Here is a 57,671-nt window from a genome sequence, read left to right as displayed (position 1 = left end):
TTATCAGAATCAGGAATTAAATTTATCGAAATCACTGTTGAAACTCCAGGTGCATTAAAAGTTATTGAAAAAGTGGCTGACGAAATTGGCGATCAAATCTTCGTAGGAGCGGGTACAGTTTTAGACCAAGAAACTGCACGTTCTGCAATTTTAGCTGGTGCAAGTTATATTGTTTCACCAACTTTAAATATTGATACAATTAAAATGACAAAGCGTTACGGGAAGCTTTCTGTACCAGGCGCATTTAGCCCGACAGAAATTTTAACAGCTTATGAAGAAGGTGCAGATGCAGTTAAAGTATTCCCTTCTGCTCGTGTTGGATCTGGTTACATTAAAGACCTTAAAGGTCCATTACCACAAATTCCATTGATTGCTACTGGTGGAATTGATAAAAACAACTTGCATGAATATTTAAAAGCTGGTGTAGTAGCTGTTGGATTAGGCGGTTCATTAGTTAACTCGAAGGCATTAGCAGCTGGTGACTTTGATACAATTGCTGAAGATGCTAGAGACTTTTCTCGTCTATTTAGTGAGTTTAAAAACGCTTAAATAACTCCAAACCCCATGTGAGCAAACTATTGCTTACATGGGGTTTTTTCATTTATTAATAGATTGTTTTAGGTTGTAAAAATAAAGGGGATTCTATAAATAAGATAATAAGAGGACAGATCGGAAAATCCAATTGATGAACTTGTAATGTTAATTGATGTACAATAGGAAAAGAATAGAGGAGGTGGATACTTTGAGTAAAAACGGAGCTGTCGAACTAGCATGGAAGCTTATGAAGCAAAGAAGATGGGAAGAAGCTAGTAAGCAGTTGGAAGAGATAATCAATGAAAATGAAGGCCTAGTGCCATTAAAAGCTTATTTAGGTTTAGGAAGAGCTTATAGAGAGCAATACCTGTTCCAACAGGCAGAAGAGATATTAGATAAAGGAAAGACAAAATACCTGGAAAATCATGAGTATTTAATTGAATTAGCTAAAGTCTCCATGGATAAAAAGGAGTGGCTAAATGCAGTTGCCAGATGGGACGAAGCAATTGACAGGATAAAAGACCAAGTTAAACCTCCTACAATATATATTGGACTAGAGAAAGCATTTAGGGAATTAGGTCTGCTCTATCATGCTGAAATAACAGCTAAAGAAGGTGTCCAACAACATCCAAATAATGCAAAGCTATTGGTTTGTTATGCTCAGTTGTTAATGAGAAAGAAAAAGTGGGATGAAGCCATTACTTACTGGTTAAAACTTTTGGAAATAAAAGATTACAGCATGAGCTTTGATCACTATCAAAAGATAGCGAAGTGTTATATACAAACAGGTTGTACTGATTCGGTTGATTATTACATAAGACTTGGCCTAAAAACGGTATTTGGATTGAATGTTAGAAAAGAATTGAAAAGGGTAAAATCTTCAATAAATAAAGAATTCGATAAAATTGATTCAAACTTTACATATTTAGGTGGAGCACACAATCTTGCAATCATTGAACACTCTTGTCAAACCGAAAAAGGTACAAAAGAGTATATAACGAAAATTTGTGATTCGAAAAAGGAAAGAAATAGTATCAAAAATGAGAAGTTATTTAATAAGAGTATCAGAGAGAAATATCAAATATTAAAAACAATTTCACCAGAATTAATTAATATTACTAAGTCTCAAAATAGAACAGTTAGCTTTATAACGTTTGAAAAGGTCGAAAGTATAGCGGTAGAAGAAGATATTAATAAAATAGTAAATTTGAGTAATGTCATTTCATCAATTAATCCGAGTGAATATGCTAACTCTATTAAACCACCAAATTTTTTCTCTAAAGATACAAAGTTATTTTTTCGATACTTTACTACCATTCATGAAGAAACCAGTAACCGAAAAGTTTTTAGATGGCTGAAAAGGAAATTGAAAAGTCTGGAATGTGACTCTAAAGAAATAAAAATAATAAAGCAACTAGAATCTACAATAGTAAAAAATAAATTGTTTGAGCAAATTGATCCTAATAAAAATTACTCATTTTTTCATGGGGATTTTAAGAGCGATAATATCCTAAACTCTAAAGAACTAGATACCAACTATATTATTGACTGGACAAATTATAATATAGGACCAAAAGGGCTAGATATGACCATTTATTTTAATGATAGGGACATGGCTTTCTCAGAAATAGATACTAATTATCTATCAAATGAGAAAACAAACTTAAACGTATTAGAAAAAGTAGTTATGATATATTCCCTCATTGTGTACAGGTTTACAAAAGTGGACAGGAAAAGGTACAAAGAGGACCACATAGACTTTATTCAACCAGCGGTTCGAAAAATGGAGCAATTACTTTTAGATAGGTAAGCGCAAGGGACAAAGGTTCATTTCTTTGTCCTTGTTACTATTAGGTTGATACATTGTTACTAATCTTTGATTAAACAATGATAATGGTCCCTTTTCTCCCTTTTTCTTCCTTTCAAAAAAAGACACAATTCAACAATATTTGTGTTATAATGATTTCTGTTATTAAAAGTACCCCTTTAATATAGTGAGTAATTCCTTAGTAAAACCACAAGACTATGTGGTTTTACTTTTGTAATCAATGTAAAATAATTCTTTATATTAGAAAAAATGTATACCTAAATCGTTTCTTATTTATAGATAAGTTTCTTTGTATAGGTAAAAGAAGAGGGAAAAGGAGTTGTTGAATTAGTATGAATGAACAAGGAAATATCTTCTCACAATTAATTCAACTTAAGAATAATAGAGAAGAGAGTTTGCAAAACAGTGAAGGCTGGAACTCTGTTAATCATAGTCAGGCTGACCTTGATCGCCTCTTAAATGAAAAAGAGGAAGTGTACAAACTATATCGAACATTAGACTCCGAGATAAATAGTATTTTAAAAGACTCTTCTTTAGAAAATACAGAAGCAAACAATGAAAGTAACCAAAATTCTCTAGTTGAGGAACCAGAGTTAGCTTCCTTACTTAATCAAAGGGAAAAGGACTTGGTTTATCTAAACGATGTTCTGACCCGAGAAAAAGAATTTAGAAAGCTCGAAGCTCTTCGCTATGAAAAAAAGGTAAGTGATTTTGAAAGCTATTCTCAAGAAAAAGAAAGAGAAATTATATCTCTAAATGCTGATTTGGCTAAGAAAGAGCAAGAATTAGCTAAGCTTCGAGAAGTGTTGAATAGCGAACAAATAGCTCGAGAGAAAGATAGGAAAAAGTTCAAGTTGGAGAAAAAGAACTTAGAAAACGAGTTGAAAGCTATAAAGAAAAGAATTGCTAAATTACAAAAAGGGTTTAAAATACTTTTCGAATCAAAACGTTGGAAGATTGCTAATTTTATTGGTAATTTGCAAAATGCATTAATGTTTCGTCGTAAGTCACCATCACCAAGGGATTTTATCGAAAAGAACCTTTTCCGTTTTGATCGTAAAGAGAAAAATGGGAAACTTGTCATTGTAGGTTATTTCCTGAAGAAGCATAACGTGATTACAGAGCTAAAAGAAGCCAAGTTCAAATTTTGGCTTGGAGATTATAATAAAATCAAATCTATGTTTTCTAAATGCATCGTTTTAGAGCATTCAAAGAAAAAACGATTGGAATACGATTCGAAGAAGTGGGAAACGTATTATACTCCTAAATTTCTTTATCATAGTGAGTGGTCATTTAAGAAATTAATGCAGGGAACTCTAGCTTTCATTCCTCTTGTCTTTAACCATCGTAAAGCATTGCTTTATGCAGTAAGATGGGAAAAGTCAATTATTAAGAGCTTTGATCTAACTATAAAAGGGAAATTAGGCGCTCGGGTCAAAATGATCTGCGGAATTGGTGAAATAACGCAAAGGGCGAAAATGTTAGATTTGAAAAGTAATGATGTACTAGTTATTCATGCAATTTCTCCCGTTAATGAAATCTTATGCTCAATAGCAAAAAAAGCTAATAGTAAGATTGTTTTTACAGAGTTTGGAGAATTGCCACTTACTTGCTTTGTTTCAGAGGAAGAATCGATTCATAATACATGGCCATTATTAGAGTCTGAACGTTTTACTAATCTGCCAATTACTCAGGTTGATGTTGAAGAAGGTGCAAAAGTTATTAATAATATGGCCACTTCTCGACAATCATCTCGTCCTGGCGAGAAAACGGAAAGCACAGTGCTCCCTGAGTTGAAAGGTCAAACAGTCATTTATGTAAATGGGATTTACCCATTTGCCTCAGGGTTAGAACCAAGGAAATCGGAAAAGTCTAAGGTTTTATCGCCTTATTATGCAACAAACCAAGAGTTACTTGATAGTGTAGGTAAGATTGCGGAGAGAAACGGTTGGCATGTAGTTTACAAAGACCACCCGTTAACAACTAAAATCCATCCAAATAGTGTTGTGAAAAGTTCAAAATATAAAAATGTCCATATTCTTACGCATGAGGACATTCATGAGATCTTAGATGTTGCAGATGTTACAGTTTCTCTTGCATCAAAAAGTATCCTCGTATCTCTTGCAAGGGGTGTTCCAGTTTGTCTTGCAGGGCCTTACACGATTCCTAAAGGGGCAATATCACCAGGTGTTGCTGAAACGGAAAACTTAGAAGAGGGAATTAAAAGCCTGTTAATTAATAAAGCTGGTGAACGAGTGAATATTGATGACTTTAATAACTATATTGCAAGACTCAGAAAGTATTATTTATACCCATACGTTGCGAAGTCTAAAGAAGCAGGCATGAAAAACCCTTCTGATATTTGGAAAGACTTGCAAGAGTTTATAAGTGGCCAACGTCGTCGTATTTCTATTTCAGATCAAGAATTAGAAAATAAGGTAAGAGACGTTAGTGTTAAAGAGAAGCAAAAAGCTATGTAATTGTTACAGAACATGATTAGTGACATTGTTGTCACTAATCATGAAATAATTACATGATTCGTACATAGAAAAATTAATGAGCAATGAGTCATACATAAATATAGGGTTCAAGTTGAAGAATAATAATATGAATAATAACGTTAAAAAAATGCAAAAGGATAACAATTTGGTGAAGCCTTTTCGTAAATTTATCTTATTTGGCTATTACTTAAGAACAAAGGACCAGGTCAAGTTCGATTTTTGGCTTAAAGAGAATGAGCTGCTCAAAGATAAGTTTGAAAAATGCATCGTCATTGATAATTCTGTGGATGGCGAGCTTGAGTTAGATCAACCAGATTGGGAAACTTATAGACTAAATAAATTGTTATGTAGTAATAAATGGACAATGAAAAATGCTTTGTTTGGAATCTGGGCAGTAGGAGTTTTATTACCCCAACACCGTAAGGCTATAACTGTTGCAATGAGATGGGAAAACTCGATAATAAGAAATGTTGCTAAGGGGTCTTTAATTAAAGGCATTTATTTACGTGCGAAGGCATTAAGTGGGTTAGGCCAATTATTTCGAATAACGAGAACGATTGATTTTAATGACAGGGACTTCCTAGTACTGACAGGTGTTTCATCTACTGCTGAAATATTACGTTCACTGGCAAAGAAGAATAACTGTCAGACAGTTGTAACTGAATATGGTGAGTTACCAAACTCTATTATGGTTTCAGAAGGCGAAATGTTTCATTTATCTTGGCCTTCCTTAGATGCAGCCATTTTTGAACAATTTCCAATTAGTGAACAGGAAGTAATTGAGGCTGCTCGTCTTGTAAATGAAATGGCAAATGGCGGTGAACGTCAAAGAGCATCAAAACAGAAAGAACTGAGTGAAGACTTAAAAGAAAAACTCAAAAACGAAACAGTTATTTATGTAAATGGCATACATGAGTTTGCTTCAGGGCTTGAACCGAGAACATCAGAGCGCTCACAATTATTTTCACCGACTTTTGCTTCTAATAAAGAGTTACTTGATAAAGTAACAGAATTTGCTGTTAGAAACGGTTGGAAAGTGGTGTACAAGGATCATCCATACTTTTCAAAAGCATACCATTCGGCCATTACAAGTCAATCAGTACATCAGAATGTTCTAGTTCTTAAAGATACAGATATTCACGAGATACTTGATGTTAGTGATGTCATGGTTTCACTCGGTTCAAAAAGTATTATCACGGCTCTTGCAAAAGGTGTCCCTGTTTGTCTAGTAGGTCCGTTTACGATTCCAAAAGGGTCTATTACACCTGGTATTGTCGAAACAAACGATTTGGAAGCAGGCATTAAGACCCTTCTTGAAAAGAAAAAAGGGGAAAGAGTCAATATGAAGCAATTTCATACTTATGTCGCTAGACTTCGTAAATACTATCTCTACTCACTAACGGGAAATAGTGAACTAGGAACGAAAACATCCGAACAATTATGGGGAGACTTGAGTGATTTTATGGCAGGTCGAAGGACACGTGTCTCTATTCCTGATGATATCTTACTACATATTGATAAAAACTTGTCAAATACCGAATAAACCTAGGGAAATAAATTAAAATATGTAAAAAGCTTTTTGGGTATTAATGAGATGACTACAAGTATGTATGATTAAACATACAATTGTATTATCTTTTGAAAATACAGTAAAAAAAATGATAGTAGAGGAGATTTCTTATGAGTACTTTTGATGATATTGGAGTAGTTATTCCCGTTCGTGAAGGTAGTAGTCGTGTTAAGAAAAAGGTATTTTTACCATTCCATGAGGAAATGAGTCTTCTTGAATGGAAGATCAGTCAGTTAAAAGAAGTACAAGCTAGTGACAGAATTTTTGTTAGTTCTAACTCAGAAAAAATTGCTGGAATTGCAGCAAAAATGGGTGTTGAATACATAGAACGAAGCGATTATTTATCAATTGGACATCAAGCTTCTTTCTCTGAAGTTATCACAGGTGTGGTACGAGATGTACCAACTAAGCACTTTGCTTGGACAACGGTTGTTGTACCTCTAATGCGTCCAAATGAGTATGCAGAAGCATTTGAAAAATATATGGAAACAGTAGTGAATTCAAACGAACATGATAGCCTTGTTTCTGTTAATATGGTTAAAGATTATTTATGGAATGCAAATGGTCCACTTAATTACCAAGCTGATAAGAACCATACAATTAGTCAGGACCTCCCAGACATCTACCGAGTAACAAATGGATTATACATGAGAGATAAAGAAACAACTTTAGAAGAAGGGTATTTCTTAGGAAAGGACCCATACAAACATGTAGTAGGTAAGCTTTCAGGAATCGATATTGATGAGATGGAAGATTACGAAATGGCTTATAAATTAAAAGAGCTTTATTAATGATAGAAGTGAAGGAGGCTATGAAGATGAATAATGGAAAAAAGATTGTTCATGTTTTTGTAGCTCCTTCCTCTTGGAATAGTGACTTAATATACCGTCGACATCGTTTGGCGGTATTTTTGCATAAACAAAAGAATACAGAGCAAGTGATTTGGATTGCTCCGAAAGTTAGCAGTCATCCGAAATCAATTCTTTCAATGCCTGAAATCAATCAATTAGAAAACGGTATGCTAGAGATAATCGTATCCGACTATAAAAGCTTAATGAGACATATTGGATTTTTACAAAAAAAGCTTAAAGAAATTTTACATAGAACAGAAATGAGCAATCATACCTTTTATTTGTGGTACACGTACCCGGCATTTTCATCTTTAATGAACATGAATATTTGGGATAAAGTTGTCTATGATTGCAGCGACCTATGGAAAGAATCCGAAAAGACAGGAAATGCTGTCCTAACAAAGGTTAAGCAGCAACTTATCGTACGAACAGAGAAGAAAATTGTTCGTGCCGCAAACCAGTGCTTTGCCTCCTCAAAGCATTTATATAATCATATCGTTTCCCATGGAAAGAAAAACGTTGAACTAGTTGAAAACGGGGTTGATTACGACTCGTTTCAGGAAGCAGGGGATGATAAAAAAGAGTTTCCTGGGAATAGACCGCTATTAGGTTTTGTCGGGGGATTGAAACCTTGGAAAATTGATTTCTCATTATTGATCGAAGTCGCTAAAAAGAAGCGTGAGTGGGATATCATGTTAATCGGTGAAACGTATGGAGACATGCCTAGTAATTATAGAGAATTGATCGAGCAACCGAATGTGTATCGATATGAAAGTGTTCCATATACAGAGATCCCAAGTTATCTGAAAAACTTTGATATAGGTTTACTTCCATATCTAGATAATGACTACAATAAAGGGGTTTTCCCGCTAAAATTCTACGAATATTTAGCTAGTGGATTGCCTGTGGTTGGCTGTGGGCTGCGATCAACGGAGCACTGTGTTGCAGATGATGTCTATGAACATGTTGAAAACGAAGTACAAGATTTCATCGATGCATGTAAGCGAGCAATTGACTGTGAAAGTCCATTCAAGCAAGAAAAACGCTTAGAAACAGCCAAAGAGGCTGATTGGAATACAAAGCTTGAATATATGTGGAAACAAACAAAAACTTTTCATCCAAAGTAGGAGTACACGTTATGAATGAATTTGTAAGTGTTATCATGCCAGTCTATAATCGCCAGGACACGGTAAAGCAGGCGATCGAAAGTATTTTAGAACAGACCTATTCTAATTTTGAACTCATCGTTATTGATGATGCGTCTACTGACAATACGGCTAATGTTGTACGAACACTAACGGATGAAAGAATTCGTTTTTATTCTCATAAGAGAAATCTTGGAGGTTCTGCAGCGAGAAATACTGGCGTGAAACAAGCTAAAGCAAAATGGATTGCTTTTCAAGATAGCGATGATATGTGGCGAAAAGATAAGCTTGAAAAGCAAGTAGCATGCATTCCGAAGCAGCTAGATGACAAACCGCCTATTATCTATACAAGTTTTTATCGCTTCAAAAATGGAAAAAAGGAATACATCCCTAATAAAGATAGTAGAAAAAAACAAGGGAATATACATAAAGAGTTAATAGAGGGGAATTTTATATCCACTCAGACGGTGATGCTGGCAAAAGAATGCTTAGAAGAAGTAGGTGGTTTTGCAGAAGATATGCCAAGGTTTCAAGACTGGGAGCTTTGGATTAGACTGTCAGAAAAGTACCCATTTATATGGGTAGATGAACCCCTTGTTGATGTATACTATTCGGAAGGAAGCATTTCCTCATCCCAAGACAAAATTGTCATTGCTTATGAAAATATACTTCAAAAGCATAAACAAAGGTTTCAAAAAGCGGGATCAAAGTATTATGCTAGTTATTTATGTTCATATGGGCATAATCTTTGTTTAGCTGGCGATGTAAAAAAAGGGAGAGAAATCTTGTTTCAAGCATATCGCCTAAATAACAAGTCCGTGAAATGCTTTGTCTCTTTAATGAGCAGTATGTTTGGAACGAGATTTTATAAGCAAATTTATTCGTATTATAATCGATGATGGGAGATTATTATGAAAGGTATCGTTCTCGCAGGTGGAAGCGGAAGTCGATTATACCCGCTTACACGTGTAATATCGAAGCAGTTATTACCGGTTTATGACAAGCCAATGATCTATTATCCTTTATCCGTTCTTATGCTAGCGGGCATTCGAGAAATCATGATTATTTCTACTCCGCAAGATACGCCGCGATTTGAGCAGTTACTAGGATCTGGTGAGGATTTAGGAATAGACCTAACGTATGCTGTTCAAGAAAACCCTAATGGTATTGCGGAAGCCTTTATCTTGGCTGAAGATTTTATTAACGGCGAGTCAGTGGCATTAATTTTAGGAGATAATATATTTTATGGACATGGCTTCACGAAAATCCTTGAGGCTGCAAGTCAAAGACAAGTAGGAGCTACTGTATTTGGTTATCCAGTGAAGCATCCCGAACGTTATGGTGTCATTGGATTTGATGAGGAGAACAAAGTAACATCCATTGAAGAAAAGCCTTCTAAACCTTTATCAGAGTACGCCGTTACAGGGTTGTATTTTTACGACCATCATGTTGTTGATGTTGCTAAAAGCATAACCCCATCGCATCGAGGGGAACTAGAAATTACTGATGTGAATCAGGAGTATTTAAAGCGGGGCGAACTTCATGTAGAGTTGCTAGGTCGTGGGTTTACTTGGCTTGATACTGGGACACATGAGTCATTGCTTGCAGCCTCGCACTTTATTGAAACCGTAGAAAAACGTCAAAATTTAAAAATCGCTTGCTTAGAGGAAGTCGCTTATCGCAAAGGCTATATTTCTGAAGCGAAGCTAAATGAATTAATAGAAGACATGACTTCAAATGATTACGGGAAGTACTTAATGTCTTTGATTGGCCGGAGGTTCTAAAGGTAGAATGATTATAGAATTTGTCGGCATGGCTGCAGTAGGTAAAAGCACTCTCATATCAAATATAAAACAGTCTATTCCTACAGACAATATAGAGCAAAACTCAAAAGAACCTAACCTAATAAGTATAATACTGAAGTTACTTGTCTTCTTATTTAAAGCAAATCTTCAATTAAAAACGAGCAGTATGAAAAAGAGAAAAATCATCAATGAACGGCTATTCCTATCTGGTCTTAAACAGATTAAACATCTCAAAACAAAAAAGAAGGTAAAAGTTATTGATGAGGGAATCATCCATGCGATATTATTTTCTTTGGATAATCGTATAATTAATAAAAAGGTAGACTATGTGTTATTACTGAAAGAGGCTCAGTTTTTATTTCGTTCGGAAGAGACGATCGTTGTCTTTGTTGATGCAAATGTTGAAACGATTATGGAAAATCGCGAAAAGCGAAATCGAGCGCATAATGAAAAGACAACGAATGTTAGTGCGATTAGTGAGGAACGAGATCGTAATGCTCAGAAATTAGCAGCTCTTGAGGCAATATCCTCATTACGCTATTTTTATGTCAATAACTCAAATCAAAGTAAAGCCGAAATTCTACCACTAATGCAATTAATAAACAATAAAAGCGAAGTTAAAAATTGAACCACAAATGAAATTGATGGTGATAAAAATGAAGATTTGTTCAACAAATTTTAAGGATGCAAAGATAATCGAACCAAACGTGTTCCAAGATCACCGTGGCTTTTTCACGGAGAGCTACAATCGGAAGACGTTTTTTGAGCATGGAATTGATATTGATTTTATCCAAGACAATCATTCTTTATCGGTCGAAGCCGGTGTGTTAAGAGGGCTGCACTACCAGCTAAATCCAATGGCACAAACAAAGCTAGTTAGAGTCCTGTCAGGAGCAATATACGATGTCATTGTCGATATAAGAAAGACTTCCCCTACGTATGGACAATGGCAAGGGTTTATTCTTAGTAGTGAAAACAAACGGCAATTGCTTGTACCAAAAGGATTTGCACATGGTTTCTGTACACTTGTGCCAAATACACAAGTGTTTTATAAAGTTGATAATTATTATTCACCAGAGCATGATTGCGGCATTCAATGGAATGATCCAGAACTGAACATTGATTGGCCTGTATCGAATCCGATTCTTTCTCCAAAGGATGAGAAATTAAAGCCATTATTAGAAGCTGAAAATAATTTTGAGTAGAAAGGAGGGAGAAAAATGAAACTGTTAGTAACTGGCGGAGCTGGCTTTATCGGTAGTAATTTTATTCAATATATGCTAGAAAAGCATCCAAATTATCAAGTCATAAATTTAGATAGTCTTACGTACGCTGGCAACTTAGAAAACTTACAGGCTGTCGAAGGGCATACGCAATACACCTTTGTAAAAGGGGATATTTGCAACGTCGAACTTGTTAGCTCTTTATTTGAGAATGGGATCGATGCTGTGATCAACTTTGCAGCAGAATCTCATGTTGATCGAAGCATTACAGATCCTGGAGTCTTTATCCGAACGAATGTTCAAGGCACACAAGTATTGCTAGATGCCGCGAAGCAGTATGGAGTAAAGAAATTTGTCCAAGTATCGACAGATGAAGTCTATGGTTCTTTAGGAGAGACGGGCTTATTTCACGAGACAACTCCATTATCTCCAAATAGTCCATACAGTGCGAGCAAAGCAGGTGCAGATCATCTTGTGCATGCTTACTATGAGACGTTTGACTTACCAGTATCTATTACTCGTTGCTCAAATAATTACGGGCCGTATCAATTTCCTGAGAAATTAATCCCATTAATGATTAGCAACGCTCTGAATGATCAGCCGCTTCCTCTTTATGGAGATGGATTAAATATAAGAGATTGGTTACATGTAGACGATCATTGTCAGGCAATTGATTTAGTTCTTCATAAAGGGAAAAACGGAGAAGTATACAATGTAGGTGGGAACAATGAACGGACCAATGTAGAGATCGTAAAGACGATCCTGCGTAAGCTAGATAAGCCTGAATCTCTCATTAAATATGTCGAAGATCGTAAAGGGCATGACCGACGCTATGCGATCGATGCAACGAAGATTCGTGAAGAGTTAGGATGGAAACCAAAGTACATGTTTGAAGAAGGTATTGAACAAACAATTAACTGGTACTTAGAAAACCGCTCATGGTGGGAACGGATAGTATCGGGTGAGTACAAAGACTACTTTCATAAGCAATATGGTGAACGGTTAGGAGAGCAGCAATGAAAGTTTTACTAACAGGTGGTCACGGGCAACTCGGGAAAGAAATAGCTATCCTTCTAAAAAAGAAAGATATTGAACATGTAGCTTGTTCTAGAGAAGATCTAGACATCACTTCTTTAGAGGCTGTACAGTCGGAGGTGTTTGATTACAAGCCAGATGTGATCATCCATGCCGCTGCCTATACACAGGTGGACCTTGCTGAAACAAATGAGGAAGAGGCATTTCTTGTAAATGGAACAGGAACACGAAATCTAGCAGAGGCTGCTCAAGAGATAGGAGCCTGTCTTTGTTACATCAGTACGGACTATGTTTTTGACGGTGAAAGTGATCGTCCATATAAAGAAGATGCATCAACGAATCCAATAACCGTATATGGAAAATCAAAGTATGTTGGAGAACAATTTGTAAAGAATTGTAACAAGTATTTTATTGTACGTACCTCTTGGGTATTTGGAGCTCATGGCAACAACTTTGTAAAAACGATGCTCAAACTAGCAGAAGAAAGAGAGACATTACAAGTTGTGAGTGATCAAGTCGGAAGCCCAACCTATACAGCTGATTTAGCGTCATTTTTACTTGAACTCATTCACACAGATAAATACGGGATGTATCACGCAACGAATACGGGTCATTGTTCTTGGTATGAGTTTGCTCGTGCCATTTTTGAAGAAACCAATAAGGGGATTGATGTTAAGCCGGTGTCGACAGAGGAATTCCTAAGGCCAGCACCGAGGCCTAAGTTTTCGGTACTTGATCACGCGGCCATAAGAAAAAATCATTTCCAAGATTTGCGACATTGGCGTGAGGCACTGCAAGCATTTTTAAGAGAGATTGGAGCTAAGTAGATGGATAGCGTATCTGTTCACATCGTTACCTTTAATAGTGCGGACGATATTGAAGCTTGTTTAGAAGCCGTAAATAATCAAACACACCCAATTGATCAGATTGTTGTTGTTGATAATGCTTCAAATGATGACACCGTTACTATAATTAAAAAATGGCGCGATAAAAATATCCATTTACCTCTTCAAATCGTTGAAAATAAAAGAAATAACGGGTTTGCTGGTGGGCACAATCAAGCGATCAATCAAACAAAGACGGACTTTTCTCTCATACTAAATCCCGATGTAAGCTTAGATCCAAACTATATCCGTCATATTTTAGAGGTTATGAATTCCTCTCCTTCAACGGGCAGTGCTACGGGGAAATTGTATCGTGATGAAAAAGGAATGATCCTTGATAGTACGGGTATTGCGATAAAGAAAAACCGCCGTGCCTACGATCGTGGAGCAAATGAAAAAGATGAAGGACAGTGGGATGAGCATACAGACCTTTTTGGCGTATCGGGCGCTGCAGCTGTTTATCGTAGGAAGATGATTGAAGATATTTCAGTAAATGGGCAATTCTTTGATGAAACATTCTTTGCCTATAAAGAAGATGTTGATGTAGCTTGGAGAGCAAAGTTACTAGGATGGAAGGCAACATTTGTCCCTCGTGCCATTGCTCTTCATCAGCGTGGCTGGAAAGAAGAAAAGAAGAGAAGCGAGATTCCACTCTTTATTCGACATCATTCCTATATAAATCGTTATTATATGATGGTAAAAAATGAAAAAGTCTCTTTCCTTATTTTACATTCTCCAATTATTATATTTTATGAAATTGCAAGCTTTTTTTATGCTATCATGAAAGAAAGAGAACTGTTAACTGTCTGGAAACAAATGTCAACATTTTCGTCGATGTTTGAGAAAAGAAAACAGATTCAGTCTAGATCCATTGAATCTGCAAATAACATTTACCGATTTTTTAAAGGAATCTGGTAGAGAAGGTGTTTAAATGGATGTAAGCATTATAATCGTGAATTACAACACATGTAAGTTAACGATACAAGCAATACAATCAATCTATCAATCTAAAACCAAATATAACTATGAAATCTTTGTAGTCGATAATGCTTCATCTGATCAGTCAGTAGAAGAAATCAGCGATCAATTTCCTAATGTGAAAATGATCGCTAATAAAGAGAATGTTGGTTTTTCAAAAGCGAATAACCAAGCGATTCATCAGTCGGCTGGAAAGTATATTTTGTTATTAAACTCTGATACGGTTGTGAAGGAAGATACATTAGAAGTCATGATTGACTTTATGAATAGAGAACCAAAGGTGGGTGCAAGTGGCTGTAAAGTAGTCCTTCCTGATGGTTCGTTAGATAAAGCATGCCGTAGAGGCTTTCCAACGCCGTCAGCTTCTTTCTACTATATGAGTGGACTAGCTAAGCGTTATCCAAAGAACGCTCGTTTCAACCAGTATCACCAAAGTCATTTAGATGAAAACAAAGACTACCCGATTGACTGCTTAGTAGGGGCATTTATGCTTGTTCGAAAGGAAGCAATTGATCAAGTAGGGGTATTAGATGAAACCTTCTTTATGTATGGGGAGGATATTGATTGGTGTTATCGAATTAAAGAAGCGGGCTGGGAGATTTATTATTATCCGCACACATCTATTATTCATTATAAAGGTGGAAGTACGAATAAGAAGAAGCCTACGAAGATTATCTATGAATTTTATAGAGCGATGCATGTGTTTCATAGAAAGCATTATCAAAAAAAATATTTTTTTGGGATAAATGTGATAATATATCTAGGTATTTGGTCTAAGTTCCTGTTAGAATATACAAGGAACACATTACGATACTCGAAATAGGTGTTGATAATTTATGATCAGAGGAAATGAACGTTTCTTAAATCAAATAACTGCTTTATGCGATATAGCAGCCATTCATTTTGCCTTTTTTATTGCTTGGTGGATCAGGTTCGTATCCCCATTTGCAACAGACGGTGGACACTTACCGATGTCTAATTATTACTTGTGGGCAATTGTTTATATGGTTGTTGCTATAGTAATAGGTTATAGTGTTTCATTGTATTCTTCCAAGAGAAAGAAGAAGTTTGCTCATGAGTTGATTCGAATCGCTCAAGTTCATATGATGAGTATTATGATTCTGTTAAGCTTTTTGTTCCTTGTTAACTCAGTTCATACTTCTCGTACGTTTTTGTTTCTCTTTGTCGTTAGTAGCTTTACAATCATCGGACTCTATCGTTATGTCATAAAAGTGAGCTTACGTCATCTGCGTAAAAAGGGTTACAATAAGCAATTTGTTTTAATTGTTGGTGCGGGTAGTGTTGGAAGGTACTTTGCTGATAAGATTAAAGAACGTCCAGATATGGGGCTTGAAGTCGTTGGCTTTTTAGATGATTTTGTTACAAAGCATGACGAAGAACATGCTCACTATCAACCTATTAAAGGTAGAATCAGTGATTTAGAAGAAATTTTAGAGAAAAAGCCAATTGACGAGGTTGTTTTAGCTCTACCATTAAGTGCCCATGAAAAGTACAAAGAGATTATTGAAATATGTGATAAAACCGGAGTTAGACTTTTAATTATTCCGGATTATTATGATGTACTTCCGGCTAAGTTAACAGTTGATCAACTACAGGACATTCCATTGATTAACGTTAGGGATGTACCACTTGATGAGATTCGTAACCAAATGGCCAAAAGAGCATTTGATGTGGTCTTTTCAATAACAGCTATTATTATTACGTCGCCTATTTTGCTAGCAATTGCCCTTGGAATTAAATTAACATCAAAAGGGCCAGTTATTTTTAAGCAAGAACGAGTTGGATTAAATAAAAAGACATTTACAATGTATAAATTTAGATCAATGGTTGATTTACCTGAATCTGTTTCAAATTCAAAATGGACAACAGAAGATGATCCACGTAAGACGAAATTTGGAACGTTTTTAAGGAAGACAAGCTTAGATGAATTGCCTCAGTTTTTCAATGTGTTAAAGGGTGATATGAGTGTCGTTGGACCGCGTCCAGAAAGAGTGTTCTTTGTGGAGCAATTTAAAGAGGAAATTCCTAAATATATGGTTAAGCATCACGTGCGTCCAGGTATCACGGGATGGGCACAAGTAAATGGTTTACGTGGAGACACCTCTATTTTAAAACGAATTCAATTAGATTTATTTTATATAGAAAATTGGACGTTCTTATTTGATATAAAGATTGTCTTTAAGACGATTATTAATGGCTTTGTTAATAAGAATGCATATTAAAAAAGAAGAGAAGGGGAGATCCCTTCTCTTCTTTTTCTCTATTAAGAGGGTTGCTCAAAGACGTAAAAAAATAAGTTATTTTGATTAGCTTTTTCTATTTAATTAGGAAAAATGTGAAATATATTCAGACATGTAATGAGGTGATTGCGAAGTATAGTAGATCAAGGTATGATAGTCTTCTGTGGAGGGGATATTGTGAATCGAAGAAATTTCTTAGTTAACTTTTTACTTTGGATCTTATCGTTCTTTTTCGGCTATAAAGTCGGAAGTGCACACGGTTCTGGTTTAATTATAGATAAAGAGGAATCAAACGAAGACTCTATTTCTGTGCAAATGGACAACCTCTCTAAAGAGGTAAGTGGAATTGCAACAGATGTGAATGATCGTGGGATTAATGTTAATAAGTTTAGTCACCTTGTCAAAAAGAATACAATTAATCCTGAAGATTGGGATTGGGCAGATGCGTTTCAAGCAGCGCTAGACACAGGACATAACGTGTATGTCCCTCAAGGGAAATATCGCATCCATAAAAAAGAATTACTTATAACGACCCAAGGGCAGAAACTATCTGGAGCTGGTATGGGGTCGAGTCATGGTCCGAGTGGATTACAGAACCATCAACCAACAACGGAACTGGTGTTTAGTGGAACCGGGGAACGTTATGTGAAAACGAGACGTCTTCCTAGAGAACGTGCAAGTGATCCACAAGACAAACCGTTATCTACGGCTATTAACATTCAAAATGATGGAGTACAAATTGAAGATTTATGTATTAGACTTCATTGCGATTATAGAAATGACAGTCCTAAGAATTTAGGAGATGATTGGGACGTTGGGATTTTCATTGGAACACGTGCGCAAATTAGGCGAAAAAATGTTAGAGTGTTAGGCTATTGGCGTGTAGCGGGGATTTATTATGATGTGACGAGAGGGATGGATTTGCCTGAGTTCACAAGTCCTAATGGTGTCACTTTCCCACGAGGAGGAATTAGGTCTTCCGTAGATCAATCCTTTATAGAAAATGATTATGTAAGAGGGGGACGAAAAGCCCTATTTATAGCTGGACCTATTCTTACATCGAGCGGGAAGTACTATGATCAAAAGTTAGGAAAGCTCATCGATGATCGGCGTGGGAGAGCGGGAGCAGCTGATTTCCACTCACTAAATTCTACGTATTGGGCAGCTGATCACCATAGCCAAAGAAGAATGTATGATCCCGTTTATCCGTTAGACTTTGAAAAAGAGAACCTAGACGAAATTCCAGCGAGTGTGGTTATTGATGGGGTCGGTGCGGCTGTCGGTGAACAAATAATGAGAAGGTTACTTTTCACCAATTGTCGAATTAGAACCTTTGAAGCAGTCAGGATTGGGTTAGGGCGTGTCGCCGAGTTACGCTTTATCAATTTACACACGGAAACGGGAATGGATCAAGTATACGATACGAAAGGAAAAGCCATAAATCAAGAAGACCTTGACTATGAAACTGGTAATAACTATGGGCCTATCGCAGTGAAAAAGACAACTGTAGACAGAAACCAGTGGTCTATTTTCATTAATGGGATTAATCAGCGAAGTCCGATGCAAAAATGGTTCAAAGATGTTGTACCGAGCTATGAAATAACAGGACAAGCCCACGAGGCTAGAAGTGAGTTTAATGCTGTGATTTCAAAGAGGGTCCATTCGAGCAATATTTATTCAAACAGCATTCATGTACCCAATCATTCAAGTAATTTATTCTCAATAAGAGAAGCGAATAGTGATAATATGATGCTATTTACTGACAGTGGTGTTAGTGTCTATCGTAATTTTAGAGGCTATCACGACAACGTATTTAATTTAGGATCCGCTAGTCAACGATGGAAACAAGTCTTTTCAGCAGATCCCGTTATCAGTACATCAAATAGAGAAGAAAAAGCAGAGATTCGTGATATTCCAGATAAAGTATTAGATGCTTGGTCTGAAGTAAACTTTTGTCAGTTCAAATTTAAAGATGCAATTGAAAAAAAAGGAAACAAAGCACGTATTCATATTGGGATCATCGCACAAGATATTCATAAAGCCTTTAAAAATAACGGCTTAAATGCGTTCGATTATGGTTTGCTATGCTATGATGAGTGGGATGATAGATATGAAGACATTGAAGAAGTTCAAATAACCTATACTGAAGATGGGGAAGAGATTCAATCCCTTGTAAAAACCGGGGAGAAAAAGCTAGTCCAAAAGGCAGGATCAAGGTGGAGTGTTCGCTTTGATGAGTGTCAATTCTTAGAAATGGCCTTAATGAGAAGAGAAATGAAAAAACTAAGATCTTCACGCTAAACGTATAAAAAGCTGTTCCAAGGTACTATACCTTTAGAACAGCTTTTTCTTTTATATTAAGAATCTAACCCTAAATGACTACGTAAATTAGAGCTTACACGGTATCTTTCTTCATCGGAAACGAGTAGGTAATAAATACCATTAATGGTTGTTCCACTCCCGTTTATTTCCATTTGTTCAATCGAATGTCTAGCATTTCGATAATTAGATTGGACCTTCCACATATCTTCTAGTGTTAAATCCGTACGAACCGAATTGCCCACTACATTTAGCATATCTCCAGCTCTTGTAATAGAACTAATTTGCGCAGCTTCTTGAATAACAGCTTCAACGATTTGGCGTTGACGATCATTACGACCAAAGTCACCACGAGGGTCATCTTTCCTCATACGAGAAAACGCTAAAGCAGAATCACCATCTAAATACAGTTCCCCGACAGGGAAATGATGACGACTACCATAATTAAACTCTAAGTCATTTGTCACAGCCACTCCGCCAAGAGCATCAATGATGCCTGTGAAGCCTTCCATGTTAATACTTACATAGTGGTCAATTGGAATATCAAGCAAATTTTCTACTGTATCAATTGTCATTTGAACACCGCCAAATGCATAAGCATGATTGATTTTATCATCATGTCCTCTTCCGATAATCTCAGTACGAGTATCTCGAGGAATACTTAACATTTTAATGGATTCATCATTCGGGTTAACAGTCATGACAATGAGTGTATCAGAACGTCCAGAGTGATTATCTCCACGAGAATCAACACCAGCTAATAAGAAAGAGATAGGATCTTTCTCTTCAACTTTGACCTGTTCTACACGTTTACTAGACTGTTCACGCTCTAGTGGTTCATGGATTTGTGAAGCAGTTTCCGTAACAGAATTATATATATAATAACCATATGCTGCAGTAGCTAGGAACAAAACTCCAAATAATATGCCAAAAGTAACGAGTATTTTCTTCTTCAATGAATCCGCCTCTTTCTATAGTCAGTAATAATTGCAAAATAATGTATAGGATTACATTTGCTATTATAAGTGAGTATATAGATAGGGGCAATACAAAAGTCGACAGAAACTTATGGAATCTATAACTTTCATACTATAGATTAGATAATGATTTGGTAGGTTTGACGTAATTAGGTCAATCTTCTGTTTACATACCTACTAATAATATGTAACATATATAAAGATAATTGCTCTATCTTTTGTTATAGTAGAAGTAAGATATTCCATCTTTTGAAGAAAGTTATGATGGTTAATCAAGTCTTAAAGTAGTAAGATTAAGACTGTAAAATTTGTCATAAGGTGCTGCTAATTGTGAAATCACTATCAGAGATTTGGGAACATAAAGATTTTATTTTAACGCTATCAAAAAGAGACATCATAGCAAAATATAAACAATCATTATTAGGAATATTATGGATTATCTTACAACCACTAGGGCTTATGATTGTACTAACGGTTGTATTTTCCCTGTTCGTAAGGTTACCGAGTGAAGGGCTGCCATATGCTCCTTTTTTATTTGTGGCGTTGTTGCCATATATGTATTTAAATAGTGCAGTAAATGCTTCAACAAAATTAATTAATAGTTATGCTGGATTAATAAGACAAAGGAATTTCTACCGTCCATCTTTGGTCTTTATTAAATTCATATCTGAATCGGTAAACTTTGGTTTTGCACTTATTGGATTATTGGTTGTATTACTTTTCTATCAAATATTCCCGGGTGTGAATGCTCTTTATGCAATACCTATTTTAGCTATTCAAATGCTTCTAATCCTTGGTGTTATGTTCTTCTTATCAGCTACGAATGCATACGTACGTGATGTCGGGATGGTTGTCCCATTAGGGGTTCGGATGTTGCGTTATTTATCGCCTATTATGTATTCGTATCATGCGATTCCAATCCAGTATCAACCATACATGGCTCTTAACCCATTAACAGGGATATTTGATGGCTATAGACAAGCACTATTGCATAACCAGCCACCTGATATGATGTTATTGCTGTACTCGTTCGTTTTTAGTCTGATTGTCTTTATTATTGGTTGGGTAACTTTTATGAAGCTTGAAAAGAATTTTGCTGATGTCGTATAGAAAGAGTGATATCATGAGTGATTGTGTAATCCGAGTTGAAAACGTTGGAAAGTTATATCCGAAACAAGTGACAAAGCTCCATACCTTTAGGGAGAGATTATTAAAGAAGAATCAAGACTTTGAAGGGCAATGGTCTTTAAAAGATGTTTCTTTTGATATAAATGCGGGTGAATCCGTTGCGATACTAGGTGGAAATGGATCTGGTAAAAGTACTCTATTAAAAGTAATCCTTGGAGTAACAGCTCCAACAACGGGTTCGATTACTGTTGATGGGACAATTGGCGGCCTAATAGAGTTAGGAGCAGGCTTTCATAAGGAGCTATCAGGTAGAGAGAATATTTATATGAATGGTGTTGTCTTAGGTCTGAAAGAAAAGGATATTGACTTAATTATAGATGACATTATTGAATTTGCTGAGCTAGAGGATCATATTGATAAACCAATTAAACAATACTCTTCAGGAATGAAAGTAAGGCTTGGTTTTTCTATCGCTATTCATGTAAATTCAGATATTATTTTACTGGATGAGGTTCTAGCTGTAGGGGACAAGCGCTTTAAGAAAAAAGCGATGAATGCGATTAGAAAGTACACCAAAGGTAAGACGGTTATTTTCGTATCTCACAGTGCGCATCAAGTCAGAAGGTTATGTAAAAAAGCGATCGTGTTAGATAAAGGACAAATCGTCTATATGGGCGAAACAGAAAAAGCTATTGAGTTTTATGAAAATAAAGTTGTTGATGGATTAGAATTAGCGAAATAAAAAGGAGAGCCAAATGCGGCTCTCCTTTTTACATTCCTATGATTTATTCATCATTTTCACTCTCAGTCTCAGGCGACTTTTCAGCAAAAACAGCTCGTACATTCCGATTACTGTTCATGGAAATAGAAACTGTCTCACTTCTTCCTGATACATCGCCTTCCCAACGAACAAACTCCCAACCATCTGCAGGTGTAGCTGTTAATGTTACTGACGTTCCCTCTGTATGAGTAGAACCACTGCGGTCGGTACTGATCGTTCCGCTACCGCTTGTTGCGGTAGAAAGTGTGAATTGTTTTGGTTCTGGCTTTGGCTCAGGCTCAGGGTCTTCCTTAGCAAAAATAGCTCTCACTGTCTTATTGCTATCCATTGTAACGGTAGTCGTTCTAGATGTCCCACTTGCAGCACCTTCCCAACGAACAAACTTCCAACCGGAATTAGGTGCAGCAGTTAACGACACGCTCGTACCGCTCTTAAATTGGTTGCCAGATTGGTTCTTGGTTATTTGTCCCCCTTCAGCAACGCTTAACGAGAGCGTATAAGTTGGTGTCTGTGGCTGCGGTTGTGATTCGGTTTGCTCAGGTCTAGATTCAGGTCTAGGTTCAGGTTCAGGTTCAGGTTCTGGCTCAGGCTCATTTTGAACAAAGACTGCACGTATCGATTTGTTGTTGTCCATTGTTACTGTGATACGTTCATTAGAAGATGTTTCGGAACCTTCCCATCCTTTGAACGTCCACCCATTACTAGGGCGGGCTGTTAAAGTGACCGTATCCATATGCGAATAGGTTGAAGCGAGTGAGCTTCTAATAATCTGTCCTTCTCCTGATAGATCCAAGGCTAATGTGTGAGTTGTCTCTTCTTCAAAGATAGCGCGAATGTTAAGACTCTCTGTGATTGTTATAGTAGAAGGATTTGTCTCTCCCTCTAAGTCGCCTTCCCAACGAACGAACTTCCAACCCTCATGAGGCTGTGCCTCAATCGTAATCTCAGAATCGGGAGGAAAGGATTGTTGGTCAGGTGAAACGACGACATTTCCTTGTCCTGTTATTTCATAATCAACGATCTTATTTTCTCCTTCTACAACAAAGCGAACCCTCTTGATGAAATCCTCATACCTAATTAGTAAAGTTGTTCTTCCTTCTTCTAAAGCGGTAAAGACTGTTTCGAGTCCTTCTGTCGTATCGAGTTCCCCTATTTCATTGTCCATAGACCATTCTGGATGGAAGTCCATCGGTTCTCCATCGGCATCAAATCCTTCAATGGATAATGATAGGGTTTGTCCAATTGCTAATGGATCAATTTCCTCTGGTGTAACGATAATCTCTTCTAATACTTGTTCTTGAACTTCAAGCTTTCGTTTCTTAGTAAAGTCGCCGATATGAGCTGTTACAACCGTTTCCCCAAGCTCATGGGCCAAAAATTCAACATCATCACTATCTTCCGTATCTTCAATCGTTCCAACGGACTCATCTTCCACACTCCATTCTGCTGAAAGGGGAATCGTTTCACCAGATTCCTTCTCCCAAGTTAATGATAATGTTCGACTATAACCAGGCTGTACAAATCTTCGAGACTTGATTCTAATCGATTCATCTAGTGATTCGTATGTAGCTTCTAATTCAGAGGAGTTTGTCGCTGCAACTCCATCGTGTAGGACCGCTAATGCTTCGATCACTTTCTCTTGATTAACATAAAGAGTTGATAAGTATGAGTAAAAACTCTCTTCCGTTGAGCGTAACTCAATTCCTTCTAAAAGTGTTCCCTCCGCTTCATCCCAATAAGATAGGGCGATATAGCTTTCGGCAAGACCGAGTCTCGCGTTCACATTTAAAGGGTCTAATTCCAATGCATTAAGATAAGCTTCAATGCTATTCTCATAATCCTCTTGTTCAAAGTGTTCTTTTGCGATTTGTAACTGCTTAGTTAAATTGTCTGATTGGATGGCATTGACAGTATAAATACCCATAAGTGAAATGACGACAATACCAGACACAATCAATAAGATAAACTTTTTGTCCATTCTTTGAGAGACACCTCATTTCCTCTTAATTCTAGTACTATTTATTATAATGAAAATACCTATTTTAGGAAAGAAGATTCATTGAAATTGTCGTTTATTGTTTGATATTGTAAGGTTATGAGAAAAAGTAGTAACAAAAATGTAAATGAATCTCTCTTTCAACTGCGTTTTTTATTGTGATAAGATAGAGTTTGTTATTAAAAAAATGAGGTGTAACGAATGAAAAATCGAATCAATATTGCTATCGACGGTCCGGCGGGCGCTGGGAAAAGTACCGTTGCCAAAATGGTTGCAGAACAACTTTCGTTTTTATATATTGATACAGGTGCCATGTATCGAACACTTGCCTATGCTGCCTTAAAAAATCAAGTTGATGGGAATGATGGAGCAGCGTTAAAAGAGCTCCTTGATCAGATGAAGATTCAGTTAGTTAATGAAAAAGAAGGAACAAAGGTCCTGTTAAATGATCAAGACATCACAATGGACATTCGTACAGCGGAAGTGAATAAGCAAGTGCCACTTGTCGCAAGCCATGAAGCAGTCAGACTAGAAATGGTTGAGCGTCAACGAGTTCTAGCAAATGAAGACAATTCTATTTTAGATGGTCGAGATATTGGTACACACGTATTACCAGATGCTGAAGTGAAAGTGTTCCTAACTGCTTCTGTCGACGTACGTGCGGAACGCCGCCATGAAGAGCAACTGAAAAAGGGCATGCTTTCTGACTTAGAAGAGTTGAAAAAAGAGATCGCTAAGCGAGATGAGTTAGATTCAACTAGAGCGGTTGCACCTTTACGTAAAGCTGATGACGCAATTGAGATAGACACGACGTCATTAACGATTCCTGAAGTCGTAAGCGCGATTATCGATTTAGTGAAGAAGCCAGTATCGCGATAGTAATAAAAAGCAGAATGAAAACCAATCCGGTTACTCATTCTGCTTTACCTTTTAATTATCTAATTGTAAATGCTCACGTAACTCACCACGAACACGCGCTAACTCATCATCAGGAACAATTAAATAATAAATTCCATCAATCTGTGTACCGTCGCCGTGGATTTCCATTTGCTCGACATTATGCCGAGCATCACGATATTTAGATTGAATTGTCCACATACCATCTAAATCCAAATCGGTTCTTACAGATTTACCGACCTCACTCAAAATACTTCCAACTCTTGTTATAGAACTTATTTGTGCACCTTCTTGGATCACAGCATCAACAATTTGACGCTGTCGATCATTCCGACCAAAATCTCCACGTGGATCATCGTAACGCATTCTCGAGTAAGCTAGAGCTTCCTCACCATTTAAGAATAGCTCTCCTTCAGGGAACGAATGTCGACTATAATCAAAAGCAAAATCATTATAAACCGTTACTCCGCCTAGAGCATCAACCAAGCCTTGGAACCCTTCCATATTGATACTCACATAATGATCGATTGGAATATCAAGAAAATTCTCAACTGTATCCATCGTCATTTCAACACCGCCAAATGCATACGCATGGTTAATTTTATCAACTGTGCCTCGTCCAACAATCTCCGTACGTGTATCACGCGGAATACTTAACATTTTAACCGATTGATCTTCAGGGTTTACCGTCATCACTATGATCGTATCAGATCTACCAGAATGGTGGTCTCCTCTAGAGTCTACCCCGGCAATTAAGAAAGATATCGGTTCTTGATTTTCGACATCAACTTCTTTTTCTCGCTTCTCCGTGACACGCTCAATCGGTTCGTGGATTTCTTTAACCGTGTCAGTCACAGATTTATATAAATAAAAACCGTAAGCAGTAGCTGCTAGAAACAATACACCGAAAATAAGACCCAGTGTAATGAGTGTCTTCTTTTTCATGTTTGAATGCCTCTTTCCCTTTAAAATTGGAATTACCAAAAAACTAGTATAGATTTCTTATGTAATTATAGATAAATTGTAAGTAAGGAGCAATAAGTATCAATAGAATTATACAGTTTTTGGAATGAACTTTTTAATTTGATATATACAAAAGGATTTCACTAAAAATGTAATAGTGAAACTAGAATTGTGGATTACTGAGTGCCTGGAAGATACGACGTAGTATAGCCGTATATCCGGTGTGATAAATTAATTCCCTTACAAGGATATTAGTATTTTCCAAATAACTAGTATAGATTCCCTATGAAATGTTGGTTACATTGTAACTGATAAGTAATAAAAATATCTACAGAAACTGACAATCTGTGATATAATCCTCAGTATTGCAGTTTAAAATATTAGGAGGTCAATTACCAATATGGAAGAAACGATTAGTTTAAAAGAGATCTTTCAAACGTTAAAAAGACGTATAAAGCTTCTCATCATTATCCCTGTTATTGCTGTATTAGTTAGTGCGCTTGTAAGTTATTTCTTATTAACACCAATATATCAAAGCTCTACGCAAATTCTCGTCAACCAAACTCAACAAGATCAAACGTTTAGTCAAAATGATATTCGAACAAACGTTGAACTTATAAATACTTATAACGTCATCATTAAAAGCCCAATTATTTTAGAAAAAGTCATTGAAGAAGCAAATCTATCCGAGTCAGTTGGAGCGTTAAATAGTAAGGTGACTGTCGGAAGTCAAAATAATTCGCAAGTAGTTAACATTACTGTTCAACACGAACAACCATCAACGGCTGCTCACATTGCTAATACAATCGCTACTGTATTCCAACGTGAAATTGTTTCAATTATGAACGTGGATAATGTAAGTATCCTTTCTCAAGCTCAAGTAAGTGATTCGCCTTCACCGATTAAGCCAAACCCGGAATTAAATATAGCGATTGCTTTTGTTGTTGGGTTAATGGCTGCAGTTGGACTTGCGTTCTTGCTTGAATTCCTCGATACAACGATGAAGACGGAAAAAGATATAGAGGATACTCTTGACCTTCCTATACTAGGTGTCGTTGCAGCGATGGATGATCAAAAAGTTGGGAAAAAAGGAAAGAGAGGGGGAGCAAAACGTGTCTCGTAAAAGTAAAAACACACATACAAAGTTACAGCGTAACCTAATTACAGAATTAGGGACTAGCTCACCTGTCTCTGAGCAGTACAGAACTCTACGAACGAACATTGAATTTTCTGCGGTAGATAAAGAAATTAAAACAATTTTAGTTACATCAGCAGGACCGGCAGAAGGAAAGTCAACGACAGCTGCAAACCTTGCTGTTGTCATGGCTCAAAACGGAAACTCAGTTCTGTTAGTAGATGCCGATTTACGAAAACCTACAATGCACTATACATTTGGGGTCTCGAACATGCGTGGGTTAACGAATGTCATCACGAAGCAAGGAAGTTTAGAAGAGGTAGTGCAAGAAACGAAAGTGGAGAATCTTTCCCTTTTGCCTTCTGGTCCGATCCCTCCAAACCCAGCTGAGTTATTAAACTCGAGAATGATGGGTTTAATCTTTGAGCGTGCAAAAGAGATATTCGATACAATTATCATTGACTCCCCACCTGTAATGGCGGTAGCCGATGCTCAAATTTTAGCGAGTAAGTGTGATGGTACGGTACTTGTTGTTTCAAGCGGAAAGACAGAACGAGAAGATGTAAAGAAAGCAAAAGATCAGCTTCTTAATTCGAAAGCAACCATCCTAGGTGCAGTATTAAACAATAAGAAGATTGAATCAGGAAGCTATTATTACTATAGCTCAACTTCAAATTAAATAGTTTCGGATCTAGAGGTTACTGAAAAGGCAGATTAGCTAATCAGTAACCTCTGTTTATAGTAATGATCGATAATTTTTGTCAGTTTGAGGAGGGGAACGAATGATTGATATTCACTGTCATATCCTACCTGGTGTAGATGATGGACCGAAAACCGTTGAAGAAAGCTTGAAATTAGCTAGATTAGCAGAATCAGAAGGGATTACGAAAATCATTGCGACACCTCACCATCAGCATCCTTCTTTTGAGAATAGCGGTTTCTCTGTCATTAGAGAAGTAGAACAATTGAATCATAAACTGAAGGAAGCAAATATTAATATAGATGTGATTCCATCCCAAGAGGTTCGTTTGCACGGTGCAATGATTCGATATTTGGAATTAGGGGATGTTCTGCCAATGACACCAGGCAGTTCATATATTTTAATAGAATTCCCTTCAAATAGTATTCCTCATTACACATCAAGATTATTTTATGATTTGAAACTACAAGGTTATACACCGATTATTGCACATCCGGAACGAAACAAAGTGTTGGTAGAAGATCCTGTGATGCTTTTTGACTTCGTCAAAAATGGGGTTCTCACGCAAATAACCGCTGGGAGTTTGACAGGTCACTTCGGGAAAAAAGCAATGAAATTCACTGAGCAATTACTAGAATCTAACTTGACTCATTTTCTAGCTTCAGATGCACATAATTGTTATGAGAGACCTTTCTTATTAACTGAGGCTTATGCTGCAGTAGAAGAGCTATTTGGGATTGATATGGTGTACCATTTAAAAGAAAATGCAGAGTTGCTTGCTAGTCAACAGCATGTTCAAGTCTTGCCTCCTGAGCCAATTAGAAGAAAAAGACGTTTTTTTGGTTTGTTATAAGACCTAAGAACCGATATTTTAAATGAAGCCAATTTACTGGCTTTTTTTTATGACTATTTTCATAGCGCTTTCATAGAGGGAACTACGAAAATTGTCGAATGATAGGGTACGGAACTTGTTGAATTATGTATCTTAAACAACTACAATGATAAAGTGTAATCCATAGTGTTATTGCTTTTGTAACAAGGCTTCGTGATCACTCAAAAACCGAAAAATTGGAAAAGATAATTCGACAAAATGTATGTTACGATAGATAACAGACTAACAAGGTTACACTAATGAATAATATCTAGATCTTTTAGACCATTCTAAGTTGAAGATAACTTTATCATAGTGACTATAGTAAAAAAGACAGAACAAGAGCATCTACATACCTCTTGTTTCTTTTATTGCAAAGGATATGTGAAACTATGAAAAATCTTGATGAAATGCCAAAATCAATAAAGAAAGCAATTCGTTATATAAAACAAGATGCACCAGTAGAGAAACTTGAAGCGATTCAGATGCTACTGCAACAAGCGATAGAAACGAGAAAACAAGAAGACACGCGTTAAAAAACCAAAAAGAGACTTGGCAATGTCTCCTTGCCGTTATCGCTGGAGGCACTCGATCACGCTGTGGGTTCTAAAGAACCTTAGACGCAATTGTCGTCACTGGTGTGGTGTGAGGAGGGGTTAGATGCCTCTTATTTTTATAAATTTAGTTTATGTGAAGCCTTAAGCTACTAGTCTTACAATTAAGTCTAATAGCTTAAGGCTTTAATAGTATTCAGGATAAACAAGTTACAGGGGGTAAATAAATTGAAAAAAGTTAGAAAAGCGATTATTCCAGCAGCAGGGCTAGGAACGAGATTCCTACCTGCAACAAAAGCGATGCCAAAGGAAATGCTTCCAATCGTTGATAAGCCAACGATTCAATACATTATCGAGGAAGCTGTCGAGTCTGGAATCGAGGATATTATTATTGTTACGGGTAAAGGAAAGCGTGCGATTGAAGATCACTTTGATCATGCATTTGAATTAGAACAAAACTTAATTGAAAAAGAAAAATTTGCTCTATTAGATAAAGTACAAGCAGCTTCAAAAGTTGATATTCACTATATCCGTCAGAAGGAACCAAAAGGATTAGGACATGCTGTCTGGTGTGCTCGGAAGTTTATTGGGAACGAGCCATTTGCTGTTTTACTTGGTGATGATATCGTTCAAGCTGAGACGCCATGCACGAAGCAATTAATTGATGTGTATAACGAAACAGGTTCTTCGGTTATTGGTGTTCAAACTGTACCAGAAGATCAAACACATCGGTATGGGATTGTTGATCCGATTTCGCAAGAGGGCAGAACGTATCAAGTGAGTAACTTTGTTGAGAAGCCGAAGCAAGGTACAGCACCGTCCAACCTAGCGATTATGGGTCGTTATTTGTTAACACCGCAGATTTTCTCTCTACTAGAAAGCCAAGAAACAGGTGCAGGGGGAGAAATTCAATTAACAGACGCCATTCAACGTTTAAATGAACAACAGTATGTCTATGCATATGACTTTGAAGGTGAGCGTTTTGATGTTGGGGAGAAGTTTGGTTTTGTATTAACGACGTTGAAGTTTGCTTTGCAAAATGATGAGTTAAGTACACCGTTGCTTAATGAGATGGAAGAGCTTCTTAAAAAGAGTAAGTTGACTAACTAATTTTGAAGAAGGGGATCATTACTTTCCCCTTCTATTTTACTGTTAAGGCCTAAATAAAGCCTTAACCTATGATTCTTCAAAGACAACTCAGAGGGATAATAGCTTAAGGTTTTATACATTACGAACGGTTTTTTTATAGAAAGGGGAACATTACATGTCATATCGAAAACGAATAGCTGCTTTGATGATGGTCGATTCAGTTATTGTGCTAACCGCAATCTTTATTAGTCATTTCTTATTACTTCCGCTAGAAAATCCTTTTACGGTCGTCCTATTTGTTAGTGCGATTACATTACTTATTAGCCATCATCTATTTGCAGCTAAGTACAAGCTTTATAAAAAAGTTTGGCAATATGCGAGTATGTCAGAGCTAACTGGAATCTGTAAAGCTGTGACGTTCTCAGTGGTTGTAACGGGAGCTGTCCAACTCATCTTCTTCCAAGATATCGCTCTACGAACACTAGCGATTACGTGGATGATGCATATTCTTTTTATTGGTGGTTCGCGTTTTTCTTGGAGATTATATCGAGACCACTATATTCAACCAGCAAAAGGGAAAAACAATACATTGATTATCGGTGCCGGCGCAGCAGGTACAATGGTGGCTAGACAGCTTCAGCAAAGCCAAGAATCTGACTTAACTCCCGTTGCGTTTATTGACGATGATATAAATAAGCAACATTTAGAAGTATTAAATCTACCCGTTGTCGGTGGGTTCCAAGAAATTGTATCCACAGTAGAAAGATTAAAGATTGAACATATCATTATAGCTATCCCTTCCCTAAGTAGAAAAGAATTAAACACCATTTTTGAAGAATGTTCAAAAACAAAAGCAAAAACACAAATTCTCCCTCGTATTGAGGATATTATGTCTGGAAAAGTTTCCGTTAACCAATTCCGTGATGTAGAAGTTGAGGATTTACTAGGACGTGAGCCTGTTGAACTCGATGTTGCCGGTATTGAGAAGTATGTAAAAGGAAAGACCGTACTTGTTACGGGAGCAGGCGGGTCAATTGGATCAGAGATTTGCCGTCAGCTATCCATTTTTGAACCAAAAGAGCTCGTTTTACTAGGACATGGTGAAAACAGTATTTATTCGATTGAAATGGAATTACGAAGAACGGTACCTGAGTTAAATATCTCAACTGAAATTGCCGATGTACAAGACCGAGATAAAATGTTTTCGATTATGGCGAAGAGAAAACCACATGTTGTTTATCATGCTGCTGCTCATAAGCACGTTCCATTGATGGAGCGTAATCCGGAAGAAGCAGTTAAGAACAATGTGATTGGAACAAGAAATGTTGCTGAAGCAGCAAGTGAAGCTAAAGTAAATACATTTGTGATGGTTTCAACGGATAAGGCAGTTAACCCAACAAGTGTCATGGGAGCGACAAAGCGAATTGCTGAGATGGTTGTCCAGCATATGGATATGATTAGTGATACTAGATTCGTAGCTGTTCGCTTTGGGAATGTACTTGGTAGTCGTGGGAGTGTCATTCCTTTGTTTAAGCAGCAAATTCAAAATGGTGGACCGCTGACGGTAACCCATCCGGATATGGTTCGTTATTTTATGACCATACCTGAGGCTTCTCGATTAGTATTACAAGCTGGGGCACTTGCTGAAGGTGGAGAAGTGTTTGTGCTTGATATGGGTGAGCCGGTGAAGATTGTTGATTTGGCTCGGAACCTTATTAAGTTGTCGGGTTATACGGAAGATGAGATTCCGATTGTGTTCTCTGGGATGAGACCTGGGGAGAAGATGTTTGAGGAGTTGCTTGGTGCGGATGAAGTGCATAGTGAGCAGGTTTATCCGAAGATTTACAGAGGTAAGACACCTGAGGTTAATATTAATGTGACTTATGATTTGGTGGAGAGGTTTGAGGACCAGGATCGTGAGCAATTAAGATCAGAGTTATTGGATATAGCCAACTTTAGGGTGGATGAGTTAAGGGTTTTAACTGGAATCAAATAAACGATATAATAATAGGGTATTTAAAAAAGGGGCAATAAGTTAAGCCCCTTTTTCTTTTGAAAATTACTCGATTTAATAAAAAAGTGTTTAGTAGATTAGTAGTTCATTGGTAGTTAATAAATAATCCAGTTAAGTATTAAACAACTAAGCATTACAACTGATTGTATCAAAAAAGTTAAAACGAAATGACTTAATTCTTATAACTTTAAAGAGGCATAACATGATGGAATGGAGTCTAAGTAATGAATAACAACCTTCTTATCATTGGCGCAGGGGGACATGGGCAAGTAGTTCAAGATATAGCAAGTGCAATGAACCAATTCGAAAAGATAGATTTTTTAGATGATAATTCAAGTTTAGCAATTGGTAAATGTGATAACTTTAATGAATATATTAATGAATACTCATATGCCTTTGTAGCTATTGGAAACAATGAACAGAGAAAAGTTTGGAGTAGTAGATTGATTGCAGCAGGTTTCAAACTTCCTGTGTTGATTCATCCTACGTCATATAAAAGCCCACTGGCGAAAGTTGGGATTGGTTCAGTTATATGCGCAAAGGCTGTAATCAATACGAATGCAATAATTGAGAATGGATGCATTATTAGTATTGGTGCATTAGTGGATCATGACAGTTTGATTAGTGAATACTCACATATTAATTCGGGTGCAATTATTAAAGCTGGTTGTATAGTAGAAAACCTTAAAAAGGTTGAGGCCGGAATGGTGTTTACAAATAAAAGGGAATTAGAAGAACATAAATTAGAAGTTGGAGTGTGAAACAATGTATTTTAAATTTAAAAGATTAATAGATATTGTACTTTCACTAATTGGGATGGTAGTTTTATCTCCTATTTACTTAATACTTATTTTAGCAATTAAATTAGAATCAAAAGGTCCGGTGTTATTCAAACAAAAACGAGTGGGTATTAACAAAACTCACTTCAACATCCTAAAGTTTCGTACTATGAGAATAGATACACCAAAAGATACTCCAACCCATCTTTTGAAAAATCCAGACCAGTTTATTACAAAGGTAGGTAAGTTTCTTAGGAAAACATCATTAGATGAATTGCCTCAAATCTGGAATATCTTTGTTGGTCAGATGAGTATTATTGGTCCGAGGCCAGCGTTATGGAATCAGTATGACCTTATTGAAGAACGGGATAAATATGGGGCAAATGATGTACCACCAGGGTTAACAGGGTGGGCCCAGATCAATGGTAGAGATGAGCTTCCGATAGAAGAGAAGGCTAAGTTAGATGGTGAATATGTCGAAAGAATTGGATTGAAGATGGATATGAGATGTTTTTTCGGTACGATTGTTAGTGTGGTTAAGAGTGATGGTGTGGTTGAAGGTGGAACGGGTTCTAAAGAGAAAGAGAAAAAAACAAGGGAGTCCATGTAACAATGAAAAGAATCTTAGTTACCGGAAAAAATAGTTACATTGGGAACCAATTTGAAGAATGGGTCAACCAGTATAAAGACCATTATATGATAGATAAAATTAGTGTTAGAGACTTAGAATGGAAGGACACTGATTTCTCAGCATACGATACAATTTTACATCTTGCTGGAATTGCTCATGTGTCACGCGATCCTAAGATGGAAGAGTTATACTATAAGGTGAACTGTGACTTGACTATAGAGTTAGCAAAAAAAGCAAAATCAGAAGGTGTAAAACAATTTATTTTCTTGAGCAGTATCATTGTTTATGGAGAGAGTTCGACGACAGAGAAAGTAATTAACCGTAATACGGTCCCCATTCCTAGTAATTTCTATGGAAATAGTAAGTTACAAGCGGAAAGAAAAATCAATGAATTAGTAGATGATAATTTTAAAATTGCTATTATTAGGCCTCCAATGATCTACGGTAAGGGATCTAAAGGAAACTACCCTAAACTAGCAAAGGCTGCGTTGAAAGTGCCTTTCTTTCCTGACATTGAAAATGAAAGAAGTATGTTGCATATTGATAACTTGTGTGAATTTATTAGAATTATTATAAATAATAAGGAAGAGGGATTGTTTTTCCCACAAAATAATCAGTATACAAAGACAAGTGAGCTTGTGAGATTGATTGGTGAAGCGCACGGGAAGCAGGTTAAACTTACGAAAGTTTTTAACCCTTTAATAAAACCTCTTATTGGAAGGGTAGAGATCCTCAATAAGTTGTTTGGAAATTTAAAATATGACCATGAGATCAGTGGTTACAAAGATGACTATATCGTTAAAAGTTTTGTAGATAGTATCAAACATACAGAACATTAAATTTATCTACAAACTATGTGTTCTTTTTAGGGGGCTTAAAATGAATCCAGAAGTTACGGTTTTAATGAGTGTTTATAACGATAAAAAGTATTTAGTGGAAAGTATTGAGAGTATCCTAACCCAATCATTTGAGAATTTCGAATTCCTTATTATTGACGATGCGTCTAACGATGGAAGTTCTGCGATACTTGAAACGTATGCGGAAAAGGATGAACGGATCAAACTAGTTAAAAATAAAGAAAACAAAGGATTAAGTTACAATTTAGCTGAGGGAGTGAATATGGCTCAAGCTCCTTGGATTGCACGAATGGATGCAGATGATATTGCTTTTACGGATCGACTAGCGTTGCAAATGGACTATATAAAAAACAACCCTAATACTGACGTGGTCGGAAGTTATGTAATAGATATTGACGAAGATGGGAATGAAATTGAATTAAGAAAAGTACCAACCTCTCATGAGAAGATATCTAAATTAATTTGGACTTGCCCATTTATCCATCCTTCAGTTCTATTTAAAAAAGAAGCGGTTAAAAGAGCTGGCTCCTATGATAAAAATTTAAGGCGACGTCAAGATTATGATCTATGGTTTCGGTGTCAGGAAGCAAATCTTAAGTTTCAGAATTTAGACAGAGCTTTACTTTATTACAGGTCAACAGATGAGTATTATAAGAAAAACAATCTGAAAGTTCAATTTCAACAAGCCGCGATGGGATTTCATGGTATTAGAAGAGTTAAGGCATCTCCGTTAGCTTATATAGGAATTACAGTTGCTTTTCTAAAGGGGATACTCCCGAGTAAAATTAGAAAGCCTATGAATAGACTCTTAAAAAGAGTAGACCCTAGGAGGGCTTAGATGCTATCAACAAAAGATATACTGTCTAGATAATATTTAATTTATTAATTATTACTTAATTAATGCTTATTAGAAATTAGTTATTTTATCAGTGGTTAATCCGAAGTTAAAATTTTTACTATATTAAAGGTGATTTAGCATGAATATATTATATGTATCAAAATTGGAAGGTCACAAGTGGCAAGGTCCAAATCAAAGTGTTCCGAACCAAATTGCAGCACAATCAAAATATGATAATGTATTTTGGTATAATATCAATGAGGTAAAGAAAGATGAATGGACAGATAGAATAAATTGCTATAACCTTAAAGACTATCCAGAGAAAAAACTCGAAGCTCTTCCTGCCCCTTTTAACAAACCTGATTTAGTAGTTTTTCAAGGTGCTTATGAATACCCTTTTTGCAAATTGGTTTATGATGTATGGAATGCTGAAACACCATATATTGTTATACCTAGAAGCGCTCTAACAGCCCAGGCACAGTATAAAAAAAGGATAAAAAAAGCTGTGGGCAATGTTTTATTTTTTAATAAGTTTCTTAAGAAAGCAAGTGCAATACAATATCTAACAAATAATGAGTTAAAGGAATCTGGTTTAATGTGGAATGAAAATGCAATTATTATTCCCAATGGCATTGAAATAAAAAAAGAAACTAGAATTTTTGATAATGATCCTAAAAAAGTAGGAGTTTTTATTGGTAGAATAGACCCTTACCAAAAAGGATTAGATTTACTAATTGAAGCCTGCTCACAGATTCGTGAAGAATTATTATCAGAGGGATGTTTGATAAAATTATATGGACCAGATAGATATAGTTTAAAAGATGATTTAATAAAATCAGTGGAGGAAAAGAACCTTCAGAGCATTATTTCATTTCATGATGCTGTTTTTGATAAAGAAAAAGAGAAAATTCAATTGGAAGCAGACTTTTTTATACTCACATCCCGTTTTGAAGGGCACCCAATGGGATTAATTGAGGCACTCTCTTACGGATTACCGTGTTTTGCTACCGAAGGTACTAATATGAGTGAGGAAATTGAAGGCGCAAATGCAGGGTGGGTTGCAAATAATACTGTTGAATCAATAAAGATGGGTCTGTTAAGGTTGCTTGCAGAAAATTGGAGGTTTGAAGATAAAAGTAATGCTGCAAAAATACTGGCTAGAAAGTATGATTGGAACGCATTAGCTAAAGAGACCAATCGGCGATATAATTTATTGATTAAATAATAAAATTTAAAAATAAATTCGTAGAAGAAAAAAATTCCTTAATTTGGAAGTGGAGTAATGTTTTTTTATTTTGTATTAGCATTAATAGTAGGGGTTTTTGCTGAATTATCCGTAAAGACAAAATCAAAAGTTGTGAAGGTATTAAGTACTTTAGTAGTGATAATTTTACCTTCATTTTTCTTTGCAGTGAGATTTGGTATAGGAACAGATTACTTTTCCTATTTAAGAATCTTTGAGCGAATCAACAATGGAATTGAAAGTAGAATGGAATGGGGTTATTTCACTCTAAATTACCTTGTAGCTAAATTAAATGGAAACATAGAGATTGTTTTTTTTATAACTGCAATATTGATGATGGCCTTCGTTTTTTATTCGATAAAAAGTTTTAATAATTACTTCAGTACTGGTGTCTCAATGTTTATTTTTATGCTGTTATATTATCAAATGTCATTCAATACTGTAAGACAAGCTTTAACGATGGCGATTATTTTATATAGTATTAGATTTATAACTGAAAGAAAATTATTGAAATTTATCATTCTTGTTATTTTTGCTTCAAGTTTCCATATTTCAGCTTTATTATTTCTCCCTATTTATTTTATTTACGGCATTATTGGTAATAAGAAAAGGAAATTATTTCGTTATTCTTTATATATTTTGATATTAATTATAATATTTAGTTTAGGTAATCTTATTTCCCCTATACTAAACTCGAGTGGGAATTTAGAGTATTACAGCAAATATCTTGAAAATGAAAACACTAATGCTGGTTTAGGTTTTATAGTTAGGAGTCTTCCTTTTATTGCTTTTGGAGTTTATTTATTTAAAAAAGATAAATTTAACAGTAAATTTACAATATATTTTTCAATTTATATGTTGAGTCTTTTGTTGAAATTTACTAGCTTTATTGGTGCTGACTATATTGGTAGAGTATCTTGGAACTTTGAGATAGTACTCATCATTCTAATTCCGTATTATATAAGGCTTCTAAACAAAAAAAGAGAATTATTTTTTAGTTGGGGTTTACTATGTTATATAGTTATTCATTGGTGGTATATCTATTTCTATATTGGAAGCCACGGCACGTTCCCTTATCAATGGATATATAGTAATTAAAATGTTACATCAAAGTGACAGGAGGTTGAAAATATTGAGTGGAATTCCATTTTTTAGTGTTGTAATTCCTACCTATAATCGTTCAAATTTGTTAAAAGAAGCTATTGATAGTGTACTAAACCAATCTTTTAATGATTATGAAATTATAGTAGTAGATGATTATTCAACGGATGATACAAAAAAAGTTATTTCAGGTTATTCAGATAATAGAGTAAAGCTATTTATGAATGCAAGAAGTAAAGGTGGAGGAGGGGCACGCAATACAGGTATCTATAATGCTATGGGAAAATGGGTAGCTTTTTTAGATGATGATGATTATTGGCTACCAAATAAGTTAGAACTCCAATATCAAAAGATACTTAGGTTAGAAGATGACGTAGCAATATTATATAGTGGATACTCAAAATTCGACTTTGAAAATAATGAAGAAATTAGAAGGTTTTATCCTCAAAAAAGAGGATATATTTATAATGATCTTCTATACAAGAACTATATTGGTACATTCAGTACAATTGCAATTAGAAGAAATGAGTTATTGGAAGTTGAGGGCTTAGATGAAGTTCTAGAAGCACGACAGGATTTGGACTTATGTATAAGGATAGCAAAGAAAAATAATGTAGATTTTGTTAATGAATGTTTAGTAAGGTACAGATTTTCCAATGAAGATAGAATAACCCTTAATACAAAGAAGCGCCTACAAGGGAATTTGAAATTTGATAATAAATATATTCGTAAGCAAAAAGATGTTTCATTGAAACTAAAATGTTGTTCTAGTGCAAGGATCTTTGCTTTTGCTCTTATAGAAAGTCGATGGGATTTAGTTTTTAAGCATCTTTTAGGTGTCTCAATTTTACCTTTATTAGACATTAGGTATTTTCTATCAATAAACAAAATTATTTTGACATCAATAAGGAAATAATAATGATAAAAGTTTAATATCAAACTTTTAATATACACAGGATTCAATATATTAATAAACTAACTTCAGTACTAATAATATTAAATAGAGTAGTTAAAGAGAGAGGAAAATAATAGTGGACAAATATGTTTTAATAACAGGCGGGGAATTATTCAATAAAGGTGCACAATCTATGACTTTTGTTGCAGTAGATGAAGTTAAAAAGAGGTTTCCTAATAAAAAAGTTATTCTTCTTTCTAGTGCAGACTATGAGCGATCAGAGGATGAGAAGGGTCAATATAAATTTGAAATATTACCTTTTAATACAGGTATTAATCTAGAGTTATTAGGAGGTTTATATAAACTTCTTTGGAACGCTAAAGGAAACAAAAAGGACAAAAAGAATTATGAACCAATGTTAACTAAACTAAGAAGCATATTGAAAAATACAGACGCAATTATAGATATAAGTGGGTATGCCTTATCTTCTCAGTTTGGGGCTGGTAGATCATTTGGTTATCTTTCTAGAATTATGCTTGCGAAGAAATATAATATAAAAATGTACCTTATGCCTCAATCATTTGGCCCTTTTTCCTATAGCGGAGTAGGTAAAGTATTGATAAATTCTCTTATGAAGCAAAATATGAAGTATCCCGAAGTCGTTTATGCTAGAGAACAAGAGGGGTTTGAGCTATTAGAAAAGCAGTATTCCTTAAAAAATATAAAAAAGTCATTTGACTTAGTTCTATTAAATAAGGGAGTTGATTTAACTAATGTATATAATTCAGTTCCTATATTAAAGAACTTTGATGAGGTGGAAGGGGTAGCTATTGTCCCAAATATGAAAAATTTTAAGCATGGAAATACAAGTCAAGTTATGGCTTTATACGATAACATCATTAATAAATTGATTGGATCTGGGAAAAACGTTTATCTTATTCGTCATTCTTTTGAGGATATTGAAGCTTGTAAGATGATAAAAGAAAGGTTTAAAACTAATAATAAAGTGATTATGTATGGAGAAGATATGAGTTGCTTTGAATTTGACAAATTAGTTCAAAGGTTCGATTTTATTATAGGATCAAGATTTCACTCAATAGTGCATGCTTATAAAAATTCTATACCGTGTATTGCTTTGGGGTGGGCAACTAAATATCATGAATTGTTGAAAGCATTTAAGCAGGAAGATTACATTTTTGATGTTAGAGGAGATTTACAAGCGGATAAAGTAGAGCGCGCTTTAGACAAGATGCTGATGCAACATCAGAGTGAGTCTAATGTTATAAAAGATTCATTAATAAAATTACAAAACCATAATGTATTTGATGTGATTAAAAAGTAATATAATTTTTACGGGGGGGGGGATAATTTAAAAATTCCTCCCTTTGTCTTTTTATAATTTTTTATATTTTGATTAGTAACGTTTTATTCTAAATTATAATGAAAGTAAGAAGTGATATATTTGGAGAAATCATTAAAAAGTAAAACGGTCAAGGGAATTAAGTGGACTACATTAAATACAATCTTCAACTCATTTAGTTATCCTTTATATCAAGTGGTATTAGCCGTATTATTACTTCCTCAAGATTTTGCGTATATAGCGATAATAAGTTTATTTGTTACATTGTCTGTATTATTAAATAATTTAGGCATTGGAGAAGCAGTTATACAAAAGGATGAAGTAAACTCATCTCAACTTTCAACACTGTTTTATTTTAGTATTATTATTTCAATTATTATTGCTAGTATTCTATTTGTTACAGCTCCTTATATCGAATCATATTACGGTCTAGTTGAACTTGAAACTATAATACAATTAATTATTATTACTATTGTGCTTAATGGATCAAGTAGTATATTTAGAGTTTGTTTACAAAAAAATCTATTGTTTAAGGAATATTCATTAATACAAATTGTTAGGGTATGTACTGATATGGCTGTAACAATCGTTTTGATTTTACTTGGATATGGGATATTAGGGTATGTATACGGAACAATTGTTGCAACAATATTAAATACCATTCTATTAGTAATCTTTGCTCTGAAGAAAACAGAGATGAAAATATTACTACACTTTAATATTAAAGATGCGTTCCCTTTCTTAAACTTCGGAGTGTCTATATCTTTAAAAAAAATATTGACAGAAGTAAGCCATCGTATTGATGAAATCATAATAGGAGGTATGCTTGCTCCTGAGGTTTTAGGTGTTTACTTTTTTGGTAAAAATTTAATACTTCAGCTGCGTATTTTGATAACTAATACATTTGGACAAGTATTACTTCCAGTATTTTCGAAAATTAAAAAAGACATTGCCAAAATGAGAGAGGTATATAATAGAGTTTCTTATTTTGTAGCCATGATTTCATTTCCAGTTTTTTTAGGGATATCTCTTACAGCCCATTTATTTATACCTATTTTCTTTGGAGATGAGTGGATCGGAAGTGTTGGGGTTATACGAGTTCTTTCAATTGTAATGATATTCTTAGTCTTAACAGCTAATATAGCGACTTCATTACTATATGCTATTAATCGACCTGGCTTGGTATTATCTATAGATATAGTCACAACAATTATATATATAATTTTATTATATTTATTTGGCGATATAGGGCTTAATGTAATTTTAATGTTATATTCATTTTATATTATTCTTAAAACTACATTGTTACAATTTTTTGTAAGTAAAGGATTAGAATATGGCTTTTTATCTTATATTGTTAAACTAAAAAAAATATTCTTATCTACTACTTTAATGACATTAATTATATTAGTTATGCAACTTACTATTTTAAAGGATAGTGATTATCTAATACAATTATTTATTTCTGTCCTATTTGGGGCAATTAGCTATATTGCAATTCAGTTGCTTATTGATAGAAAAAATACTAGTGCTTTAGTAAAGGTTTTCTTAAAAAGAAAACTGAAAAAAGCTTCATAATTTCTAAGGAGCGTAAAACTTGCAGAAGATCAGGGACGGTTCTTATATGGGGCATTTGGAAGTTTTTTCTCGGATTTTACAACTTTAAGAGTAGTGTAAAAGATTAATATGGAAGAGACATATTTAATTCTGATATTAATTGTAAATTTTTGAATACCCTAGCAAGAAGGAAGTTTTAAAGTTTTTGTGTTCTATATTCTAAATTTAGATTAAAAATTCCTTCTTCTTATGCTTCTTGGAATGATCTCTAAATTAATATCCTAATACTTTAAATAGAACTCGTCCTAAGGCTTAATAGTACTTGTTATTAGACAATTTCTATTTGGTTTGCAATAAGGAAAAATTTCTGGTATAGAAGTAGACTAATTGTTGGCCAACAGTCTTTTCCGTAACATGGTAATAAAAATAAAAGTAGAGTTTTTAAAAAGCTTTTTGAAATGGTTAATATAAAAAATAGCATAAAAAAAGGTAGGAGATAATATGTACAAAATAGCAGTAGCAGGAACTGGCTATGTCGGCCTAGTAGCTGGCGTATGTTTTGCAGAAGTGGGGCATCAAGTAACTTGTGTCGATATAGATGAAAATAAAGTAAACAAGATGAAACAAGGCAATTCACCAATTTACGAAGCAGATTTAGAAGAATTAATGCAGAAAAACTATGATGCTAGAAGAATCGATTATACGACTGATTACAAATCAGCTTACAAAGACGCCGATGCAATCTTTATTGGGGTAGGAACTCCAGAGCAGCCAGATGGTTCTGCTAACCTTTCATACATTGCAACGGTAGCTAGACAAATTGCTGAATCAGTAGAAAAAGATTGTTTAGTCGTCGTTAAATCAACAGTACCGGTTGGAACAAATGACAAAGTAGAACAGTTTATTCAAGACTTTTTGGTTAATGATGTAAGAGTAGAAGTGGCATCAAACCCAGAGTTTCTAGCACAAGGATCAGCCGTACATGATACGCTATATGCGGAACGAGTTGTAATTGGGACTGAAAGCAAATGGGCTGAAGATATTCTTATGGGGCTATATGAGCCTTTCCACCTTCCCATTGTCTCTGTAAACAGACGATCAGCAGAAATGATTAAGTATGCTTCAAATGACTTTTTAGCTTTGAAAATCTCTTATATGAATGACATCGCCAACCTTTGTGAACTAGTTGGTGCTGATATTCAAGATGTAGCAAAAGGAATGAGCTATGACGAGCGTATTGGAAGTAAATTCTTAAATGCTGGAATTGGATATGGTGGATCATGCTTCCCTAAAGATACAAAAGCATTAGAAAATATTGCAAGGCAGAACGGTTATGAACTGAAAACCGTTAAAGCAGCGATTGATGTAAACCAGGAACAAAAGACAATGTTATATAAAAAAGCTAGACAAAGACTTATCACATTTAGTGGTCTAAAGGTAGCTGTTTTAGGATTGACTTTTAAACCTGGAACGGATGATCTTCGTGAAGCAGCTTCTCTTGAGAACGTTCCATTGTTATTAGAACAAGGGGCTGATATCTATGCGTTTGACCCTGTAGGTGCTGACAATTTTGCAAAAGTGCATCCAGAAGGTAAAAATGGTAAAGGAAGCATTACGTATGTTAGTAATGTAGAAGAAGCTTTAAAAGATGCGAATGTTTGTTTTATCTTTACTGAGTGGGGTGAAGTGAAGGCAGTTACACCTGAAGCTTATAAGGCATTGATGAGAACTCCTTTAGTGTATGATGGAAGAAATATCTACAAGGTGGCTGACATGCAAGAAGCAGGAGTGGAGTATCATTCTATTGGCCGAAAGCCAGCTAGTAGAGAAGCTGTAAAGGAGTCGAAGAGTAATGGATTACAAAGCATTGGATCCTAATAAAAAGTACCTAATTACAGGGGCAGCAGGTTTCATTGGTTACTTTTTATCTAAGAAACTATTAGAACAAGGCTGTACAGTCATTGGTGTAGATAATGTTAATGATTATTATGATGTCAATTTGAAACATACTCGCTTAGATCAACTAAAGCCTTTTGAGAACTTTACCTTTATTAAAGGGGATATTTCAGATAAAGAGTTAGTTACTAGGATCTTTGAAGAGAACAAGCCGAATGTTGTTGTGAATTTAGCGGCTCAAGCGGGAGTGCGTTATTCTATTGAGAATCCAGATGTTTATATTCAAAGTAATATTATTGGGTTCTATAACATCCTGGAAGCTTGTCGATACTATCCGGTTGATCATCTTGTCTATGCTTCATCTAGTTCGGTATATGGAGCAAATAAGAAGGTTCCTTTTGAGGAAACCGATTTTGTGGACAACCCAGTATCTCTTTATGCTTCTACGAAGAAATCAAATGAGTTAATGGCTCATACGTATAGTCATCTTTATAAGATTCCTGCTACTGGACTTCGTTTCTTTACTGTTTACGGACCTATGGGAAGACCAGATATGGCATATTTCGGTTTTACCGATAAGTATTTTGCGGATGAATCTATAAAGATCTTTAATAATGGTGACTTTGAAAATGACCTTTATCGTGACTTCACTTATGTAGATGATATTGTCATTGGAATTGAGCGACTCATTGGTAAACCGCCAGAGGCTGAACCTGTTTCTCATAAAGTCTTTAACATTGGAAATAACAATCCGGAGAAGTTGATGGCCTTTATTGAAACGTTAGAGAAGTGTTTAAGTAAGGCTACTGGTAAAGAAGTAGTATTTAAAAAGGACTTTGAGCCAATTAAGCCAGGCGATGTACCGGCTACGTATGCTTCCACGGATCAATTGCAAGAGGCTGTTGGGTTTAAGCCGAAGACATCGATTGAGGATGGGTTACAGAAGTTTGCTGATTGGTATGTGGAGTATTATAAGAAGCAGTAAGGATTGCTTAGGAATTTTGAGTTTTTAATTTGGTTAGCCGTTGAGCTTTATAGTTTGGCGGCTATATTTATTTGACTGTGTACTTTAACGCGGTAATGCGTTAAACATTTTTCTGTGGGAAAAGGTAAGTCCTTTGAGTAGCGTTGATTTTGTTATAAAATGTTTTGGAAGGTAATTGACAGAGAATCTGTTTAGTAGAAGATTAATGTTCAGCTAATACATAAAGGAAAAAGTAGGAGGAACTAAAGAAGCACGGGGACGGTTCTCTTGCTTTCCGATCTGAATTTATCGTGATGTAATATAATATAACTACATTTTTCCATTTAAATAACCAGATTAAGTGTTTGTAAGTCTATCAATAGAGTAGTATGCTCCGAATTATAATTAAGTTATGCAAGTAGCGTCATAATTGTTTGGACGTTTTTTATACTTTTTTAAACAAGATTAATTTTAATTAAGTAAAAAATCGAGGGGTAAACATGTACAAAATAGCAGTAGCAGGAACAGGCTATGTCGGCTTAGTAGCAGGAATTTGTTTTGCTGAAGTTGGCCATCAAGTAGCCTGCGTAGATATCGATAAAGAAAAAGTGAAATTAATGAAATCGGGAGTTTCTCCAATCTATGAAGCAGGATTAGAAGAGTTAATGCAGAAAAACTATCTTCTGGAAGAATCGATTATTCAACTGATTACAAATCAGCCTACAAAGATGCGGATGCCATTTTTATCGGTGTAGGTACTCCAGAACAGCCAGATGGTTCTGCTAACCTTTCTTACATGATTAAAGGTTCCTGTCACTCCTCGAAAAATGTCGATAGGCTAGAAGGTAAACGTTCTTAGTTCGATAGGGACGTTTTTTATGTATATTTATAGGTTACACATTAAATAAATTAAAAATCAGGAGGAATCCCCATGAGGAAGCATGGGGACGGTTCTCGTGCTTCCTAACTAACTGACACCTTTTAATACATATACATGTATAGATATATTTGTTTAGAGGGAGTTAAGTGGCTTGTTTGTTGACAATCGGATGATCTATATACTGGATCATTGACCAATGGAGCATGACTATGTGTAGAAGAGCACAAGAAGCACCCCTTTCTAGGCATTTGAATACCATATGATAATGCGTGCCTGGCACCACCCGAATTTTGTCGAGAATTTTGGGGATGAAATCCAATAATTGGAGGAAACGTATTGAATGTGAGTGTTCATCCTTTTTCTGGAAAGAAGAAGCACGGGGACGGTTCTCTTGCTTTCCGATCTGAATTTATCGTGATGTAATATAATATAACTACATTTTTCCATTTAAATAACCAGATTAAGTGTTTGTAAGTCTATCAATAGAGTAGTATGCTCCGAATTATAATTAAGTTATGCAAGTAGCGTCATAATTGTTTGGACGTTTTTTATACTTTTTTAAACAAGATTAATTTTAATTAAGTAAAAAATCGAGGGGTAAACATGTACAAAATAGCAGTAGCAGGAACAGGCTATGTCGGCTTAGTAGCAGGAATTTGTTTTGCTGAAGTTGGCCATCAAGTAGCCTGCGTAGATATCGATAAAGAAAAAGTGAAATTAATGAAATCGGGAGTTTCTCCAATCTATGAAGCAGGATTAGAAGAGTTAATGCAGAAAAACTATCTTCTGGAAGAATCGATTATTCAACTGATTACAAATCAGCCTACAAAGATGCGGATGCCATTTTTATCGGTGTAGGTACTCCAGAACAGCCAGATGGTTCTGCTAACCTTTCTTACATGATTAAAGGTTCCTGTCACTCCTCGAAAAATGTCGATAGGCTAGAAGGTAAACGTTCTTAGTTCGATAGGGACGTTTTTTATGTATATTTATAGGTTACACATTAAATAAATTAAAAATCAGGAGGAATCCCCATGAGGAAGCATGGGGACGGTTCTCGTGCTTCCTAACTAACTGACACCTTTTAATACATATACATGTATAGATATATTTGTTTAGAGGGAGTTAAGTGGCTTGTTTGTTGACAATCGGATGATCTATATACTGGATCATTGACCAATGGAGCATGACTATGTGTAGAAGAGCACAAGAAGCACCCCTTTCTAGGCATTTGAATACCATATGATAATGCGTGCCTGGCACCACCCGAATTTTGTCGAGAATTTTGGGGATGAAATCCAATAATTGGAGGAAACGTATTGAATGTGAGTGTTCATCCTTTTTCTGGAAAGAGTCTGTTTTTATAGATTTTTACTTGAGCTTGCCGTTATAAGAATCATTAATCCACTCTTGTATTTCTTATTTCGGCACATAGTTTTGTAGTGCTGTGGTGACACGGGGGACGTGTGACTGTTACCCTTACCACCTATTAACTAGATGGATTTTTTCCCTTGTTCTTATCTTTGTTCTTTGTTTCCTTCTTAACAAGATAGTAAATCCTAATACCGTGGAATGTAACAACCCAAACAATATTCGAAAGTATAACGATAATCGCACCGTAAGCTAAAAGTTTCACATAGCAAAAAGACCTTCATCGTTACAGAAGGTCTTTGAGTTCATATCAAGTTATTAACTATTTAATTTTAACTTGATAATTTTGGTAACAGCCATAGATAACGGTATCAAACTAAATAAAACTATAAGCCAAAAGGAGCGTTCGCTATAGTGATTTCCGTTTAATACTATTGCTAAAATTATAATAAAGAGTATTAAGCCCCCACTAATATAATAATAACCAATTTTACCAAAGGGTCTAGCTACTAAAATGATAAGTGAGAAGATACATATAAAAATAGCTATTTGAATGAGGAAATTCATATTACACCTCCTTTATAACGTGATGTTACCTTCCTTTTGCAGTAACGCTTGGTGGAGCCCATCTAAAGGTTACAATTACCCCTCTGGAGTTTTTGTTATCTCTAATGATTCTGTACATATAGTTATTACCTACTGCCATTATAACAGCAGCAGCAGATGCTGCTATAGCCACTGGAAAAACCCCTCCCAATAATCCCGAAATAGCTGCTACCGAACCCCAATTAAAAGTACGATCATTAAAAGTGTTTTCCCAACGGTTTGCTTCAGTTCTAGACATAGTCCATTCTGCGCCCCACCAATAATAATTCACACTAGAAAAAGTAGTTATAAGGTCATCTGTTTGCTCCTCAGATGTTTGTTCTATAAGGTGATAAGTTTTATTCTTTTCATCTAATTCAATAAATCCTTCATCTACTAACTTATTTATTGCACTTACACTTTCATCATAAAAATCATAGACAAATTTATCAACTTCTTTTTTAGCTTTTGGATGTAATTTCAGCTTATTACCATTGCTTCTTATGTATTCATCCATAATAGGAATTGCATCAATAATGGCGACTCTTTGTTCTTCTGATAATTCATTTAACCCTGTATCTTCGGAAGCTGCGGCACTTCCAATATCAGTAGTGAATAGTGTTAGTACAAGGACTAGACTTAAAATAGATAACAATGACTTTCTTAACATAAAATCTACCTCCAATTGAATTTAAGTACATTTTTTATAGTAATCAAAAAGTTAATTTTTGTAAATGGTAGATTTTATTGGAAGGATAATAGAGTTTATTCAATATCGGACTTGTCCATATTTTGGAGGAGGTGCCAGTCACTCCCGGAAGATTGCTAGATTTTGTCGATACGAAACCACCCTTGCTCCTCTTTTGATAGAGGAGCAAGGGATTTCTTGCGGTTAGGAATATACAAATATCAGTATTGGTAGGAAGCACGGGGACGGTTCTCGTGCTTCCAAAAAAATTGTCACTCTTTTACAATATCAATAATACATGTACAGGTATTAGTGTGTGTATTAATGATAAATGTGTTATTTTCTCAAAATGGAAAATTTCCCCAAAAGACTTTGTTTTAACCAAAATTCCAACTAAGGATTAGTAATCTAGTAATTGTACGCCAGCGAAAGTACAAATGCGGTATAATCTTCTTATAAAATAGACTTAACAAAGGAGCGGTTTCATGAGCGATTATTCATCACCTGTTGTACATTCAGTTGCAAAGATACTCGATCTTAGTAAAGACTTAGAAAACAAACTTCAAGGCTACTTAATCTAACCGCCCGTCGCCTCCAAATGTTGGCGAAGCACGGGGACGGTTCTCGTGCTTCCTAACTAACTGACACCTTTTTAATACATATACATGTATATGTATATTTGTTTAGAGGGAGTTAAGTGGCTTGTTTGTTGATAATCGGATGGAATATATAATGGATTATTGACCAATGGAGCAAGACTATGTGTAGTAGGTTCAACTGAACAGTAAGCGAATAATTTCAATAAACATGAAAATTTCTCATTATGCTAGTTTTGTGTGTAGAGAGGAATACTTGGATTCTCGATAGGTTTAAGAAGCAAAAGAACCGTCCCGCTGCTCCTTCGCTGCTCCTCTTTTTTCAGAAACACAAAAATATAATGAAAAAAGCAATTAAATAGTATATGATAGATTCTATAGAAAATCAAAATAATCAGAATCATTCCTCCTATTCTTCTAATAAAAACGAACAATCACCTCCATACCTCTAGAACAGCGACGTGTAAAACTTCGAACATATTCCCTATATACCCTGCATAAAAACACCTCATTTTCCATTCTAACAACCATATAATAAAGAATTTAGTGTCTGGAGGAACCCATATGTCCGAGAAAATATCGAGTATTGGTTTGAAAGGCTTAGAAGGTTACCTTGTCCAAGTGGAAGTCCAAGTCATCGACGGAATAGAGTCGATTGTCGTCGTAGGACTGCCGGATGCATCTGTCAAAGAGTCGAAAGAGAGAGTATCGGCAGCATTACATAGTATGGGATTTCCATTAGTCGATAAGAAAGTCGTCGTTAACTTATCTCCTGCCGAGCAAAAGAAAAACGGTCCTTTGTTTGATCTTGCTATAGCATTCGGCATCTTAAAAAGCGGTAATTTCATACAGGAGAGAATTCCGAGCGAGACAGGATTTATCGGAGCGCTTTCGTTAGACGGGTCCGTACTACCTGTTGAAGGAATGATTGCTGCTGTACTCGCGGCAAAGAAATTGAAACTACAAAAGCTTTTCCTTCCGTATGATCCATCTATTCCCCCTATCGAACTAGCAAACTTAGAACTCATATACATTTCCTCTGTTCAAGATGTCATAGATCATCTAGCTGGGCGAACACCCCTTCCATTTATTGAACCTAAACCCATTTGGAAAGAAGAGAAGGTTGTAGAACGAGATTTCCAGCAAATTATCGGTCATGAATTTGCCAAGAGAGCTCTAGAGATTGCTGCAGCTGGTGAGCATTATGTGTTGATGGATGGCCCTCCAGGCTGTGGGAAAAGCCTCTTAGCAGAAACATTTCCTTCGATCCTGCCTCCGCTATCAAAAGAGGGACAACTCGAAAAAATAAGCTTATATCAATTAGCAGGTGCCCCTAACAACTCCCTTTCTATGCCTCCTTACAGACACCCTCATCATTCTGCATCGGCTGTAGCGCTGATTGGTGGGGGAACAAATCCGAAACCTGGTGAAGTTTCCTTAGCTCATCGCGGCGTTCTTTTCCTAGACGAACTGGCAGAATTCTCAAAGAAAACGTTAGACATGTTGAGACAACCGTTAGAAAACGAAAAAGTAACGATTAGCCGCGTTCACTCCACTGTTACATATCCCGCAAAATTCATTTTTATCGCAGCAATGAACCCTTGTCCTTGCGGGTATTTCGGTTCCAATGTCCAGTATTGTCGTTGTTCAGAGAAACAAATAAAAACGTACCAAAACCGAGTCTCAGGACCGATCCTTGATCGTATCGATATTTTGTTACCACTAAGACCCGTAAAACTAACAGGAAAGGATTTTAAAGGGATAGAATCATCAGATGCAATCAAAAAACGAGTACAAGCCGCTAGAGAGAAGCAATATGAACGATACGGAAAGGAAATCTGTAACGGAAGTGTACCGTTTGAGAAATTAGTGGCCTACTCACCTTTGACAGACGAACAGCAACACCATGTACAGCGTTTATCTATACAAGAAGGACTTAGCAACAGGGTCCAAATTAAACTCATTCGCTTAGCTAGGACAATTGCTGACTTAAAGGGGGAAGGTCTAATTAGTAATGGTAGTTTATTAATGGCGATGAAGTTAAGAAAGTTAAAGGCTGACTCCATGATAGGTCGGGATATGTTGACTGGGGAGGATGGGGATGTGACATACCGATGAACTGACAAAAAATGAGCAAAAGTGTGGTGATGGCAATGCCTCGTAAGGCTAGGGAAAAAAGCAAAACCGGGATCTACCATATTATGTGGAGGGGAGCAGGAGGACAGGATATTTTTCATGATGATGAGGACCGCCTCAAATACCTTGAAACGGTTTTGAAGTATAAAAAAAGATTGGATATGACGGTATATGGTTGGTGTCTAATGAGTAATCATATTCATTTATTATTACGAGAAGGAAATGAGGATATTTCGATTACAATGAAGCGAATGGGAGTAAGTTATGTTTCTTATTATAATTGGAAGTATCGCATGAGAGGACACCTGTTTCAGGATAGATTCAATAGTGAAAATGTTGAGACCGATCAGTATGTGCGGACAGTAATAAGGTATATTCACCAAAATCCGCTAAAAGCAGGGATGGTTGATCAGGTTGACGACTATAGATGGAGTAGCTGCCGTGGCTACTACGGGGAATCCGTATATCCATCGGGATTACTTGATGCTGAATTTATCTTAGGAATGTTTTCTAGTAAAGAGGGGGTCAAGAGAAAAAGGTTTAAGGAATTTAATGAAAAGAGAAATCATGATCAGTGTCTTGACGAACCAATTTATAAACGAAGATTATCTGATGAAGAAGCGCGGGTTGAGATAAAAAAGGTTCTTGGTCAGGTAGAAATACCGCAAGTGAAGAGTTTGCCAAGGGTTAGACGAAATGAGTTATTGTCTAAAATAAAAAGAATTGATGGAGTATCAGGGCGACAGGCTGCGAGGATTTTGGGAGTCTCTCCTGCTCTTGTTTTTAAAGTGTAATTGGTGGATAGTTACCGTGAGAAACATAGGGACGGTTCTTATATTTTTATTATTTCCTGATAGACAAGGAATAGGTGCGTTGTTCCACTTATCGCTTAAATTGTAAGGCTAGGGAATGGCAATAATCATGCTACAGAAGTTGCAGAAACACGAGAACCGTCCCGGTGTTTCCTGGAGGAGACTGTCGAACGGTCAGAGAGTAGAAAATTAATTTTTTCGTTTTGGGTTGGTGCTTGCCCGATCTTCGTAATAGTAAACAGCATTTTAATAATTTATTTTATGAAATCTATCAAAGGACTTGTCTGGTAATGATGAAATATGTCATAATATAAATACAGAAAATACAGAAAATAAAGAAAAGGAGGTATGTTAGTTTTATAGGTTTATAGTGAAAAACATTGTCTGTACCCCAAAATAAAAGCATATAAAAAAAGGAGGAGTTTTTATGAACTACAATATTCGTGGTGAAAACTTAGAAATTACTCCAGCTTTACGAGCTTATGTTGAGAAGAAAATTGGGAAACTAGAACGTTACTTTGATACGACTCCGGTTGCGGATGTCAATGTTAGAATGCAGGTATTAAATAACCAGCACATTATTGAGATCACGATTCCAATGTCTCAGCTGTTGCTAAGGGGAGAAGAAGTTCAGACAGATATGTATGCAGCCATTGATGATGTCGCTGATAAATTAGAACGTCAAATTCGCAAACATAAAACAAAAATTAATCGTAAATTTCGCCAAGAGGGAAGCTTAAAATATATGTTTAATAATGACCTCGAACCGCTCGAACAGGAAGATTCACTATCAGACGAGCTTGAGGTAGTCCGAAAAAAACAGTTTAACTTAAAGCCGATGGATGTCGAAGAAGCGATTCTGCAAATGGACATGCTTGGCCATAATTTCTTTGTCTATTACGATGCCGTTAATGGATCAAACAATGTTGTCTACAAACGTCGAGATGGAAAATACGGTTTGATTGAATCTGGCGCATAAGTAGTCATAAAAAGGAGGAAACAGCGTTTCTATGTTCCTCTCTGTGGCTGTAAATACAAAAGTCGTAAAGTTTGGATATGAAATAAAATCAGGGTGTTTATAAATGGATGTAATGTATAGAATAAAGTTTGATCATTTACAAAGCTACATGGTTAAAAATCCTGTATTGACATGCAGGATTTTTTTTATTCAACAATCGGGTCAGATAATTGAATAACACTTGGTAGTTTAATTAGATATTTGTGTTAAAAGTGAAGATAATATCAAAGCCTTACCTATTCCTATCTACACCTGCAATACATAGAAATGTGTATATCACCAAATTGTTAGGTTAGCAGTGGTTTTAATATTTCCTGGTAGGCAAGGAATTGGTGTGTTGTTTCACTTATCGCTTAAGTTGTAAGGCTAGGGAATGAAAATAATTATGCTGCAGAAGTTTGCAGAAACACGAGAACCGTCCCGGTGTTTCTTGTAAGCCCTGGAATCCTTTTCTAAAATATGAATAAGAGCTTGTTTAGATCAAGATACCTAAACACGCTCCTTATTATGATGATTTACTCTTTTTATGGATGCGTAAATTTGTTCAATATCTGTGAGTGTTAGTTCAAATAAATGCTTGTCTTCACTTTTGTAGATTCCTACGTTAATAAGCTTTTTAATTAGTTTCTCTTTACGTGCCTCTACTTGTTTTCGCAATTCTCCCATTGCTATCATCTCCTCTAATTAATCGAGCAGCTTGCCATTCATTTCAGTTTGCTCGGTTTCTTTTTGTCTTTGTGACGAAAAAACAAGTATCATCCGTATTATAGCCAACAATTGGAACTCCAAAACTCATTTTTCATATGTTACAGGAATTTACATATTGAGAATAGAATCAGGCGTAATTCACTTGAGAGTTTTTGTCAGTTTTCTTTATTTTCTTAAATAAATGTTTACAATTAAAGGAATGGAAGAGGCGATGATTCTGCTGAAGAGTTTTTATAGAAGTTGCACGCAATTGCGCGCCTGTCACTTCTTTATAATGGCTTGAGGTGACAGGCTTCCTAGATGGTTCTATCCGAACTCTCTAGGGTCAAACCTTCTTGGTGAAAAGCGCAGAATACAATAAGCTGTTAGATACACTTGTTTTTTAATGACTTGATAGGAGACGTCTACAAGTAGTTCTTTTCCATTATTGAACGTAATGATCGTTTGTGTTTTATCGTTTCCATTTGTCTTTACGTGTTTGATATGCTGGGAGAAAATCCAAATACATTCGTGTAAGGAAGGCGCATGAGTCGGAAATGCATAAATGCACTGATTCGGGTTAATCGGTATCGGAACCTTCTTTTTAATTCCTGTTTTGTGGATGACGCTCTCACGTCTACCAAGGTATTCAGCGCCTCCGTCTAAGCAACCCCCTTCAATTAATTGCAAGGGTTTTTTCTTCACATAGTACGTTTCATTACCTTCTAAAATCATTGCGTCATACTCAAAATGGTTAATCGGTATAATAGCCATTGTGTCTACGTTAATATCGTAACTTGCTAGCACTCTTTTTTTCATCACAATACCTCACCTCTTTTTGATGTTAGGTGGTTACTTAAAACTAGTAACCCCATCCCATTAAGGGCTTGATTTGAAAGGCTGCCTGTTGTCTTGCTTGTTTGTACAGAATGCAATCTCGTTTAATCATGGTGTAGTAGCTAGGATGCAGGACGAAAAGTATATGTTGGTACAGATTTCTCCCCGTTCATATGTTGGAGTAGTCTTGGTTTGTGGCTCGAACGTAGGTGATGAGCAATATGTAATGACTCCTCCTTTCAATTGTATTTTAAAGATTGGGAGTGGTAATACGCGGTTGTGAGGGATTTAACATTAGGAGTATGGTGCTATTGCACACGTCCCTTTCTTATATATAAGGTTATCTCTTATTTTCATAATATTCTATAATTTAGGTATAAATTCTTACATAATATTACAAAAGACATGTCATTATCAGAGTCTTTTTGCCTGAATTTGTCGAGTGACGCCACCCATTATGTGTATTACGAGGGATCCATTTTCTGATCACGAAGTACATGGTTTCGTAGTTTCCTTAAGGCTCCTTTTTTCCAGGCGCGCACCGTTGGGGTGGAAACGTTGAACTCGCTGGCGATCTCGGCTGTTTTCTTTTGTTTAATGATGGATTCTATGACCCATGTTTTTTCTCGTTCACTTAAATCGACCAAGTAACTCTCAAGTAATTCTGATTCAAGGGGAACCGTCTCATGGCTCGTGGGAACAGCTTTTAGCAACTCATCTCCTGTATAGGAATGGCGTTCGCTATATTTACCTTCTTTGCTCAAAGCAATCATCATTCTTCCACGAATGTAGGAAATGGCATACGTAGAGAAGTTCCCTTTCTCCGGATTGAAATTTCGATAGGCATCCCAAAGAGCAAGGCAGCCGATTTGATAGAACTCATCATGGTCTTTGTAAATACGCAGCATAACTAGTTGCTTTTTGATCGCAGGCTGAAAATTCTTTAGGACTTCTTCAAACGATGTTTGATTTTTATTCACTTTTTTATCCTTTTCGAAAACGCGTTTTCTCGATTATTCCGCCGGTATGTTTACGATAAGCGAAAGTTGAAAGGTCGTCATATCGCGAAAACTGCATTTTCTAAGGTAGGGAGGAAGTGATTTTTGTATTTTCCCCTAGAACATTTTGTGAAAATCTAGCAGAGGAGAGAGAAGATTTTCGTAGGATGGGTGTTTTTCATTATGGTGCCAGTTTCTCCCCGAATAATAGCTTTTTCGGTGAAGGATGGATGCTCACTCATTTTCTGCCTCTGTTAATCCGAGCTACTTGAAGCGAGCTTGGAATCGTTTCAACGGAGAAGCCTGTTTCAAAAGCCACTTGTTTCTTCGTAATCCGGTAGATGCCAATTTGAGTCACTTGCGGATTGGTGAGAAGATACATGAAAAAGAACTTATCCTCCGGTGTCATCTCCTCTATCACTATTTGGTCCTTCCAGAACCTTGTTTGGATCATACGGAATTTAGCCATATGGAGATCCTCCTATTTGTATGTATGTTTTCATACTGTAATATAAAGCTAAGTTGATTTTGGTAGGAGGGTTACAAAAAAATTAGTTTAGGTGCCGTCACTCCTCGAATATTACAAGATTTTTTCGAATTGAGACACTTATGCTCCTCCGTTAAAGAGGAAAAAAATGCATTTATAACGAAAAGTGTCCCTAAGTCCTTTTTTTATCATGTTTTACTCTGGGGAATATAAACTCCACAAATCACATATATAATTCATGGAATTCAATAAGAAATACACATCAGTTAGCTTATTGCTCCAAATGAAAATACCTACCTAAAAATGAGGTGACTCATGAAGTCCATTAAAACAAATAAAGAAGGTCCTAAAGGAACACTACTTGCTGGAAATCTAATAGACTTTCGAAAAGATCCGCTCCATTTTTTAAACGATTTACGGTTAAACTATGAAAGAGTTGCAAAAATTCGCTTTGCCAATAGACAGATCTACATGCTAATGAGTCCAGACTTGATCAAAGAAGCATTAGTGACAAAGTCGGCTTCCTTTGAAAAATCAAAAGCGTTTAAAGAGATTAACCCATTAGTAGGTGAGGGGTTGCTAACGAGTGAGGGCGAGTTTCACCTGCGTCAACGACGGATGATGCAGCCTTCTTTTAAGAAAACGCATATCAAATTGTATGCAGATCAAATGAGTAAGGTAGCAATAGCGGCGATTGAGGAATGGCAGGTTGATGAAGAAAGGAACCTTCATGCTGATATGATGAATATAGCATTGGGGATTATCAGTAAAACGATGTTCAGTATGGATATGAAAGAAAGTCATCAAACAATTGGTGCACCGATAGATGAAGCAATACGTATCGCGACAAAACGAATTCGCTCTTTAATGAAAATACCAAAAGCTATTCCGACAAAAGAGAATCAACAATTTAAAGAATCATTGCGCATATTAAATGAAGTGGTCTACGGTATCATCTCCCATCGCAGGGAAGCAAATGACGCAGCAAACTACGATGATTTACTAGGAATATTGATGAAAGCAACAGACGAGACAGATCACACCCATATGACAGATAAGCAGCTTCGTGATGAAGTGATGACCATCTTTTTAGCTGGTCATGAAACAACGGCTAATGCGATGTCTTGGGCCTTATACTTACTCGCACAGCATCCTGATATCCAAGCGAACGCTCAAACTGAAATTGATCAGGTCGTAGGAGACTCCCAAATCCGTATCGAACATACCGAGCAACTTACCTATTTAAGGAATGTCATAAATGAAACTCTGCGTCTTTACCCACCAGCCTGGATGTTTGGGAGGGAGGCCACCTGTGACGTACAAATCGGGGAGAATCTTGTGAAGGCTGGCCAAAATGTGATGGTCAGTCCATATATTACGCATCGGTTAGAAGAATACTATCAGGACCCTAATATTTTCCAACCAGAACGCTTCGAAAAGGATTTTCTTAGAAGCATTCCAACTTACGCCTTCTTCCCATTTGGCGGTGGTCCAAGGGTTTGTATCGGTAACCATTTCGCTATGTTAGAAGCAACCATTGTCTTGGCAACTGTATTACAAAAGTACACGGTTTCGCCCATACGACCAAACCAAAAGGTGGAGGCCGAGCCGCTTATTACATTGAGACCTAAAGGTGGTGTGGTATTGAGAGTGGTGAGGAGGTGAAGGGACATGGGTCAGGTACGTTGTCCCACAGTTCTTGTCTGTTTACAGGTGGGTGGATAACAGAGGGTTATCCACCTTTTTTGTGTTATACACAACGGTCTGCTGAATTTGTCAATTTTGAAGCTAGATATCCACAGTAAATTCTTTGTGGGCCGAGGAACCTGACCCCCTGTCCCTTAGGTGCCAAATTTACTCTTTAGGATTTGCTCTTGGTGAAAATATGCTTTCTTAAATAACTTACCTTTTTTTAGTCTACAATTACATCGATTATACAAATACATACTAACATTAACCCAAACATGGTGCCAAAGTAGTTTCATTATATAATCCCCCTTTGTTATCACTTAATCGACGAATGGGGTATTCGGTAACTGGCTGGCATTAAACAATATCTTTTGTTCGTAGCCCCTATAGCTTTGCGTCACCGTCTTTCAACGGTTTTGCCTTTTCGTACGATTATGTGACTTGTACAAAATATATTACCAGATTATGATAACGCTTTCAAATGTTTTGTGTCGGGGTAAGAGGGACAGGTCCCTTGACCCAAAAGAATTGATGGGGGATGCCAACGGTAGGCTACGAGGAGTTTGGGAGTTTCCCTTAAAGTGTAGCAAGTGGGATTGGACTTCGAAGCGTGAGAACAGCGTCCTGATATATGCTTCAACAGAAGAAGCTGAGTGTGTTATGTCCACTCAGCTTCTTTTTCTTTTACTAAAGGTTGTATGAAATCAAAACGTAAATCGGATTTTCT

General features: G+C 36.0%; 47 protein-coding genes, 3 pseudogenes and 1 riboswitch (1 of these 51 only partly in view). Of the genes and pseudogenes, 42 read left to right on the top strand and 8 right to left on the bottom strand.

Translation table 11 applies throughout. The features are described 5' to 3' along the window. The 16 genes from SAY88_RS00480 to SAY88_RS00405 form a co-directional block, all read left to right on the top strand. Positions 1 to 549: the 3' portion of a bifunctional 4-hydroxy-2-oxoglutarate aldolase/2-dehydro-3-deoxy-phosphogluconate aldolase gene (locus SAY88_RS00480; protein WP_332628499.1), read on the top strand. Its footprint begins 93 nt before the window's first position; the window shows 549 of its 642 coding nt (coding positions 94-642); the start codon falls outside the window, past its left edge; it ends in the stop codon at positions 547 to 549. A 193-nt stretch (positions 550 to 742) separates the two neighbouring features. After that, positions 743 to 2,344, top strand: a complete 1,602-nt coding sequence (locus tag SAY88_RS00475) for a phosphotransferase (RefSeq protein ID WP_332628498.1) — start codon at positions 743 to 745, stop codon at positions 2,342 to 2,344. 350 nt (positions 2,345 to 2,694) lie between these two features. Then, the gene (locus tag SAY88_RS00470) at positions 2,695 to 4,842 is read left to right on the top strand and encodes a hypothetical protein (RefSeq protein ID WP_332628497.1); all 2,148 of its coding nucleotides are present in this window, start codon (positions 2,695 to 2,697) and stop codon (positions 4,840 to 4,842) included. Positions 4,843 to 4,969: 127 nt separating this feature from the next. Beyond that, the gene (locus SAY88_RS00465) at positions 4,970 to 6,406 is read left to right on the top strand and encodes a hypothetical protein (RefSeq protein ID WP_332628496.1); all 1,437 of its coding nucleotides are present in this window, start codon (positions 4,970 to 4,972) and stop codon (positions 6,404 to 6,406) included. A gap of 137 nt (positions 6,407 to 6,543) precedes the next feature. After that, a complete protein-coding gene (locus SAY88_RS00460) occupies positions 6,544 to 7,224 on the top strand; it encodes an acylneuraminate cytidylyltransferase family protein (protein WP_332628495.1) in 681 nt (226 codons plus the stop codon). 26 nt (positions 7,225 to 7,250) lie between these two features. Then, a complete protein-coding gene (locus SAY88_RS00455; protein WP_332628494.1) occupies positions 7,251 to 8,411 on the top strand; it encodes a glycosyltransferase in 1,161 nt (386 codons plus the stop codon). A gap of 11 nt (positions 8,412 to 8,422) precedes the next feature. Then, positions 8,423 to 9,328 carry a glycosyltransferase family 2 protein gene (locus tag SAY88_RS00450; protein WP_332628493.1) on the top strand — a complete coding sequence of 302 codons (906 nt, stop codon included), beginning with the start codon at positions 8,423 to 8,425 and terminating at the stop codon, positions 9,326 to 9,328. A gap of 12 nt (positions 9,329 to 9,340) precedes the next feature. Then, the gene (gene rfbA, locus SAY88_RS00445) at positions 9,341 to 10,213 is read left to right on the top strand and encodes a glucose-1-phosphate thymidylyltransferase RfbA (protein ID WP_332628492.1); all 873 of its coding nucleotides are present in this window, start codon (positions 9,341 to 9,343) and stop codon (positions 10,211 to 10,213) included. Positions 10,214 to 10,220: 7 nt separating this feature from the next. Continuing rightward, entirely contained in the window at positions 10,221 to 10,862 is a 642-nt protein-coding gene (locus SAY88_RS00440) for a hypothetical protein (RefSeq protein WP_332628491.1), read from the top strand. A gap of 28 nt (positions 10,863 to 10,890) precedes the next feature. Then, on the top strand, positions 10,891 to 11,439 hold the full coding sequence (gene rfbC, locus SAY88_RS00435; RefSeq protein ID WP_332628490.1) for a dTDP-4-dehydrorhamnose 3,5-epimerase: 549 nt from the start codon (positions 10,891 to 10,893) through the stop codon (positions 11,437 to 11,439). 15 nt (positions 11,440 to 11,454) lie between these two features. Beyond that, the gene (gene rfbB / locus SAY88_RS00430; RefSeq protein WP_332628489.1) at positions 11,455 to 12,477 is read left to right on the top strand and encodes a dTDP-glucose 4,6-dehydratase; all 1,023 of its coding nucleotides are present in this window, start codon (positions 11,455 to 11,457) and stop codon (positions 12,475 to 12,477) included. Then, positions 12,474 to 13,319, top strand: a complete 846-nt coding sequence (gene rfbD / locus SAY88_RS00425) for a dTDP-4-dehydrorhamnose reductase (RefSeq protein WP_332628488.1) — start codon at positions 12,474 to 12,476, stop codon at positions 13,317 to 13,319. The genes rfbB and rfbD overlap by 4 nt, the downstream gene beginning before the upstream one ends. Next, on the top strand, positions 13,320 to 14,294 hold the full coding sequence (locus SAY88_RS00420) for a glycosyltransferase family 2 protein (RefSeq protein WP_332628487.1): 975 nt from the start codon (positions 13,320 to 13,322) through the stop codon (positions 14,292 to 14,294). Between the two features lie 13 nt (positions 14,295 to 14,307). Further along, positions 14,308 to 15,177, top strand: coding sequence for a glycosyltransferase family 2 protein (locus tag SAY88_RS00415; RefSeq protein ID WP_332628486.1), 870 nt, complete (start codon positions 14,308 to 14,310; stop codon positions 15,175 to 15,177). A gap of 13 nt (positions 15,178 to 15,190) precedes the next feature. Continuing rightward, positions 15,191 to 16,597 (top strand): undecaprenyl-phosphate glucose phosphotransferase, encoded by a 1,407-nt coding sequence (locus SAY88_RS00410; RefSeq protein ID WP_332628485.1) that lies wholly within the window; start codon positions 15,191 to 15,193, stop codon positions 16,595 to 16,597. 195 nt (positions 16,598 to 16,792) lie between these two features. After that, positions 16,793 to 18,916 (top strand): tail fiber domain-containing protein, encoded by a 2,124-nt coding sequence (locus SAY88_RS00405; protein WP_332628484.1) that lies wholly within the window; start codon positions 16,793 to 16,795, stop codon positions 18,914 to 18,916. 56 nt (positions 18,917 to 18,972) lie between these two features. On the opposite strand, the gene SAY88_RS00400 is transcribed toward SAY88_RS00405, so the two are convergent. Continuing rightward, positions 18,973 to 19,890, bottom strand: a complete 918-nt coding sequence (locus tag SAY88_RS00400) for an LCP family glycopolymer transferase (RefSeq protein ID WP_332628483.1) — start codon at positions 19,888 to 19,890, stop codon at positions 18,973 to 18,975. 351 nt (positions 19,891 to 20,241) lie between these two features. Between SAY88_RS00400 and SAY88_RS00395 the strand changes: the two genes are divergently transcribed. Together SAY88_RS00395 and SAY88_RS00390 are read left to right on the top strand one after the other, a co-directional pair. Then, entirely contained in the window at positions 20,242 to 21,021 is a 780-nt protein-coding gene (locus SAY88_RS00395; protein WP_332628482.1) for an ABC transporter permease, read from the top strand. A 13-nt stretch (positions 21,022 to 21,034) separates the two neighbouring features. After that, entirely contained in the window at positions 21,035 to 21,781 is a 747-nt protein-coding gene (locus tag SAY88_RS00390) for an ABC transporter ATP-binding protein (RefSeq protein WP_332628480.1), read from the top strand. Between the two features lie 43 nt (positions 21,782 to 21,824). Here SAY88_RS00390 and SAY88_RS00385 read toward each other — a convergent pair whose 3' ends face one another. Then, on the bottom strand, positions 21,825 to 23,798 hold the full coding sequence (locus SAY88_RS00385) for an InlB B-repeat-containing protein (RefSeq protein WP_332628479.1): 1,974 nt from the start codon (positions 23,796 to 23,798) through the stop codon (positions 21,825 to 21,827). A gap of 219 nt (positions 23,799 to 24,017) precedes the next feature. Between SAY88_RS00385 and cmk the strand changes: the two genes are divergently transcribed. Then, positions 24,018 to 24,695, top strand: a complete 678-nt coding sequence (gene cmk, locus SAY88_RS00380) for a (d)CMP kinase (protein WP_332628478.1) — start codon at positions 24,018 to 24,020, stop codon at positions 24,693 to 24,695. 51 nt (positions 24,696 to 24,746) lie between these two features. Here the strand turns inward: cmk and SAY88_RS00375 are convergent, their stop codons facing one another. Beyond that, positions 24,747 to 25,658, bottom strand: coding sequence for an LCP family glycopolymer transferase (locus SAY88_RS00375; RefSeq protein WP_332628477.1), 912 nt, complete (start codon positions 25,656 to 25,658; stop codon positions 24,747 to 24,749). A gap of 418 nt (positions 25,659 to 26,076) precedes the next feature. Between SAY88_RS00375 and SAY88_RS00370 the strand changes: the two genes are divergently transcribed. The 19 genes and pseudogenes from SAY88_RS00370 to SAY88_RS00280 form a co-directional block, all read left to right on the top strand. Then, positions 26,077 to 26,799 (top strand): YveK family protein, encoded by a 723-nt coding sequence (locus tag SAY88_RS00370; RefSeq protein WP_332628476.1) that lies wholly within the window; start codon positions 26,077 to 26,079, stop codon positions 26,797 to 26,799. Beyond that, positions 26,789 to 27,490, top strand: a complete 702-nt coding sequence (locus SAY88_RS00365) for a CpsD/CapB family tyrosine-protein kinase (protein ID WP_332628475.1) — start codon at positions 26,789 to 26,791, stop codon at positions 27,488 to 27,490. The genes SAY88_RS00370 and SAY88_RS00365 overlap by 11 nt, the downstream gene beginning before the upstream one ends. Before the next feature lie 103 nt (positions 27,491 to 27,593). Further along, a complete protein-coding gene (locus SAY88_RS00360) occupies positions 27,594 to 28,364 on the top strand; it encodes a tyrosine-protein phosphatase (RefSeq protein ID WP_332628474.1) in 771 nt (256 codons plus the stop codon). 410 nt (positions 28,365 to 28,774) lie between these two features. Further along, positions 28,775 to 28,918 carry a hypothetical protein gene (locus SAY88_RS00355; RefSeq protein WP_332628473.1) on the top strand — a complete coding sequence of 48 codons (144 nt, stop codon included), beginning with the start codon at positions 28,775 to 28,777 and terminating at the stop codon, positions 28,916 to 28,918. A 246-nt stretch (positions 28,919 to 29,164) separates the two neighbouring features. After that, positions 29,165 to 30,046 carry a UTP--glucose-1-phosphate uridylyltransferase GalU gene (gene galU, locus SAY88_RS00350; RefSeq protein WP_332628472.1) on the top strand — a complete coding sequence of 294 codons (882 nt, stop codon included), beginning with the start codon at positions 29,165 to 29,167 and terminating at the stop codon, positions 30,044 to 30,046. A 154-nt stretch (positions 30,047 to 30,200) separates the two neighbouring features. After that, complete coding sequence (locus SAY88_RS00345; RefSeq protein ID WP_332628471.1) at positions 30,201 to 32,021, top strand: polysaccharide biosynthesis protein; 1,821 nt, start codon at positions 30,201 to 30,203, stop codon at positions 32,019 to 32,021. 242 nt (positions 32,022 to 32,263) lie between these two features. After that, the gene (locus SAY88_RS00340) at positions 32,264 to 32,800 is read left to right on the top strand and encodes an acetyltransferase (protein ID WP_332628470.1); all 537 of its coding nucleotides are present in this window, start codon (positions 32,264 to 32,266) and stop codon (positions 32,798 to 32,800) included. Between the two features lie 4 nt (positions 32,801 to 32,804). Further along, entirely contained in the window at positions 32,805 to 33,428 is a 624-nt protein-coding gene (locus SAY88_RS00335; protein WP_332628469.1) for a sugar transferase, read from the top strand. A gap of 2 nt (positions 33,429 to 33,430) precedes the next feature. After that, positions 33,431 to 34,288 (top strand): NAD-dependent epimerase/dehydratase family protein, encoded by an 858-nt coding sequence (locus SAY88_RS00330; protein ID WP_332628468.1) that lies wholly within the window; start codon positions 33,431 to 33,433, stop codon positions 34,286 to 34,288. A gap of 40 nt (positions 34,289 to 34,328) precedes the next feature. Further along, positions 34,329 to 35,144, top strand: coding sequence for a glycosyltransferase (locus tag SAY88_RS00325; RefSeq protein ID WP_332628467.1), 816 nt, complete (start codon positions 34,329 to 34,331; stop codon positions 35,142 to 35,144). A gap of 139 nt (positions 35,145 to 35,283) precedes the next feature. Next, positions 35,284 to 36,369, top strand: a complete 1,086-nt coding sequence (locus SAY88_RS00320) for a glycosyltransferase family 4 protein (protein WP_332628466.1) — start codon at positions 35,284 to 35,286, stop codon at positions 36,367 to 36,369. Between the two features lie 57 nt (positions 36,370 to 36,426). After that, complete coding sequence (locus tag SAY88_RS00315; RefSeq protein ID WP_332628465.1) at positions 36,427 to 37,485, top strand: EpsG family protein; 1,059 nt, start codon at positions 36,427 to 36,429, stop codon at positions 37,483 to 37,485. Between the two features lie 34 nt (positions 37,486 to 37,519). Next, positions 37,520 to 38,404, top strand: a complete 885-nt coding sequence (locus tag SAY88_RS00310; protein WP_332628464.1) for a glycosyltransferase family 2 protein — start codon at positions 37,520 to 37,522, stop codon at positions 38,402 to 38,404. A gap of 115 nt (positions 38,405 to 38,519) precedes the next feature. Then, positions 38,520 to 39,725, top strand: coding sequence for a polysaccharide pyruvyl transferase family protein (locus SAY88_RS00305; RefSeq protein WP_332628463.1), 1,206 nt, complete (start codon positions 38,520 to 38,522; stop codon positions 39,723 to 39,725). Between the two features lie 120 nt (positions 39,726 to 39,845). Then, on the top strand, positions 39,846 to 41,321 hold the full coding sequence (locus SAY88_RS00300) for an oligosaccharide flippase family protein (protein ID WP_332628462.1): 1,476 nt from the start codon (positions 39,846 to 39,848) through the stop codon (positions 41,319 to 41,321). 480 nt (positions 41,322 to 41,801) lie between these two features. Continuing rightward, on the top strand, positions 41,802 to 43,178 hold the full coding sequence (locus SAY88_RS00295; protein ID WP_332628461.1) for a UDP-glucose dehydrogenase family protein: 1,377 nt from the start codon (positions 41,802 to 41,804) through the stop codon (positions 43,176 to 43,178). Beyond that, complete coding sequence (locus SAY88_RS00290; RefSeq protein WP_332628459.1) at positions 43,153 to 44,181, top strand: GDP-mannose 4,6-dehydratase; 1,029 nt, start codon at positions 43,153 to 43,155, stop codon at positions 44,179 to 44,181. Before SAY88_RS00295 ends, SAY88_RS00290 begins: the two co-directional genes overlap by 26 nt. A 479-nt stretch (positions 44,182 to 44,660) precedes the next feature. Continuing rightward, positions 44,661 to 44,998: pseudogene (locus SAY88_RS00285) on the top strand (3-hydroxyacyl-CoA dehydrogenase NAD-binding domain-containing protein); the annotation flags it as partial. A gap of 645 nt (positions 44,999 to 45,643) precedes the next feature. Beyond that, positions 45,644 to 45,981: pseudogene (locus SAY88_RS00280) on the top strand (3-hydroxyacyl-CoA dehydrogenase NAD-binding domain-containing protein); the annotation flags it as partial. Positions 45,982 to 47,003: 1,022 nt separating this feature from the next. Here SAY88_RS00280 and SAY88_RS00275 read toward each other — a convergent pair. Continuing rightward, positions 47,004 to 47,666 (bottom strand): hypothetical protein, encoded by a 663-nt coding sequence (locus tag SAY88_RS00275; RefSeq protein WP_332628458.1) that lies wholly within the window; start codon positions 47,664 to 47,666, stop codon positions 47,004 to 47,006. A 1,178-nt stretch (positions 47,667 to 48,844) separates the two neighbouring features. Here SAY88_RS00275 and SAY88_RS00270 point away from each other — a divergent pair. From SAY88_RS00270 to hpf, 3 genes are all read left to right on the top strand, one after another. After that, the gene (locus tag SAY88_RS00270; RefSeq protein ID WP_332628457.1) at positions 48,845 to 50,398 is read left to right on the top strand and encodes a YifB family Mg chelatase-like AAA ATPase; all 1,554 of its coding nucleotides are present in this window, start codon (positions 48,845 to 48,847) and stop codon (positions 50,396 to 50,398) included. A gap of 11 nt (positions 50,399 to 50,409) precedes the next feature. After that, positions 50,410 to 51,210 carry a transposase gene (locus SAY88_RS00265; protein ID WP_332628456.1) on the top strand — a complete coding sequence of 267 codons (801 nt, stop codon included), beginning with the start codon at positions 50,410 to 50,412 and terminating at the stop codon, positions 51,208 to 51,210. 445 nt (positions 51,211 to 51,655) lie between these two features. Next, entirely contained in the window at positions 51,656 to 52,207 is a 552-nt protein-coding gene (gene hpf / locus SAY88_RS00260; protein ID WP_332628455.1) for a ribosome hibernation-promoting factor, HPF/YfiA family, read from the top strand. 528 nt (positions 52,208 to 52,735) lie between these two features. Here hpf and SAY88_RS00255 read toward each other — a convergent pair. The 4 genes and pseudogenes from SAY88_RS00255 to SAY88_RS00240 form a co-directional block, all read right to left on the bottom strand. Further along, on the bottom strand, positions 52,736 to 52,912 hold the full coding sequence (locus tag SAY88_RS00255; protein ID WP_332628454.1) for a Fur-regulated basic protein FbpA: 177 nt from the start codon (positions 52,910 to 52,912) through the stop codon (positions 52,736 to 52,738). A 348-nt stretch (positions 52,913 to 53,260) separates the two neighbouring features. After that, positions 53,261 to 53,752 carry a competence protein ComK gene (locus tag SAY88_RS00250; protein WP_332628453.1) on the bottom strand — a complete coding sequence of 164 codons (492 nt, stop codon included), beginning with the start codon at positions 53,750 to 53,752 and terminating at the stop codon, positions 53,261 to 53,263. 482 nt (positions 53,753 to 54,234) lie between these two features. Next, complete coding sequence (locus tag SAY88_RS00245; RefSeq protein ID WP_332628452.1) at positions 54,235 to 54,750, bottom strand: sigma-70 family RNA polymerase sigma factor; 516 nt, start codon at positions 54,748 to 54,750, stop codon at positions 54,235 to 54,237. Positions 54,751 to 55,036: 286 nt separating this feature from the next. Further along, positions 55,037 to 55,237: pseudogene (locus tag SAY88_RS00240) on the bottom strand (DNA replication protein DnaD); the annotation flags it as partial. Between the two features lie 333 nt (positions 55,238 to 55,570). On the opposite strand from SAY88_RS00240, the gene SAY88_RS00235 reads away from it, so the two are divergent. Continuing rightward, complete coding sequence (locus SAY88_RS00235) at positions 55,571 to 56,920, top strand: cytochrome P450 (protein WP_332628451.1); 1,350 nt, start codon at positions 55,571 to 55,573, stop codon at positions 56,918 to 56,920. A gap of 363 nt (positions 56,921 to 57,283) precedes the next feature. Then, positions 57,284 to 57,375: riboswitch (cyclic di-GMP riboswitch) on the bottom strand. Between the last annotated feature and the right edge of the window lie 296 nt (positions 57,376 to 57,671).

Origin of the sequence: Halalkalibacter flavus, assembly GCF_036663575.1 — a bacterium.
Lineage (GTDB): Bacteria > Bacillota > Bacilli > Bacillales > Bacillaceae_D > Halalkalibacter > Halalkalibacter flavus.
Note: the sequence above shows the minus strand (reverse complement) of the source record. Positions and strands in the feature narration are given on the sequence as shown.

Bases quoted from the DNA above. Each gene is read 5' to 3' on its own strand.
- SAY88_RS00470 (WP_332628497.1), top strand. From the start codon at position 2,695: ATGAATGAACAAGGAAATATCTTCTCACAATTAATTCAACTTAAGAAT.
- SAY88_RS00465 (WP_332628496.1), top strand. From the start codon at position 4,970: ATGAATAATAACGTTAAAAAAATGCAAAAGGATAACAATTTGGTGAAG.
- SAY88_RS00460 (WP_332628495.1), top strand. From the start codon at position 6,544: ATGAGTACTTTTGATGATATTGGAGTAGTTATTCCCGTTCGTGAAGGT.
- SAY88_RS00455 (WP_332628494.1), top strand. From the start codon at position 7,251: ATGAATAATGGAAAAAAGATTGTTCATGTTTTTGTAGCTCCTTCCTCT.
- SAY88_RS00450 (WP_332628493.1), top strand. From the start codon at position 8,423: ATGAATGAATTTGTAAGTGTTATCATGCCAGTCTATAATCGCCAGGAC.
- rfbA (WP_332628492.1), top strand. From the start codon at position 9,341: ATGAAAGGTATCGTTCTCGCAGGTGGAAGCGGAAGTCGATTATACCCG.
- SAY88_RS00440 (WP_332628491.1), top strand. From the start codon at position 10,221: ATGATTATAGAATTTGTCGGCATGGCTGCAGTAGGTAAAAGCACTCTC.
- rfbC (WP_332628490.1), top strand. From the start codon at position 10,891: ATGAAGATTTGTTCAACAAATTTTAAGGATGCAAAGATAATCGAACCA.
- rfbB (WP_332628489.1), top strand. From the start codon at position 11,455: ATGAAACTGTTAGTAACTGGCGGAGCTGGCTTTATCGGTAGTAATTTT.
- rfbD (WP_332628488.1), top strand. From the start codon at position 12,474: ATGAAAGTTTTACTAACAGGTGGTCACGGGCAACTCGGGAAAGAAATA.
- SAY88_RS00420 (WP_332628487.1), top strand. From the start codon at position 13,320: ATGGATAGCGTATCTGTTCACATCGTTACCTTTAATAGTGCGGACGAT.
- SAY88_RS00415 (WP_332628486.1), top strand. From the start codon at position 14,308: ATGGATGTAAGCATTATAATCGTGAATTACAACACATGTAAGTTAACG.
- SAY88_RS00410 (WP_332628485.1), top strand. From the start codon at position 15,191: ATGATCAGAGGAAATGAACGTTTCTTAAATCAAATAACTGCTTTATGC.
- SAY88_RS00390 (WP_332628480.1), top strand. From the start codon at position 21,035: ATGAGTGATTGTGTAATCCGAGTTGAAAACGTTGGAAAGTTATATCCG.
- SAY88_RS00385 (WP_332628479.1), bottom strand. From the start codon at position 23,798: ATGGACAAAAAGTTTATCTTATTGATTGTGTCTGGTATTGTCGTCATT.
- cmk (WP_332628478.1), top strand. From the start codon at position 24,018: ATGAAAAATCGAATCAATATTGCTATCGACGGTCCGGCGGGCGCTGGG.
- SAY88_RS00375 (WP_332628477.1), bottom strand. From the start codon at position 25,658: ATGAAAAAGAAGACACTCATTACACTGGGTCTTATTTTCGGTGTATTG.
- SAY88_RS00370 (WP_332628476.1), top strand. From the start codon at position 26,077: ATGGAAGAAACGATTAGTTTAAAAGAGATCTTTCAAACGTTAAAAAGA.
- SAY88_RS00360 (WP_332628474.1), top strand. From the start codon at position 27,594: ATGATTGATATTCACTGTCATATCCTACCTGGTGTAGATGATGGACCG.
- SAY88_RS00355 (WP_332628473.1), top strand. From the start codon at position 28,775: ATGAAAAATCTTGATGAAATGCCAAAATCAATAAAGAAAGCAATTCGT.
- SAY88_RS00345 (WP_332628471.1), top strand. From the start codon at position 30,201: ATGTCATATCGAAAACGAATAGCTGCTTTGATGATGGTCGATTCAGTT.
- SAY88_RS00340 (WP_332628470.1), top strand. From the start codon at position 32,264: ATGAATAACAACCTTCTTATCATTGGCGCAGGGGGACATGGGCAAGTA.
- SAY88_RS00335 (WP_332628469.1), top strand. From the start codon at position 32,805: ATGTATTTTAAATTTAAAAGATTAATAGATATTGTACTTTCACTAATT.
- SAY88_RS00330 (WP_332628468.1), top strand. From the start codon at position 33,431: ATGAAAAGAATCTTAGTTACCGGAAAAAATAGTTACATTGGGAACCAA.
- SAY88_RS00325 (WP_332628467.1), top strand. From the start codon at position 34,329: ATGAATCCAGAAGTTACGGTTTTAATGAGTGTTTATAACGATAAAAAG.
- SAY88_RS00320 (WP_332628466.1), top strand. From the start codon at position 35,284: ATGAATATATTATATGTATCAAAATTGGAAGGTCACAAGTGGCAAGGT.
- SAY88_RS00315 (WP_332628465.1), top strand. From the start codon at position 36,427: ATGTTTTTTTATTTTGTATTAGCATTAATAGTAGGGGTTTTTGCTGAA.
- SAY88_RS00295 (WP_332628461.1), top strand. From the start codon at position 41,802: ATGTACAAAATAGCAGTAGCAGGAACTGGCTATGTCGGCCTAGTAGCT.
- SAY88_RS00290 (WP_332628459.1), top strand. From the start codon at position 43,153: ATGGATTACAAAGCATTGGATCCTAATAAAAAGTACCTAATTACAGGG.
- SAY88_RS00275 (WP_332628458.1), bottom strand. From the start codon at position 47,666: ATGTTAAGAAAGTCATTGTTATCTATTTTAAGTCTAGTCCTTGTACTA.
- SAY88_RS00270 (WP_332628457.1), top strand. From the start codon at position 48,845: ATGTCCGAGAAAATATCGAGTATTGGTTTGAAAGGCTTAGAAGGTTAC.
- SAY88_RS00265 (WP_332628456.1), top strand. From the start codon at position 50,410: ATGAGCAAAAGTGTGGTGATGGCAATGCCTCGTAAGGCTAGGGAAAAA.
- hpf (WP_332628455.1), top strand. From the start codon at position 51,656: ATGAACTACAATATTCGTGGTGAAAACTTAGAAATTACTCCAGCTTTA.
- SAY88_RS00255 (WP_332628454.1), bottom strand. From the start codon at position 52,912: ATGGGAGAATTGCGAAAACAAGTAGAGGCACGTAAAGAGAAACTAATT.
- SAY88_RS00250 (WP_332628453.1), bottom strand. From the start codon at position 53,752: ATGAAAAAAAGAGTGCTAGCAAGTTACGATATTAACGTAGACACAATG.
- SAY88_RS00235 (WP_332628451.1), top strand. From the start codon at position 55,571: ATGAAGTCCATTAAAACAAATAAAGAAGGTCCTAAAGGAACACTACTT.